60 protein-coding genes, 2 pseudogenes and 1 riboswitch (2 of these 63 only partly in view) are annotated in these 54,430 nt (G+C 74.2%); of the genes and pseudogenes, 41 read left to right on the top strand and 21 right to left on the bottom strand.

The window, feature by feature from the left end:
• On the top strand, window positions 1–32 hold the end of the coding sequence (locus ACGFI9_RS02680) for a thioesterase II family protein (RefSeq protein WP_393174119.1). The gene continues 733 nt to the left of window position 1, outside the view; only the last 32 of its 765 coding nucleotides appear in the window; its start codon lies off the left edge, out of view; the stop codon is at window positions 30–32.
• Between the two features lie 72 nt (window positions 33–104).
• Here ACGFI9_RS02680 and ACGFI9_RS02675 read toward each other — a convergent pair whose 3' ends face one another.
• Window positions 105–1,541: an acyl-CoA carboxylase subunit beta gene (locus tag ACGFI9_RS02675; protein ID WP_393174117.1), complete on the bottom strand. Its 1,437-nt coding sequence runs from the start codon at window positions 1,539–1,541 to the stop codon at window positions 105–107.
• Between the two features lie 311 nt (window positions 1,542–1,852).
• On the opposite strand from ACGFI9_RS02675, the gene ACGFI9_RS02670 reads away from it, so the two are divergent.
• Together ACGFI9_RS02670 and ACGFI9_RS02665 are read left to right on the top strand one after the other, a co-directional pair.
• Window positions 1,853–3,718 (top strand): 2-oxoacid:acceptor oxidoreductase subunit alpha, encoded by a 1,866-nt coding sequence (locus tag ACGFI9_RS02670; protein ID WP_393174115.1) that lies wholly within the window; start codon window positions 1,853–1,855, stop codon window positions 3,716–3,718.
• Window positions 3,711–4,745, top strand: coding sequence for a 2-oxoacid:ferredoxin oxidoreductase subunit beta (locus ACGFI9_RS02665; RefSeq protein ID WP_393174113.1), 1,035 nt, complete (start codon window positions 3,711–3,713; stop codon window positions 4,743–4,745). The genes ACGFI9_RS02670 and ACGFI9_RS02665 overlap by 8 nt, the downstream gene beginning before the upstream one ends.
• Window positions 4,746–4,822: 77 nt before the next feature.
• Here the strand turns inward: ACGFI9_RS02665 and ACGFI9_RS02660 are convergent.
• A pseudogene (locus tag ACGFI9_RS02660) lies at window positions 4,823–5,123 on the bottom strand (AMP-binding protein); the annotation flags it as partial.
• Between the two features lie 201 nt (window positions 5,124–5,324).
• Here ACGFI9_RS02660 and ACGFI9_RS02655 point away from each other — a divergent pair.
• The 5 genes from ACGFI9_RS02655 (at window position 5,325) to ACGFI9_RS02635 (ending at window position 8,361) form a co-directional block, all read left to right on the top strand.
• Window positions 5,325–5,948, top strand: coding sequence for a DUF2238 domain-containing protein (locus tag ACGFI9_RS02655; RefSeq protein WP_393174111.1), 624 nt, complete (start codon window positions 5,325–5,327; stop codon window positions 5,946–5,948).
• A gap of 82 nt (window positions 5,949–6,030) precedes the next feature.
• Window positions 6,031–6,489: a hypothetical protein gene (locus tag ACGFI9_RS02650; RefSeq protein ID WP_393174109.1), complete on the top strand. Its 459-nt coding sequence runs from the start codon at window positions 6,031–6,033 to the stop codon at window positions 6,487–6,489.
• Window positions 6,490–6,492: 3 nt separating this feature from the next.
• Complete coding sequence (locus ACGFI9_RS02645; RefSeq protein WP_393174107.1) at window positions 6,493–7,722, top strand: NRAMP family divalent metal transporter; 1,230 nt, start codon at window positions 6,493–6,495, stop codon at window positions 7,720–7,722.
• Window positions 7,719–8,096 (top strand): hypothetical protein, encoded by a 378-nt coding sequence (locus ACGFI9_RS02640; protein ID WP_393174105.1) that lies wholly within the window; start codon window positions 7,719–7,721, stop codon window positions 8,094–8,096. The genes ACGFI9_RS02645 and ACGFI9_RS02640 overlap by 4 nt, the downstream gene beginning before the upstream one ends.
• Window positions 8,086–8,361, top strand: a complete 276-nt coding sequence (locus ACGFI9_RS02635; RefSeq protein WP_393174103.1) for a PRC-barrel domain-containing protein — start codon at window positions 8,086–8,088, stop codon at window positions 8,359–8,361. The genes ACGFI9_RS02640 and ACGFI9_RS02635 overlap by 11 nt, the downstream gene beginning before the upstream one ends.
• Before the next feature lie 3 nt (window positions 8,362–8,364).
• Here the strand turns inward: ACGFI9_RS02635 and ACGFI9_RS02630 are convergent, their stop codons facing one another.
• Window positions 8,365–8,532, bottom strand: a complete 168-nt coding sequence (locus ACGFI9_RS02630; RefSeq protein ID WP_393174101.1) for a hypothetical protein — start codon at window positions 8,530–8,532, stop codon at window positions 8,365–8,367.
• Window positions 8,533–8,734: 202 nt separating this feature from the next.
• Here ACGFI9_RS02630 and ACGFI9_RS02625 point away from each other — a divergent pair, with 202 nt between their 5' ends.
• Window positions 8,735–9,115: a DUF1622 domain-containing protein gene (locus ACGFI9_RS02625; protein WP_393174099.1), complete on the top strand. Its 381-nt coding sequence runs from the start codon at window positions 8,735–8,737 to the stop codon at window positions 9,113–9,115.
• Window positions 9,116–9,252: 137 nt separating this feature from the next.
• Here the strand turns inward: ACGFI9_RS02625 and ygiD are convergent, their stop codons facing one another.
• Entirely contained in the window at window positions 9,253–10,122 is an 870-nt protein-coding gene (gene ygiD / locus ACGFI9_RS02620) for a 4,5-DOPA dioxygenase extradiol (RefSeq protein ID WP_393174097.1), read from the bottom strand.
• Window positions 10,123–10,311: 189 nt separating this feature from the next.
• Between ygiD and ACGFI9_RS02615 the strand changes: the two genes are divergently transcribed.
• The gene (locus tag ACGFI9_RS02615) at window positions 10,312–12,414 is read left to right on the top strand and encodes a heavy metal translocating P-type ATPase (protein WP_393174095.1); all 2,103 of its coding nucleotides are present in this window, start codon (window positions 10,312–10,314) and stop codon (window positions 12,412–12,414) included.
• 7 nt (window positions 12,415–12,421) lie between these two features.
• On the opposite strand, the gene ACGFI9_RS02610 is transcribed toward ACGFI9_RS02615, so the two are convergent.
• On the bottom strand, window positions 12,422–12,619 hold the full coding sequence (locus ACGFI9_RS02610) for a hypothetical protein (protein WP_393174093.1): 198 nt from the start codon (window positions 12,617–12,619) through the stop codon (window positions 12,422–12,424).
• 4 nt (window positions 12,620–12,623) lie between these two features.
• On the opposite strand from ACGFI9_RS02610, the gene ACGFI9_RS02605 reads away from it, so the two are divergent.
• From ACGFI9_RS02605 to ACGFI9_RS02580, 6 genes are all read left to right on the top strand, one after another.
• Entirely contained in the window at window positions 12,624–13,535 is a 912-nt protein-coding gene (locus tag ACGFI9_RS02605; RefSeq protein ID WP_393174091.1) for an HAD-IC family P-type ATPase, read from the top strand.
• A 220-nt stretch (window positions 13,536–13,755) separates the two neighbouring features.
• Window positions 13,756–14,157, top strand: a complete 402-nt coding sequence (locus tag ACGFI9_RS02600) for a molybdopterin-binding protein (RefSeq protein WP_393174089.1) — start codon at window positions 13,756–13,758, stop codon at window positions 14,155–14,157.
• Window positions 14,154–14,939, top strand: coding sequence for a molybdate ABC transporter substrate-binding protein (gene modA, locus ACGFI9_RS02595; RefSeq protein ID WP_393174087.1), 786 nt, complete (start codon window positions 14,154–14,156; stop codon window positions 14,937–14,939). The genes ACGFI9_RS02600 and modA overlap by 4 nt, the downstream gene beginning before the upstream one ends.
• A complete protein-coding gene (locus ACGFI9_RS02590) occupies window positions 14,936–15,730 on the top strand; it encodes an ABC transporter permease (protein ID WP_393174085.1) in 795 nt (264 codons plus the stop codon). Before modA ends, ACGFI9_RS02590 begins: the two co-directional genes overlap by 4 nt.
• Entirely contained in the window at window positions 15,712–16,788 is a 1,077-nt protein-coding gene (locus ACGFI9_RS02585; RefSeq protein WP_393175209.1) for an ABC transporter ATP-binding protein, read from the top strand. The genes ACGFI9_RS02590 and ACGFI9_RS02585 overlap by 19 nt, the downstream gene beginning before the upstream one ends.
• Before the next feature lie 96 nt (window positions 16,789–16,884).
• A complete protein-coding gene (locus ACGFI9_RS02580) occupies window positions 16,885–17,169 on the top strand; it encodes a hypothetical protein (RefSeq protein WP_393175207.1) in 285 nt (94 codons plus the stop codon).
• Between the two features lie 10 nt (window positions 17,170–17,179).
• Here the strand turns inward: ACGFI9_RS02580 and ACGFI9_RS02575 are convergent.
• Window positions 17,180–19,044: pseudogene (locus ACGFI9_RS02575) on the bottom strand (sulfatase-like hydrolase/transferase); the annotation flags it as partial.
• 41 nt (window positions 19,045–19,085) lie between these two features.
• The gene (locus tag ACGFI9_RS02570) at window positions 19,086–20,024 is read right to left on the bottom strand and encodes a CDP-alcohol phosphatidyltransferase family protein (RefSeq protein WP_393174083.1); all 939 of its coding nucleotides are present in this window, start codon (window positions 20,022–20,024) and stop codon (window positions 19,086–19,088) included.
• A 91-nt stretch (window positions 20,025–20,115) separates the two neighbouring features.
• Between ACGFI9_RS02570 and ACGFI9_RS02565 the strand changes: the two genes are divergently transcribed.
• From ACGFI9_RS02565 to ACGFI9_RS02530, 8 genes are all read left to right on the top strand, one after another.
• Window positions 20,116–21,093 carry a dehydrogenase gene (locus ACGFI9_RS02565; RefSeq protein ID WP_393174081.1) on the top strand — a complete coding sequence of 326 codons (978 nt, stop codon included), beginning with the start codon at window positions 20,116–20,118 and terminating at the stop codon, window positions 21,091–21,093.
• Window positions 21,094–21,096: 3 nt separating this feature from the next.
• On the top strand, window positions 21,097–21,495 hold the full coding sequence (locus tag ACGFI9_RS02560; protein WP_393174079.1) for a 6-pyruvoyl tetrahydropterin synthase family protein: 399 nt from the start codon (window positions 21,097–21,099) through the stop codon (window positions 21,493–21,495).
• A 5-nt stretch (window positions 21,496–21,500) separates the two neighbouring features.
• Window positions 21,501–22,538 carry a glycosyltransferase family 4 protein gene (locus ACGFI9_RS02555; protein ID WP_393174077.1) on the top strand — a complete coding sequence of 346 codons (1,038 nt, stop codon included), beginning with the start codon at window positions 21,501–21,503 and terminating at the stop codon, window positions 22,536–22,538.
• Window positions 22,535–23,344, top strand: a complete 810-nt coding sequence (locus ACGFI9_RS02550) for an SAM-dependent methyltransferase (RefSeq protein ID WP_393174075.1) — start codon at window positions 22,535–22,537, stop codon at window positions 23,342–23,344. The genes ACGFI9_RS02555 and ACGFI9_RS02550 overlap by 4 nt, the downstream gene beginning before the upstream one ends.
• Before the next feature lie 203 nt (window positions 23,345–23,547).
• Entirely contained in the window at window positions 23,548–24,495 is a 948-nt protein-coding gene (locus tag ACGFI9_RS02545) for a lysylphosphatidylglycerol synthase transmembrane domain-containing protein (RefSeq protein ID WP_393175205.1), read from the top strand.
• Window positions 24,496–24,564: 69 nt separating this feature from the next.
• Window positions 24,565–25,215, top strand: a complete 651-nt coding sequence (ribA, locus tag ACGFI9_RS02540; protein WP_393174073.1) for a GTP cyclohydrolase II — start codon at window positions 24,565–24,567, stop codon at window positions 25,213–25,215.
• The gene (locus ACGFI9_RS02535; RefSeq protein ID WP_393174071.1) at window positions 25,212–25,904 is read left to right on the top strand and encodes a RibD family protein; all 693 of its coding nucleotides are present in this window, start codon (window positions 25,212–25,214) and stop codon (window positions 25,902–25,904) included. The genes ribA and ACGFI9_RS02535 overlap by 4 nt, the downstream gene beginning before the upstream one ends.
• 130 nt (window positions 25,905–26,034) lie before the next feature.
• On the top strand, window positions 26,035–26,613 hold the full coding sequence (locus ACGFI9_RS02530; protein ID WP_393174069.1) for a hypothetical protein: 579 nt from the start codon (window positions 26,035–26,037) through the stop codon (window positions 26,611–26,613).
• Here the strand turns inward: ACGFI9_RS02530 and ACGFI9_RS02525 are convergent.
• The 6 genes from ACGFI9_RS02525 to ACGFI9_RS02500 form a co-directional block, all read right to left on the bottom strand.
• On the bottom strand, window positions 26,513–27,265 hold the full coding sequence (locus ACGFI9_RS02525; protein WP_393174067.1) for an amino acid ABC transporter ATP-binding protein: 753 nt from the start codon (window positions 27,263–27,265) through the stop codon (window positions 26,513–26,515). The two genes, ACGFI9_RS02530 and ACGFI9_RS02525, sit on opposite strands and share 101 nt — an antisense overlap.
• Window positions 27,262–28,059, bottom strand: a complete 798-nt coding sequence (locus tag ACGFI9_RS02520) for an amino acid ABC transporter permease (RefSeq protein ID WP_393174065.1) — start codon at window positions 28,057–28,059, stop codon at window positions 27,262–27,264. Before ACGFI9_RS02520 ends, ACGFI9_RS02525 begins: the two co-directional genes overlap by 4 nt.
• Window positions 28,060–28,100: 41 nt before the next feature.
• Window positions 28,101–28,958 (bottom strand): ABC transporter substrate-binding protein, encoded by an 858-nt coding sequence (locus ACGFI9_RS02515; RefSeq protein WP_393174063.1) that lies wholly within the window; start codon window positions 28,956–28,958, stop codon window positions 28,101–28,103.
• 105 nt (window positions 28,959–29,063) lie between these two features.
• A complete protein-coding gene (locus tag ACGFI9_RS02510; protein WP_393174061.1) occupies window positions 29,064–29,195 on the bottom strand; it encodes a hypothetical protein in 132 nt (43 codons plus the stop codon).
• Window positions 29,196–29,227: 32 nt separating this feature from the next.
• A riboswitch (SAM riboswitch) is annotated at window positions 29,228–29,338 on the bottom strand.
• A 55-nt stretch (window positions 29,339–29,393) separates the two neighbouring features.
• Complete coding sequence (locus ACGFI9_RS02505; protein ID WP_393174059.1) at window positions 29,394–30,104, bottom strand: hypothetical protein; 711 nt, start codon at window positions 30,102–30,104, stop codon at window positions 29,394–29,396.
• A gap of 89 nt (window positions 30,105–30,193) precedes the next feature.
• A complete protein-coding gene (locus tag ACGFI9_RS02500; protein WP_393174057.1) occupies window positions 30,194–31,720 on the bottom strand; it encodes an NAD(P)/FAD-dependent oxidoreductase in 1,527 nt (508 codons plus the stop codon).
• A 180-nt stretch (window positions 31,721–31,900) separates the two neighbouring features.
• Between ACGFI9_RS02500 and ACGFI9_RS02495 the strand changes: the two genes are divergently transcribed.
• The 5 genes from ACGFI9_RS02495 to ACGFI9_RS02475 all read left to right on the top strand — a co-directional run bounded on the left by ACGFI9_RS02495 (window position 31,901) and on the right by ACGFI9_RS02475 (window position 36,627).
• Window positions 31,901–33,157, top strand: a complete 1,257-nt coding sequence (locus tag ACGFI9_RS02495) for a hypothetical protein (protein WP_393174055.1) — start codon at window positions 31,901–31,903, stop codon at window positions 33,155–33,157.
• 39 nt (window positions 33,158–33,196) lie between these two features.
• Entirely contained in the window at window positions 33,197–33,766 is a 570-nt protein-coding gene (locus tag ACGFI9_RS02490; RefSeq protein WP_393174053.1) for a PadR family transcriptional regulator, read from the top strand.
• Between the two features lie 3 nt (window positions 33,767–33,769).
• Complete coding sequence (locus ACGFI9_RS02485) at window positions 33,770–35,491, top strand: acyl-CoA dehydrogenase family protein (protein ID WP_393174051.1); 1,722 nt, start codon at window positions 33,770–33,772, stop codon at window positions 35,489–35,491.
• Window positions 35,492–35,588: 97 nt separating this feature from the next.
• Entirely contained in the window at window positions 35,589–36,140 is a 552-nt protein-coding gene (locus ACGFI9_RS02480; protein ID WP_393174049.1) for a GNAT family N-acetyltransferase, read from the top strand.
• Window positions 36,141–36,216: 76 nt separating this feature from the next.
• On the top strand, window positions 36,217–36,627 hold the full coding sequence (locus tag ACGFI9_RS02475) for a type II toxin-antitoxin system Phd/YefM family antitoxin (protein ID WP_393174047.1): 411 nt from the start codon (window positions 36,217–36,219) through the stop codon (window positions 36,625–36,627).
• Window positions 36,628–36,698: 71 nt separating this feature from the next.
• Here the strand turns inward: ACGFI9_RS02475 and pgi are convergent, their stop codons facing one another.
• Window positions 36,699–38,333: a glucose-6-phosphate isomerase gene (gene pgi, locus ACGFI9_RS02470; RefSeq protein ID WP_393175203.1), complete on the bottom strand. Its 1,635-nt coding sequence runs from the start codon at window positions 38,331–38,333 to the stop codon at window positions 36,699–36,701.
• A gap of 273 nt (window positions 38,334–38,606) precedes the next feature.
• On the opposite strand from pgi, the gene ACGFI9_RS02465 reads away from it, so the two are divergent.
• From ACGFI9_RS02465 to ACGFI9_RS02455, 3 genes are all read left to right on the top strand, one after another.
• Window positions 38,607–39,656, top strand: a complete 1,050-nt coding sequence (locus ACGFI9_RS02465; protein ID WP_393174045.1) for an aldo/keto reductase — start codon at window positions 38,607–38,609, stop codon at window positions 39,654–39,656.
• 25 nt (window positions 39,657–39,681) lie between these two features.
• A complete protein-coding gene (locus ACGFI9_RS02460) occupies window positions 39,682–39,981 on the top strand; it encodes a hypothetical protein (RefSeq protein ID WP_393174043.1) in 300 nt (99 codons plus the stop codon).
• A 72-nt stretch (window positions 39,982–40,053) separates the two neighbouring features.
• Window positions 40,054–40,593: an RNA 2'-phosphotransferase gene (locus ACGFI9_RS02455; protein WP_393174041.1), complete on the top strand. Its 540-nt coding sequence runs from the start codon at window positions 40,054–40,056 to the stop codon at window positions 40,591–40,593.
• Between the two features lie 89 nt (window positions 40,594–40,682).
• On the opposite strand, the gene ACGFI9_RS02450 is transcribed toward ACGFI9_RS02455, so the two are convergent.
• The 7 genes from ACGFI9_RS02450 to ACGFI9_RS02420 all read right to left on the bottom strand — a co-directional run bounded on the left by ACGFI9_RS02450 (window position 40,683) and on the right by ACGFI9_RS02420 (window position 46,165).
• The gene (locus ACGFI9_RS02450; RefSeq protein ID WP_393174039.1) at window positions 40,683–41,966 is read right to left on the bottom strand and encodes a sulfite oxidase; all 1,284 of its coding nucleotides are present in this window, start codon (window positions 41,964–41,966) and stop codon (window positions 40,683–40,685) included.
• 106 nt (window positions 41,967–42,072) lie between these two features.
• Entirely contained in the window at window positions 42,073–42,588 is a 516-nt protein-coding gene (locus ACGFI9_RS02445) for an NUDIX domain-containing protein (RefSeq protein WP_393174037.1), read from the bottom strand.
• A gap of 264 nt (window positions 42,589–42,852) precedes the next feature.
• A complete protein-coding gene (locus ACGFI9_RS02440) occupies window positions 42,853–43,407 on the bottom strand; it encodes an NADAR family protein (RefSeq protein ID WP_393174035.1) in 555 nt (184 codons plus the stop codon).
• Window positions 43,408–43,545: 138 nt separating this feature from the next.
• Window positions 43,546–44,187: an SRPBCC family protein gene (locus ACGFI9_RS02435; RefSeq protein ID WP_393174033.1), complete on the bottom strand. Its 642-nt coding sequence runs from the start codon at window positions 44,185–44,187 to the stop codon at window positions 43,546–43,548.
• Window positions 44,184–44,546 (bottom strand): ArsR/SmtB family transcription factor, encoded by a 363-nt coding sequence (locus tag ACGFI9_RS02430; RefSeq protein WP_393174031.1) that lies wholly within the window; start codon window positions 44,544–44,546, stop codon window positions 44,184–44,186. Before ACGFI9_RS02430 ends, ACGFI9_RS02435 begins: the two co-directional genes overlap by 4 nt.
• An 87-nt stretch (window positions 44,547–44,633) precedes the next feature.
• Window positions 44,634–45,308, bottom strand: coding sequence for a peptidoglycan recognition family protein (locus ACGFI9_RS02425; RefSeq protein WP_393174029.1), 675 nt, complete (start codon window positions 45,306–45,308; stop codon window positions 44,634–44,636).
• 110 nt (window positions 45,309–45,418) lie between these two features.
• Window positions 45,419–46,165 carry a lysozyme gene (locus tag ACGFI9_RS02420; protein ID WP_393174027.1) on the bottom strand — a complete coding sequence of 249 codons (747 nt, stop codon included), beginning with the start codon at window positions 46,163–46,165 and terminating at the stop codon, window positions 45,419–45,421.
• Between the two features lie 230 nt (window positions 46,166–46,395).
• Between ACGFI9_RS02420 and ACGFI9_RS02415 the strand changes: the two genes are divergently transcribed.
• From ACGFI9_RS02415 to ACGFI9_RS02375, 9 genes are all read left to right on the top strand, one after another.
• Entirely contained in the window at window positions 46,396–46,746 is a 351-nt protein-coding gene (locus tag ACGFI9_RS02415) for a YciI family protein (protein WP_393174025.1), read from the top strand.
• Window positions 46,743–47,963 (top strand): RNA polymerase sigma factor, encoded by a 1,221-nt coding sequence (locus tag ACGFI9_RS02410; RefSeq protein WP_393174023.1) that lies wholly within the window; start codon window positions 46,743–46,745, stop codon window positions 47,961–47,963. Before ACGFI9_RS02415 ends, ACGFI9_RS02410 begins: the two co-directional genes overlap by 4 nt.
• Window positions 47,960–48,796, top strand: a complete 837-nt coding sequence (locus ACGFI9_RS02405; protein WP_393174021.1) for an SMP-30/gluconolactonase/LRE family protein — start codon at window positions 47,960–47,962, stop codon at window positions 48,794–48,796. The genes ACGFI9_RS02410 and ACGFI9_RS02405 overlap by 4 nt, the downstream gene beginning before the upstream one ends.
• A 235-nt stretch (window positions 48,797–49,031) precedes the next feature.
• Complete coding sequence (locus tag ACGFI9_RS02400; RefSeq protein WP_393174019.1) at window positions 49,032–49,853, top strand: ABC transporter ATP-binding protein; 822 nt, start codon at window positions 49,032–49,034, stop codon at window positions 49,851–49,853.
• Window positions 49,850–50,566, top strand: a complete 717-nt coding sequence (locus ACGFI9_RS02395; protein WP_393174017.1) for an ABC transporter ATP-binding protein — start codon at window positions 49,850–49,852, stop codon at window positions 50,564–50,566. Before ACGFI9_RS02400 ends, ACGFI9_RS02395 begins: the two co-directional genes overlap by 4 nt.
• A 27-nt stretch (window positions 50,567–50,593) precedes the next feature.
• Window positions 50,594–51,472, top strand: a complete 879-nt coding sequence (locus ACGFI9_RS02390; protein WP_393174015.1) for a branched-chain amino acid ABC transporter permease — start codon at window positions 50,594–50,596, stop codon at window positions 51,470–51,472.
• Window positions 51,469–52,608 carry a branched-chain amino acid ABC transporter permease gene (locus ACGFI9_RS02385; protein WP_393174013.1) on the top strand — a complete coding sequence of 380 codons (1,140 nt, stop codon included), beginning with the start codon at window positions 51,469–51,471 and terminating at the stop codon, window positions 52,606–52,608. Before ACGFI9_RS02390 ends, ACGFI9_RS02385 begins: the two co-directional genes overlap by 4 nt.
• A 52-nt stretch (window positions 52,609–52,660) precedes the next feature.
• Window positions 52,661–53,932, top strand: a complete 1,272-nt coding sequence (locus ACGFI9_RS02380; RefSeq protein ID WP_393174011.1) for an ABC transporter substrate-binding protein — start codon at window positions 52,661–52,663, stop codon at window positions 53,930–53,932.
• 155 nt (window positions 53,933–54,087) lie between these two features.
• Window positions 54,088–54,430 carry the 5' portion of a TetR/AcrR family transcriptional regulator gene (locus ACGFI9_RS02375; protein ID WP_393174009.1) on the top strand. It continues 284 nt past the right edge of the window, so the window shows 343 of its 627 coding nt (coding positions 1–343); its start codon is at window positions 54,088–54,090; its stop codon lies off the right edge, out of view.

Here is a 54,430-nt window from a genome sequence, read left to right as displayed (position 1 = left end):
TCACCGAGGTGCTCGCCCCCGTCCGCCGCTGATCGCCGGACCAGCGCGCCCCGCGTCCGAGGCGACGCGGGGCGGCGGCCTGCGTACCCGGGAACCGGGTGCCGTCAGAGCGGGATGTTGCCGTGCCGGCCCCGCCGGTGCCGCGCGGCGGCGAACGCCTCGGCGAGCCGCCGGCGGGTGTCCGCCGGCTCGATGACCTCGTCGATCACCCCGAGCGCGAGGCCCCGGCGCACCCCGCCGGACTCCCTGCGGTGCTCCTCCACCAGGCGGGCGCGCAGCTCGTCGACCTCCTCCGGCGGCGCCGCCGCCAACTCCCGCCGGTGGAGCACCCCCACCGCGGCCTCCGCGCCCATCACCGCCACCTCCGCCTCCGGCCAGGCGAAGACCGCAGTCGCGCCGAGCGAGCGGGAGTTCATCGCGATGTACGCCCCGCCGTAGGACTTGCGGGTGATCAGGGTGATCCGGGCGACCTCGGCCTCGGCGAAGGCGTGCAGCAGCTTGGCGCCCCGCCGGACCACCCCTTCCCACTCCTGCCCGACTCCGGGCAGGTAGCCGGGCACGTCGACCAGGACCAGCAGGGGTACGCCGAGCGCGTCGCACATCCGCACGAACCGGGCCGCCTTCTCGGCGCTCTGTGAGTCGAGGCAGCCGCCCTTGCGCAGCGGGTTGTTGGCCAGCACCCCGACGGTCCGCCCCGCGAGCCGGCCCAGCCCGACCACCATGTTCCGGGCCCAGCCCGGCTGGAGCTCCTCGAACGAGGGCCCGTCGTCGTTCCGGTCGAGCAGGTGCCGCACCAGCGGACGCACGTCGTACGCCCGGCGGCTGGACTCCGGCAGCAGCGCCCGCAGGTCCGGACCGCCCGCGGCGGCACCCGGGTCGATGTGGCCGGGACGGGCGAGCAACTCGGTGATCCGCCGCGCCCGCAGGTACGCCTCCGCCTCCGACGCGGCCGTCACGTGCGCCACCCCCGAGCGGCGGGCGTGCACGGACGGGCCGCCCAGGGACTCCATGTCGACCTGTTCCCCGGTGACGCTCTGCACGACGTTCGGGCCGGTGACGAAGACCCGCGCGGCGTCCGACATGATCACCAGGTCGGTGAGCGCCGGACCGTACGCGGCGGCCCCGGCGGCCGGGCCGAGGACGACGGAGATCTGCGGTATCCGGCCGGACGCCTTGGTCATCATGGCGAACATCCGCCCGACGCCGTCCATCGACTCGACGCCGTCGGCCAGCTTGGCGCCACCCGAGTGCCACAACCCGATCACCGGCCAGTGCTTCCACAGCGCCAGCCGGATCGCCTCGATGATGTGGTCCGCGCCGGCCGCGCCGAGCGCCCCGCCCATCCGGCCGGCGTCGGTGCAGTACGCGACCACCGGGAAGCCGGCGATCCGGCCCCGGACGGCGGTCACGCCGCTGTCGTCGGCGGGATGCATCGGCAGCAGGCTGCCCGGGTCCAGCAACCGTCCCAGGCGGGTGGCCGGGTGCCGGTCGTCGGTGTGGACCGCCTCGTCGGCGCGGGGTGCGGTGAGTGTGACCGTCATGGGTGGACCTCCCGGCGCGGGCTGGAGTGTGCGGGGGTGCCGCTCACGCTAACGACGGTTTCGCACGGCGCTGAACCCCTAGCCCACCCCGGATCCGGTGCCGTCATGAGGGAATTCCACATGCTCAGGTAGGGGTTGCTGAAACGCGCCGTACGCGCTTCGCTGTCCTCGGCGCCCGTTCGCGCGCAGGCGGACCTCCCGCCCGGTACGAACTCACGCGGACCGGGGTGGCCGGCCATGGCCGACCCCTGATCGGGCGCGCCGCGCCGGCCGCGATGCCGGCAGTCCGGCCGTACCCGTGGAGGACCGTCATGACCCTGGCAGCGAGCAGTGGCAAGCGAACCCGTCGACTGGACCGGGTGGTGATCCGGTTTGCTGGTGATTCGGGTGACGGCATGCAGCTCACGGGTGACCGGTTCACGTCGGAGACGGCGCAGTTGGGGAATGACATCTCGACGTTGCCGAATTTCCCGGCGGAGATTCGGGCGCCTGCCGGCACCCTGCCGGGTGTGTCGTCGTTCCAGGTGCATTTCGCCGACTACGACATCCTGACGCCGGGGGATGCGCCGAATGTGTTGGTGGCGATGAATCCGGCGGCGTTGAAGGCGAATCTGGTGGATTTGCCGCGGGGTGCGGACATCATCGTGAACACGGATGAGTTCACGAGGCGGAACCTGGCGAAGGTGGGCTACACCACCAGCCCCCTCGACGATGACACGCTGGCCGGGTATGTGGTGCATCCGGTGGCGCTCACCTCGATGACGGTCGGCGCCCTGGCGGGGCTTGAGGTGTCGAAGAAGGACGCGGAGCGGGCGAAGAACATGTTCGCGCTCGGCCTGCTCAGTTGGATGTATTCGCGGCCGTATGAGTCGACGTTGCGGTTCCTGGAGCGCAAGTTCGCCGCCCGCCCCGAGCTGGTCGCGGCGAACGTGGCCGCTTTCCGGGCCGGCTGGAACTTCGGCGAGACCACCGAGGACTTCTCGGTGCGGTACGAGGTGAAGCCGGCGAAGATGCTGCCGGGCACCTACCGGAACATCACCGGCAACGCCGCCCTCTCGCTGGGCCTGGTCGCCGCGGGTGTGCGGTCGGGGCTGCCGGTGTTTTTGGGCGCGTATCCGATCACCCCGGCGTCGGACATTCTGCACGAGCTGTCCAAGCACAAGCGGTTCGGTGTGGTGACGATGCAGGCGGAGGATGAGATCGCCGCGGTCGGCGCCGCCCTGGGCGCCTCCTACGGCGGCTCCCTCGGCGTCACCACGACGAGTGGTCCGGGTGTGGCGTTGAAGGGTGAGACGATCTCGCTTGCGGTGGCTCTGGAGTTGCCGCTGGTGATCGTGGATGTGCAGCGGGCGGGTCCGTCGACGGGGATGCCGACCAAGACCGAGCAGGCGGATCTGAACATGGCCCTGTTCGGCCGGCACGGGGAAGCGCCGGTCGCGGTGATCGCCCCGAAATCCCCGGCGGACTGCTTCTACGCCGCCCTGGAAGCCGCCCGGATCGCGTTGACCTACCGCACGCCGGTGATCCTGTTGTCGGACAACTACGTGGCCAACGGCTCCGAACCGTGGCTGCTGCCGGATGTCGAGTCGCTGCCCGATTTGCGCGTCGCCTTCGCTACGCGACCCAACGCCGAGGACGGGGTCACGTTCCTGCCGTATCTGCGGGACCCGGAGACCCTCGCCCGCCCGTGGGCGATCCCGGGCACCCCAGGGTTGGAGCACCGGATCGGTGGCCTGGAGAAGGCGGACAAGACCGGCGACATCTCGTACGACCCGGCGAACCACGACTTCATGGTCCGCACCCGCGCGGCCCGCATCGACACCATCCCCGTCCCCGACGTGGAGGTGGAGGACCCCGACGGTGACGCGAAGGTTCTCGTGCTCGGGTGGGGGTCCACCTACGGGCCGATCGGCGCGGCCTGCCGGGGGCTGCGGCAGCGTGGTTTGAAGATCGCCCAGGCGCACCTGCGCCACCTGGCCCCGATGCCGGCCAACCTCGGCGAGGTGCTGCGCGCCTACGACCGGGTGGTGATTCCGGAGATGAACCTCGGTCAGCTCGCCCACGTGATCCGGGCGAAGTACCTGGTCGACGCGATCGGCTACAACCAGGTCCGCGGCCTGCCGTTCACCGCCGCCGAGCTGGAGACCATGCTGGAAGAGGTCGTGAAGAATGTCTGAGCCCGTCGCCCTCAAGCTGACCGCGAAGGACTTCAAGTCCGACCAGGAAGTGCGCTGGTGCCCCGGCTGCGGCGACTACGCCATCCTGGCCGCCGTCCAGGGCTTCATGCCCGAACTCGGCATCCCTCGGGAGAACATCGTCTTCATCTCCGGGATCGGCTGCTCGTCACGGTTCCCGTACTACATGAACACCTACGGGATGCACTCCATCCACGGCCGTGCCCCCGCCATCGCCACCGGCCTGTCCGTCACCCGACCGGACCTGTCCGTGTGGGTCGTCACCGGCGACGGCGATGCTCTGTCCATCGGCGGCAACCACCTCATCCACGCCCTGCGCCGCAACGTCAACCTCAAAATCCTGCTGTTCAACAACCGCATCTACGGCCTCACCAAGGGCCAGTACTCGCCCACGTCGGAGATCGGGAAGATCACCAAGTCGACGCCGGTCGGGTCCGCGGACGCCCCGTTCAACCCGCTGTCCCTCGCCCTCGGCGCGGAAGCCACCTTCGTGGCCCGCACCATCGATTCGGACCGCAAACACCTGCAGTCGGTGCTGCGGGCGGCCGCCGCCCATCAAGGGTCGGCGTTCGTGGAGATCTACCAGAACTGCAACATCTTCAACGACGGCGCCTTCGACCAGTTGAAAGAACCCGCCACCCGGGACGACTACCTGATCCGGCTGGAACACGGGCAGCCGATCACGTTCGGCGCCGACGGCCAGTACTGCGTAGTCCACCCGCCGGGCGGGTTCGGCCTGGAAGTCCGCGACACCGCGGCCACCCCCGCCCAGGACATCGTCGTGCACGACGCCACCGTGACCGACCCCGCCTACGCGTTCGCCCTGTCCCGCCTGCCCGGGCTCGACCTGCGCAACACCCCCATCGGCGTGTTCCGCAACGTCACCCGGCCCTCCTACGACACCGTCGTGCAGGAACAGGTCACCACCGCCAAGGCCAAGGTCGACCAAACCCCGGAACAGCAACTCGCCGGCCTCCTCGCCAGCGGCGACACCTGGACGATCTACTGACCCGCCACGGCTGAGCCGGCGTGGCGCGCCGGCTCAGCCCAACCGGGACTTCTGCACCTTGCCGAGCGCGTTGCGACGCCCGCCGGCGCCAGCACCGCCGCCACCGCGGAGTCCCGCAGGATGTGCGCGCGTTCCATCGGGCCGGCGTCCGGGGGCACCGGCACCACCGTCACGTCCGCCAGCAGCGCCCCGACGATCCCCACCACCGTCTCCAGCGAGGCGGTCGCCTCCACCGCGACCCCGGTCCAGGCCACGGATCCGGTCGGCTACCGCCGCCGTGCTCTCCCGCAGCCGCGTACCGGAGATCGCCCGCCCGGCGACCCGGACCGCGTCCGGACGCTCGTCGGGCGCGTGCGACAGTGCCGTCAGCAGGACCACGTCGAAGCCTCTCGTGCAGCGGACGCGCGCGGCCGGCGGAGCGGCCGGACCGGAGCCCGGCGGGCCCGGCCCGGCCGTAACGGGGACCGGGACACCGGCACCACCCCTGACCGGTACGGCGACCGGGCGGCGGCCCGCTGCTATCGTCGGCGTCCGGCCGGCGGCGGGTCGGTCCGTCCATCCAGGAACAGGCGGTCGCCGGTGGCCCGAGCACGTAACGTCCTCCCGCAGGTGCTGCTGGGTCTCGTCCTCGTCGCGCTGGTCGTCTCCGGCATCCGGCCGTACGACCGGCTCACCTGGCTGCTGGAGACGGTGTGGGTGATCGTCGGCGTGCCGGTGCTGCTGCTCACCTGGCGCCGGTTCCCGCTGACCACGCTGCTGTGCGGCCTACTGGCGCTGCATGCGCTGATCCTCGTCGTCGGCGGGCACTGGACCTACGCGCGGACCCCGCTCGGCAACTGGGTACGGGACCTGTTCGACCTGTCCCGCAACCCCTACGACCGGCTCGGCCACTTCGCCCAGGGCTTCGTGCCGGCCATCCTGGTCCGGGAGATCCTGGTCCGCCGCTCGCCGCTGCGGGGCAGCCGCTGGCTCGCCCCGCTGGTGGTCTGCGCCTGCCTGGCGTTCAGCGCCTTCTTCGAGCTGATCGAGTGGTGGGCCGCCCTGGCCGGCGGCGCCGCCGCCGACGACTTCCTGGCCACCCAGGGCGACGTCTGGGACACCCAGTGGGACATGTTCCTGGCGCTGGTCGGCGCGATCACCTCGCTCGTCCTGCTCGGCCGCTGGCACGACCGCCAGGTGGCCGCCCTCCCGCCGGCCGGGTGAGCCTTGTCCGGATCGCCGGAAAACATCGTGTTCCTCCGATAGCGTCAGCCGGACCGGTAGGTCTGTACCTGTGGAGGAAGCGGTGTCGGCACGCAGCTGGGCCGCCGGCGGCCTGGCCGTCGTGGCGCTGTGCTGGGGCGGGCTCGGCTACACGAAGACCCGCCCGCCGGACTTCCACGCCTACCGGCTGACCGCGGTGGAGTCGGCGCAGTCCGCGTACCACGCGGTGGTGACCGCCCGGGTGATCGGCGGCGCGTGGCGGGACGGGCGGGTGACCGGGCCGTACGCCGAGAGCGTCCTGGACGACGGCCGGTCCGCGCTGGCGGGTGCCGCCGACCGGTTCGCCGGCGCCACCCCGGTCGACGCCGAGACGGTACGGATGCGCGACCGGCTCGGCCCGCTGCTGCTCGCCGCGAACGCCCGCCTCGGCGCGGTCCGCCAGGCCGCGAACGCGAAGGACCTGGCTGCCGTCGGCCGGGCCGTCGACCAGCTCCCACCCGTCGCCGACGGGCTGGACGCCTTCCTCCAGGCGTACGGGTGACCCGTGAAAAGGCTGCTCGCCGTCACCCTCGGGGTGCTCACCGCCATCGGCGGCTTCGTCGACATCGGCGACATCGTCGCCGCCTCCGAGGCGGGCAGCCGGTTCGGCGTTCGGCACGCCTGGGTGCTGCTGGTCGGGGTGATCGGCATCTGCGTGTACGCGGAGATGGCCGGCCGGGTCACCGCGATCAGCAACCGGCCGGTCTTCGACCTGATCCGGGAACGGCTCGGCCCGCGGGTGGCGTTGCTGAACCTGCTTGCGTCGTACGTGGTCACCCTGCTCACCCTGGCGGCGGAGATCGGCGGCGTGGCGCTCGCCCTGCAACTGCTCAGCGGCACCACGTACCTGCTGTGGGTGCCGCTGGTGGCGCTGCTGCTCTGGCTGGCGCTGTGGCGGGTGAAGTTCGAGAGCCTGGAACGCCTCTTCGGGCTGGGCGGCCTCGCCCTGATCGTGCTGCTGGTGGCGGCGTTCCAGCTGGGCCCGCCGGCGTCGGCGCTGGCCGGGCAGGCGCTGCCGACCGCCCTGCCCGAGCAGGAGAACTGGCCCACCTACTGGTACTTCGCGGTGGCGATCTTCGCCTCGGCGATGACCCCGTACGAGGTGTTCTTCTTCTCCTCGGGTGGGGTGGAGGAGCGGTGGACGCCGCAGGATCTGGTCCTGTCCCGGGCGAACGTCCTCCTGGGTTTCCCGCTCGGCGGGCTGCTCGCCTTCGGGTTCATGGCCGCCTCGTCGGCCGTCTTCGCGCCGCTGGACGTCTCGGTCGACACCGTCGGGCAGGCGGTGCTGCCGGCCGGGCTGGCGTTCGGCAAGGTCGGCCTGGCGCTGCTGATCCTCGGGGTGTTCGCCGCGACGTTCGGGGCGGCGATGGAGACCGGCCTCTCCGCCGGCTACACGGTGGCCCAGTACTTCGGCTGGTCCTGGGGCAAACTGCTGCGGCCCTGGCAGGCGGCCCGGTTCCACACCGTGCTCCTGGTGGGCATCCTGGCCGCGGTCGCGGCGCTGCTGACCACGATCGACCCGGTCCAGTTGACCGAGTACATGCTGCTGTTCAGCGCGGTCGTGCTGCCGTTGACGTACCTGCCGATCCTGGTCGTCGCGAACGACCGGGACTACCTCGGCGACCGGGTGAACGGGCGGCTCGCCAACGGCCTCGGCATGGTCTACCTGGTGATCGTGGTGGCGGCCGCCGTCGCGGCCATCCCGCTGATGGTGCTGACCGGAATGGGACGGTGAAACCGGTGCTGCTGCTCAACTTCAACCTGCTCGACCGGCAGATCGTCGACCGGGACGGCATCCCCGTCGGCAAGGTCGACGACATCGAACTGCGGCATGCGGCCGACGGCACGTACGTGGCCGCGCTGCTCACCGGGCAGCAGGCGCTCGGCCGCCGGTTCCCCGGTGCCCTGGGACGGTGGATCACCGCGCTCGCCGCCCGGCTCGACGAACATGACGAGGGGCCACGCCGGATCCCGTACGACCTGGTCGACCACGTGGACGCGGCGGTGCACCTGTCGGTGCGCCGGGACCTGCTGGCCCCGCCGGCGCTGGAGGCGTGGCTCGACCGGCACCTGATCGAGCGGATCCGCGGGGCCGGCCATGCCGGCTGACCGGGTCAGCGCCCTGCTGGGCCGGCCGGTGCGCGACGCCGCCGGCCGTGAGCGGGGCCGGATCGTCGACGTCGAGGCCGAACCCGACGGGGCGGGTGGGCTGCGGCTCACCGCTGTGCTGGTCGCCCGGGGCCCCTGGGGCCGACTGCTCGGCTACGAACGCGACGAGGTGCGGGGACCGTGGCTGCTGGAGGTCGCGGCGCGGTGGATCCTGCGCCGCCGGCTCACCCGGGTCCCCTGGACGGACCTGCCGCCCGAGCCGTGAGGCTCACTCGTCGCCGACGGTCTCCGTCTCGCCGTCGTGCTGGAACTGCGCGGGCAGGTGCTCGTCGGGCTGGGGCGCCTGCGCCAGCCTGTGGTGCGGGTCCCCGTCCCGGGAGAACAGGACGTCGTCGGTCTTCTTGGTCTTCTCCTGGTCCTCTTCCGGCTCGGTCACGTGCACTCCTCAGCAGGTGCCGTCGATGACCGCCCCGGCCGGGTCGGTCCTGGTATGTCCCGATACCCACCCTAGGCGGCGCGAACCGCTTGTGCAGACGGATGCCGGCCGCCGCCGGCGGGTGGCCCGGCCGGAAACACCTCCGGCGCGCACCGCCGATACGCCATGGTGGGGGCGACGGCCGGCGGTACGGGGGTGACGAGTGCCGACCAAGGAGATCATCCAGCGGGTCGGGGCCCTGCTGGACCTGGCCGGGGTGCTGGTCATCGCGCTGGGCGTCGCGGTCGCCACGGCCGTCTTCGTGCTGCGCTGGTGGCGTACCCGGCAGCTGGTCGAGCACTACCGGGCGTACCGGCAGGGCGTGGGCCGGGCCATCCTGCTGGGGCTGGAGTTCCTGGTCGGCGGGGACATCATCCGTACCGTGGCGGTCTCGCCCACCTTCACCAGCGTCGGGGTGCTGGCCCTGATCGTGCTGGTCCGGACGTTCCTCAGCTTCTCGCTGGAGGTGGAGCTCGACGGTCGCTGGCCCTGGCAGGCCCGAAACCCGCTGGGCGGGCCGAGCGTCGGTGCCGGCCCGCGATGAAGCGCCGCCCGCCGGGCCGCGATGAGCGCGGCGCGTGCCTGATCGGTGCGGCGGTGAAACCCGGTGGCCCGCTCCTGCGGGGCCATGATCGTGCCACAGCCGGACGGCGGTCCGCCGGCCGCCGCCATCGTGGTCGGTCAGATGTTGGCCGAGTCGGCCGGCACGTCGGGCGGCAGCGAGGGGGCCCCGGCCGGCGCCGCCTCCCGCCGGCAGCGCAGCCCGAGGGTGTACGCGGTCATCGACAGCGACCCGTACGCGTATCCGTCGACCAGCACCTCCGGCCGGCCGTCGGCGGTGCCGGCGAGGCCGGCCAGGTAGAGCAGCGGGATGAAGTGGTCCGGGGTCGGTACGGCCAGGTCATAGTCGCGGTGCCCGTCCAGCCGGGCCGCCTCGGTCGGGGCGTCCAGCACGATCTGCCGGGCCGCGTCGTCGAAGCGTCGCGCCCAGTCGAAGCCCTCGTCGGCCAGGCGCGGGTCCACGCCGCCCAGGTTGTGCACCACGTTGCCGCTGGCCACGACGAGGACGCCGCGCTCGCGCAGCGGGGCGAGCCGGGCGCCGAGGTCGAGGTGGTAGTCCAGCGGCTTGAACGCGTTGATGCTCAGCTGCACCACCGGGATGTCGGCGTCGGGGAAGGCGTGGGTGAGCACCGACCAGGTGCCGTGGTCGATGCCCCAGGAGTCCAGGTCGGCGCCGACCCAGGTGGGGTGCACCACGTCGCTGATCTCCTCGGCCAGCTCCGGCAGCCCGGGCGCGGGGTAGCGGACGTCGAACAACTGCTGCGGGAAGCCGTAGAAGTCGTGGATGGTGCGGGGCCGGGGCATGGCGGTTACCGCGGTGGCGCCGATGTACCAGTGCGCGGAGACCACCAGGATCGCCCGGGGGCGGGGCACCGCGCGGCCGAACTCCCGCCAGGCCGAGGTGTAGCGGTTGACCTCCAGGGCGTTCATCGGGTTGCCGTGCCCGAAGAACGCCGCCGGCATCACCGTCCGCGCCGTCTGCTCGCTCATCCCGCTCCCCGTCGCCGGCCGTGTCCCCGAGGCTAACTCCGGTGTGGCGGCGGTGTCCGGCGACCGCGACGGCGACGATGCGCCGGTTCGTGCCGATGGGACACGGAAGGATGGGCTTTGGGCAGAGGCGAAGGTCATTTTGCGCCATACCCCCTAGGGGTATATGGTGGGCGGCGGGGGTGGAGTTCGATGGAACACGAACACCGGCATCACGGCGCGACCACCGAACCGGGTGGCCACGGAGCGCACGGCGACCACGGCGGGCCGACCGGCCACGGTGGCGGGCACGACAAGCACGCCGGGCACGACCCGGAGCAGTTCCGGCGGAAGTTCTGGCTGAGCCTGGCGCTGACCGTGCCGATCGTGGTGACCAGCCACATGGTCATGGACTGGTTCGGCTACCGGCTCGACTTCCCGGGCATGGCGTGGGTCGGGCCGGTGCTCGGCTCGGTCGTCTTCTGGTACGGCGGTTGGCCCTTCCTGGTCGGCGGCGTCCGCGAGCTTCGCGACCGGGCGCCCGGCATGATGCTGCTGATCTCGATGGCGATCATCGTCGCGTACGCCGCCTCCGTAGCGACCAGCCTCAACCTGTTCGACCTGGACTTCTGGTGGGAGCTGGCGGCGCTGGTGACCATCATGCTGCTCGGCCACTGGCAGGAGATGAAGGCGATCGGGCAGGCCCAGGGCGCCCTGGCGGCCCTCGCGGCGCTGCTGCCCGACGACGCCGAACGTCTCGACCAGGCGGGGCAGCCGCACCCGGTGCCGGTCAGCGAGCTGCGGGTCGGCGACCTGGTGCTGGTCCGCTCCGGCGGCCGGGTTCCCGCCGACGGGCGGATCGAGGACGGGGCCGCGGAGCTGGACGAGTCGATGATCACGGGGGAGTCCCGGCCGGTGCCGCGCGCCGTCGGGGACCGGGTCGTCGCCGGCACCGTCGCCACCGACTCCGCCCTGCGGGTACGCGTCGAGGCCGTCGGCGAGGACACCGCGCTGGCCGGCATCGGCCGGCTCGTCGCCCAGGCGCAGTCCTCCGGCGGGCGCGCCCAGGTGCTCGCCGACCGGTTCGCCGCCCTGCTGTTCTACGTCGCCGGCGTCGCCGGGCTGGCCACCTTCGTCGCGTGGCTCGTGCTCGGCAACACCGACCAGGCCGTGATCCGTACCGTCACGGTCCTGGTCATCGCCTGCCCGCACGCCCTCGGGCTGGCCATCCCGCTGGTCGTGGCCCTCTCCACCGCCCTCTCGGCGCGCGCCGGCATCCTGGTGAAGGACCGGCTCGCCCTGGAACGGATGCGGACCATCGACGCGGTCCTGCTCGACAAGACCGGCACGCTGACCAAGGGGAAGCACACCCTCACCGGGGTGGCCGCGGCGAGCGGGCTGGCCGAGGACGAGGCGCTGCGCCTGGCCGGCGCGGTCGAGGCCGACAGCGAGCACCCGCTCGCCCGGGCCCTGGTCGCTGCCGCCAAGCAGCGCGGCCTGCGGGCCGAGGCGCGGGACTTCCGGTCGCTGCCCGGCCGGGGCGTCCGCGCGGTTGTCGACGGTACGGAGTGGGCCGTCGGCGGGCCGGCCCTGCTGCGCGAACTCGGCGCCGACGTCCCGGCCGAGCTGACCCGGGCGGCGGAGGGCTGGGCCCGACGGGGTGCGGCGGTGCTGCACCTGGTCCGACCGGCCGGACCCGGCGGTTCGCAGGCGGTCGGCGCGTTCGCCCTCGAGGACGAGGTCCGCCCGGAGGCCCGCGCGGCCATCGCCGAACTGCGCGAGCAGGGCATCAAGAAGATCGTGATGATCACCGGGGACGCCCGGCCGGTCGCCGAGGCGGTCGCCGCCGACCTGGGCTTCCGCCCCGGGGTGGACGAGGTCTTCGCCGAGGTGCTCCCCGCCGACAAGGACAAGGCGGTCACCGAACTCCAGTCCCGGGGGCTGACCGTGGCGATGGTCGGCGACGGGGTGAACGACGCCCCGGCCCTGGCCCGCGCCGACGTGGGCATCGCGATCGGAGCCGGCACGGACGTCGCCATCGAGTCCGCCGGCGTGGTGCTGGCCAGCTCCGACCCGCGCGGGGTCACCGGCGTCATCCGGCTGTCCCGGGCGTCGTACCGGAAGATGCGGCAGAACCTGGCCTGGGCGGCCGGCTACAACGTGGTGGCGATCCCGCTCGCCGCCGGGGTGCTGGCCTGGGCGGGCATCGCGCTCAGCCCGGCGGTGGCCGCGGTGCTGATGTCCGCCTCCACCATCGTGGTGGCGCTCAACGCGCAACTGCTTCGCCGGGTACGCCTCACCCCGGCGGGCGACTGACGGCCGGTCAGCGGGTCGGGGCGTGCGCGGCCAGGTCGCCGCTGGCGTGGTCGGGCAGGTCGCGATCGGTGTGGTCGGCGTGGAAGAGCGCCTCGTCGAGCAGCGCCCGGACGTGCACGTCGGCCGCCGAGTAGTAGACGAAGGTGCCCTCCCGGCGGCCGCGTACCAGCCCGGCCAGGCGCAGCTTGGCCAGGTGCTGGCTCACCGCCGTGGGGGCCGCCCCGACGCTGCTGCGGCTGGCCGCCGCCGCCGAGCACCCACTCGCCGGGGCGCTGCTGGCCGCCGCCCGGGAGCGCGGGCTCACCCTGCCGCCCGTCGCCGACTTCACCGCCACCCCCGGCCGGGGTGTCGCCGCCACCGTGGCCGGCCGCCGGGTCCTGGTCGGCAGCCCGGCGCTGCTCGACGGGCTCCCCTCGGCACCCGCGTCACGGCTGGTCGCCGCCGAGCAGGCGGCGGGGCGTACCGCCGTCGTGGTCGTGGTGGACGGCGCGGCGGCCGGGGTCCTGGGGCTGGCCGACCGGGCCCGGCCCGGGGCGGCGGAGGCGGTCGCCGCGCTCACCGCCCTGACCGGGGCACGGCCCGTGCTGCTCACCGGCGACAACGCCGGCGCGGCCGCCCGGCTCGCCGCCGACACCGGCATCGCCGAGGTGCACGCCGGCCTGCTCCCCGAGGACAAGGTGGACCGGGTCCGGGCGCACCAGCGCGACGGCCGGCGGGTGCTGCTGGTCGGAGACGGGATCAACGACGCCCCGGCGCTCGCCGCGGCCGATACCGGGGTGGCCATGGGCCGCCAGGGCTCCGACCTGGCCCTGCGCACCGCGGACGCGGTGCTGGTCCGGGACGACCTCGGCGCGCTCCCCGCGCTGGTCGGGCTGGCCCGCCGGGCCCGCCGCCTGGTCGTCGCCAACCTGGCCGTCGCGGCGACCTTCATCGTGGTTCTGGTGGCCTGGGACCTGGTCGGGCACCTGCCCCTGCCGCTCGGCGTCGCTGGCCACGAGGGCTCCACCGTCCTCGTCGGGCTCAACGGGCTGCGGCTGCTGAGCTCCCGGGCCTGGCGGCGGGCGGCGCAGCCGCGGAGCCGGCAGCGTCGCCCGGCCCGCTCACCGTCCGCCGCGGGCTGACGCTGCGGCCGCGGTGAGCCGGCAGCGTCGCCCGGCCGCTCACCGTCCGCCGGGGGCTGACGCTGCGGCCGCACCCCGGCTCGCGACCACGCCGGCCGGTTCGCCGCGCCGGCCCTGCGACGACCGACCGCACCTGCGGCGTGCCTCCCGCCGCCCCGCTTGCTGATGCGAGGCCGTATGGCTCCTTCCCCTCGCAGGTGCGGGCCGCTAGGGTGGCCGGGTGACGGTGTTCCGGATCGGTGAGGCCGCCGAACTGCTCGGGGTCAGCGCGGACACGGTCCGCCGCTGGATCGACGCCGGGCGGCTGCCCGCGACCCGCGACGAGCACGGCCACCGGGTCGTCGACGGGGTCGACCTGGCCGCGTTCGTCCGCGCCCCGGGGCATCCGGAGCTGTCGTCCGCCCGGAACCGGCTGCGCGGCATCGTCACCGCCGTCGTCAAGGACACCGTGATGGCCCAGGTCGACATCCAGGCCGGACCGTTCCGGATCGTCTCGCTGATGAGCCGGGAGGCGGTCGACGAGCTCGACCTCCAGGTCGGCGCGGTGGCCGTCGCCGTGATCAAGTCGACCACCGTCGTGGTGGAACGCGCCCCCGCCGTGAAGGGAAGGACCGGCTCGTGACCGTACGGTGGATCCGCGCCGCGATCGCCGCGACGGCCGCGCTGACCCTGAGCCTGACCGGCTGCGGCGGCACCGACGACGACCCAGCCGTCCGGGACGGCGGCGGCCGGGTGACCGTGTTCGCCGCCGCCTCGCTCACCGAGTCCTTCACCGCACTCGGCAAGGACTTCGAGGCCGCGCACCCCGGCACCACCGTCACCTTCAACTTCGCCGGCAGCTCGGCGCTCGCCACCCAGATCACCCAGGGCGCCCCGGCCGACGTCTTCGCCGCCGCCTCACCGGCCACCATGAAGACCGTCACCGACGCGGGCGACGCCGCCGGCACTCCGGTCACCCTGGTCCGCAACCAGCTCGTCATCGCCGTGCCCAAGGGCAATCCGGGGAAGGTGGCCGGCCTCGCCGATCTGGCCGAGCCGGGCGTCAAGGTGGCGCTCTGCGCCGAACAGGTCCCCTGCGGGGCGGCGGCGAAGACGGCGCTCGGCGCGGCCGGCGTCCGGCTCACCCCGGCCACCCTGGAACAGGACGTCAAGGGCGCGCTGGCCAAGGTGAAGCTGGGCGAGGTCGACGCCGCCCTGGTCTACCGCACCGACGTCCGGGCCGCCGCTGACCTGGCGGCCGTCGAGTTCCCCGAGTCCGCGCGGGCGGTCAACGACTACCCGATCGTCGTGCTGAAGCACGCCGGCAACCCGGACGCCGCCCGGGCCTTCGTCGACTACGTCCGCTCCGCCGCCGGCCGGGCCGTGTTGACCGCCGCCGGGTTCCAGGCCCCGCAGAGCCAGTGATCCCGCGCCCTCGGCAGCGGGTACCGCTCGCCCTGCTGCTCCCCGCCGGCCTCGGGCTGCTCTTCCTCGTGCTGCCGCTGCTCGGGCTGCTGGCCCGGGCGCCGTGGACCACCCTGCCCGGGCGGCTGGCCGAGCCGGGCGTACGCACCGCGCTGCGGCTGTCCCTGGAGACCGCCACCCTCGCCACGCTGCTCTGCGTCGCCCTCGGCGTACCCCTGGCGTGGCTGCTCGCCCGGGTCGAGTTCCCCGGCCGGCGGCTGCTACGCGCCCTGGTCACCGTGCCGCTGGTGCTGCCCCCGGTGGTCGGCGGGGTGGCGCTGCTGCTGGTCTTCGGCCGGCGCGGGCTGCTCGGGTCGTGGCTGGACACCACCTTCGGGGTGAGCCTGCCGTTCACCACCGCCGGGGTGGTGCTCGCCGAGGCGTTCGTGGCCATGCCGTTCCTGGTCATCGCCGTCGAAGGGGCGCTGCGCGGGGCCGACCGGCGGTACGAGGAGGCGGCGGCCACCCTCGGCGCCGGGCGCTGGACGACCTTCACCCACGTCACCCTCCCGCTGGTCGCCCCGGGCGTGGCGGCGGGCGCGGTGCTCTGCTGGGCCCGCGCGCTCGGCGAGTTCGGCGCGACCATCACCTTCGCGGGCAACTATCCCGGCCGGACCCAGACCATGCCGCTCGCCGTCTACCTGGCCCTGGAGACCGACCTCCAGGCGGCGATCGTGCTCAGCCTCATCCTGCTCACCGTCTCGGTCGCCATCCTCGCCGGGCTCCGCGACCGCTGGGTCGGGACGCCGTGACCGGACCGCCGCTGCTCGACGCCCACCTGGTCGCCGACCGGGGCGCCTTCCACCTTGACGTCCGGCTGCGGATCGCCCCCGGGGAGGTGGTCGCGCTGCTCGGCCCGAACGGGGCCGGCAAGACCACCGCCCTGCGTACCCTGGCCGGGCTGCACCCGCTCACCGCCGGCCACCTCACCGTCGGCGGGATCGACCTGGACCGTCCCGACCGGCGGGTCTGGATCCCGCCCGAGCGGCGACCGGTGGGCGTGGTCTTCCAGGACTACCTGCTCTTTCCGCACCTCAGCGCGCTGGACAACGTCGCCTTCGGGCCGCGCCGGCGGGGCGCCGACCGGCGGACCGCGCGGACCCGCGCGCAGGACTGGCTGGACCGGGTGGGCCTGGGCGGGCGGGCCCGGGACAAGCCCCGGCAGCTCTCCGGCGGGCAGGCCCAGCGGGTCGCCCTGGCCCGGGCCCTCGCCGTCGAACCCACCCTGCTGCTGCTCGACGAGCCCCTCGCCGCGCTCGACGCCGGCACCCGGCTGGACACCCGCGCCGAACTCCAGCGGCATCTGGGCGAGCACACTGGCGCCACCCTGCTGGTCACCCACGACCCCCTCGACGCCCTGGTGCTCGCCGACCGGCTGGTCATCGTCGAGCACGGGCGGGTGGTCCAGGAGGGGGACGCGGCCACGGTCACCGCCCGGCCCCGCACGGACTACGTGGCCCGGCTGGTCGGCCTCAACCTGCACCGGGGACGGGCCGACGGGCACAGCGTCACGGTCGGCGGGCTGACCCTCACCGCGGCGGACACCGTGCACGGGGACGCCTTCGTCGCCTTCCCGCCGGCCGCCGTCGCGCTGCACCCGACCCGGCCCGACGGCAGCCCGCGCAACGTGTGGGCGGCCACCGTGGCCGGGGTGCAGCGGCACGGCGACAACCTGCGGGTCCAGCTCGACGGTCCGGTCGCCGTCGCCGCCGACGTCACCCCCGCCGCGGCGGCCCACCTCGGGTTGCGTCCGGGCCAGTCGGTCTGGGCGGCGGTGAAGGCGGCGGAGACCCGCGCGTACCCGGCGTGACGGACGCCTCATGGACGGTGGCCGGTCGCCGGAGGGAGGTTTGACGGGGGTCTGCCCGGTCAGTGACCAGGGGAGCGACGAGGAGAGGGGAACGGGGTGCCCGACACGAACCAGGTCCGGTCCAGCCACGAGGTGGTCCTGCCGGACGACGTGACCGACCCGCTGCTGTGGCGGACGGCGTACGACGTGGCCAGCGCGCACCAGCCGGACGAGACGGGCCGCTGCCCCAGCCTGCTCTGCGGCGGGCAGGCCGCGCCCTGCGACACGCTGGTCGACGCCCGCCGCGCCATGCGCCTCGCCCGGGCCGGCGCCGCCGACGCTCCGCGCACCTCGTCCCACGACGCGGCGATCCCGCCCACCCGGCGCCGCGAGGCCGCCTGACCCACCCGCCGCGTCCCGGCCCGACTCCGGCCGCTGCCGGGGTCAGTGGCCCGGGCCGAAGGCGGTGAGGAAGCGGTCCCGGAAGGTGTCCATCCGCCACACCGGGGCCTGCGGGCCGGGCCGGAGCCCGTCCTGCCAGCCCCAGCCGGCGACCCGGTCCAGCACCTTCGGGTCCTTCGCCACGATGGTGACCGGCACGTCCCGGCTGGCGCCCTCGCCGGTGACCGTGGCGGCCGCCTGGTGGTCGCCGAGGAAGACCAGCACCAGGTCGTCCCCGCCGTACGTCAGCACGTACGACACCAGGGTGCCCAGCGTGTACCGGATGGAGTGCGCGTAGTCGGCGCGGATCTGGTGGCTGTCCCGCTGCACCACGTCCCGGCCGCCCCCGGTCCGGGTGGACGCCTCGTCGAAGATCGACCCGTCGCCGACCGCGTCCCACGGCACCGGCTTCGGGATCGCCGACCAGGGGGAGTGGCTGGACACCAGCGGGATCTCCGCCATCAGCGGGGCGTGCGGCCGGGTCCGTTCCAGCCGCTGGAAGGTGGCCAGGGTGTACTGGTCGGGCATCGGCGCGTAGCTGAACTTCGGCCCGCGGTAGGCAAGCTTCGCGGCGTCGTAGTAGCGGTCGTAGCTGAAGAACTTCCCCTCCGGCCACGGCTGGGTGGCGGCGGGCAGCACCCCGACGGTCTGCCAGCCGGCCCGGTGGAACGCCCCGTTGAGGGTGAGTCGGTCCCCGGCCAGCAGGTCCCGGTGGCGCTGGTCGTTGTCGATCCACAGCCCGGAGAGCAGGGTGGCGTGCGCCAGCCAGCTGCCACCGCCGAACGTGGGGGAGGTGAGGAAGCCGCTGCGGGCGTCGTACCCGGCCGCGCGCAGCTGGCGGTAGCCTTCGTCGAGCACCGCGGTCACGCCCGGCGACAGCTCGGGATCCTCCACCGCGTCCCGGCCGTAGCTCTCCACGAACGCGACCAGCACGTCCTTGCCGCGCAGCCCGGTCAGCAGCCGGTCGCCCGGCACGTCCCGGTACGCGTCGCTGGCCGCCTCCCCGGCGAACACCGCGCGGTCCCGCAGGCCGGCCCGGATCTGCCCGGCGTGCGCGGCCACCAGGGTGGTCGCCTCCCGGTCGGCCACCGGCACGCCGGTGGCGAGCCGTACGCCGAAGAGGGCGCAGCCCAGCCAGAGCACGGCGAGGGCCGCGACCACCCGTGCCGACGCGGCCCGGTGCCGGGCGAGCACCCGGGCCAGCCGCAGCACCGCCACGGTCACCAGGACCAGCAGGCCGACGGCGAGCAGCAGCGCCGCGACCGCCGCCGTGACCGCGCCGGCCCGGCCGACCGAGTCGCTGAGGTAGCCGTACCCGTCGTCGAAGAGCGCCCAGTCGAGCAGCACGTCGAACGGCCGGTCCCGGGCCACGAAGAAGCCCATGTCCAGCAGTTTCAGCACGGTGAGCAGGCCGAGCAGCGCGCCGGCCAGCGCGGCGACGGGCCGGCGTGCCCGGGGCGGGAGGACGAGCAGCAGCGCCACGGCGACCAGCGCCTCCAGCGGGATCCGCAGCACGGCGGCGGGCGTGATCCGGGTCAGCTCGTCGGGCAGCACCAGCGCGGCCACCACCAGCAGCGCGGCGAGGCCGGTGCGGCCGGCGGCGGCGATCCGGCGAGCCCGTGACGGCACGCCCGGCGGGGACACCCCGTCCCGCGGGTCGCCGGCGGCGGCGGCGTTCCCGCTGAGCTCACCGGGGTCGCGCTCGCCGCCGTGCTCCGCGCCCTCGGCCGGCGGCCCCGCCGAGGCCGGCGTCGGCGGCGCGGTCGGGCCGGGGGTGGCGGACTCGCCGGCCGGGGCGTTCCCGGCCGGTCGGCGGAGGCGGGCGAGGAGTGGCACGGGGGCATCCTTCGGCGGTGAGGGGGTGGGGCCGGGCGGCGTCAGACGGGTTGGTGGGCGGCGAGCCGGGCGGCCGGCGGCGCCGGCCGGGCCGTCGGACCGGCCGGCCGGTCCGCCCGGGCGGTGCGTTCCAGGACGAGACGGGCCGGCGCGGTCCCGACGGGCACGGCGGCGGCCCGGGCGGTGCGTTCCCGGACGGGCCGGGTCCGTTCTGCCCGGACAACCGGCACGGCGGCGGCCCGGGCGGTCCGTTCCGCCCCGACGGGCACGACGACGACTGGCGCGATCGCGGTGGGCCGGTGCCGCCACAGCCAGGCCACGTCGTGGCCGAACGACTCGACCAGCAGGGCCAGCGCGCCCGCCACCAGCGCGGTGGTGGCCACCGGGGCCAGCAGCCCGCTCGCCGCGATCAGCAGCAGCACGCCCTGCGCCGCCGCCACCACCTTGCGCCACTGGCGGGGCGGCAGCGGGCGCCGCAGCCACGGCAGCACCCAACCGGCCGCGACGAAGGCGTACCGCATCCCGCCGATGGCGAGGACCCAGCCGCCGACGGGCGGCGCCAGGTGGACGCTGAGCACCAGAATCAGGAACGCGTCGACCTCCATGTCGAAGCGCGCGCCCAGCGGGCTGGCGGTCCCGGTCCGCCGGGCCACCCGGCCGTCGACCGCGTCCAGGGCGAGCGCCACGGCGGTGAGCGGGACCAGCACCGCCACCGGCGCCGGCCCGGCGCCGGCGTCCACGACCAGGGCCAGCACCCCGCCCACGAGCAGCGCCCGGGCCAGGGTCACCCGGTCGGCGGGGCCCAGCCGGTCCGCGCCAACGGCCCGCAGGCCGCGCCGCAGCAGGCCGCAGAGCACCAGCCCGTACGCCAGGCCGGCGAGCCAGCCCGCCGCGGTGAGCCCCACCGTGCCGGCGAGCCCGGCGAGCAGGACGATCTGGACGGCCAGCCCGACCAATGGGCCATTTCGAACCGTGGACACCCTGCCTCCGTGTCTATGATCGACAACCCTGTCCCCCACTACGCGGAAAGTGCCCCTCCGGTTCGGCCCGATGCGGAAAAGAGGAGAATTCGTGACCCGCGCCGCCCGTGCGTTCTGGCTCCGCGCCCCCGGCGAGGGGGAACTGCGCCCGGTCGAGCTGCCGCCGCCCGGCCCCGACGAGGTGCTGGTGCGGACCCGGTTCTCCGGGGTCAGCCGGGGCACCGAGACGCTGGTCTTCACCGGCCGGGTCCCCGCCGACCAGTACGCCACCATGCGCGCCCCGTTCCAGGAGGGCGACTTTCCCGCCCCGGTGAAGTACGGCTACCTCAGCGTCGGCACGGTCGAGAAGGGCCCCGGGGCGCTGCGCGGCCGTACCGTCTTCTGCCTGCACCCGCACCAGACCGCGTACGTGGTCCCGGCCGACGCCGTGGTGGTCGTACCCGAGCGGGTGCCGGCGGCCCGGGCGGTGCTCGCCGGCACGGTGGAGACCGCGGTGAACGCGCTCTGGGACGCCGCGCCGTTGGTCGGCGACCGGGTCAGCGTGATCGGCGGCGGCATGGTCGGCTGCTGCGTCGCGGCGCTGCTGGCCCGCTTCCCCGGCGTCCGGGTCGAACTGGTCGACGCGGACCCGGCGCGGGCCGAGGTGGCCGCCGCGCTCGGCGTCGACTTCGCCCTCCCGGCCGACGCGGCCGGCGAGCGGGACCTGGTGGTGCACGCCAGCGCCACCGCCGCCGGCCTGCAACGCGCCCTCGACCTGCTCCGCCCCGAGGGCACCGTGCTGGAGCTGAGCTGGTACGGCGACCGCCCGGTCACCCTCGCCCTGGGCGGGGCGTTCCACTCCCGGCGGCTGGGCATCCGCAGCAGCCAGGTCGGCACCGTCTCGCCCCGGCGGGCCGACCGCAGCTACGCCGACCGGCTGGCGCTGGCCCTGGACCTGCTCGCCGACCCGGCGTTCGACGCGCTGCTCACCGGTCCGTCCCGCTTCGCCGACCTGCCCGACGTGCTCGACCGGCTCGCCTCGGGCCGGCTCCCCGCGCTCTGCCACCTCATCACCTACGACGAGGAGTGATCCGTGTTCACCGTGACCGTCCGGGACCACATGATGGTCGCCCACAGCTTCCGCGGCGAGGTGTTCGGCCCCGCCCAACGGCTGCACGGCGCCACCTTCGTCGTGGACGCCACCTTCCGCCGGCCGGACCTCGACGCCGACGGGATCGTGGTCGACATCGGCCTGGCCACCGAGCAGCTCAAGGCCGTCCTCGGCGAGCTGACCTACCGCAACCTCGACGACGAGCCCGCCTTCGCCGGGATGAACACCACCACCGAGGTGCTGGCCCGGACGGTCGCCGACCGGCTCGCCGAGGCGGTGCACGCCGGACGCCTCGGGGAGGGCGCGCGGGGCCTCGCCGGGATCACCGTCACGCTGCACGAGTCGCACGTCGCCTGGGCCAGCTACGAGCGGCCGCTGTAGACCGGATGAACGTCGTCCACGTGGTGCTGCCGGGCGACATCGACGACCCGGCCACCCCCAGCGGCGGCAACGCGTACGACCGGCGGGTCTGCCGGGGACTCGCCGCGCTCGGCTGGACCGTCCGCGAGCACCCGGTGCCCGGCGGCTGGCCGCACCCGGGGGCGGCGGAGCGGGCCGCCCTCGCCGGCGTGCTCGCCGCGTTGCCCGACGACGCGCTCGTCCTGCTCGACGGCCTGGTCGCGTGCTGCGTGCCGGAGGTGCTGACCGCGTACGCCCGGCGGCGGCGCCTGGTGGTGCTGGTGCACCTGCCGCTGGACGGCGAGGCCGAGGCCGGGGCCCTGGCGGCGGCGACCCGCGTGGTCGCCACCAGCGGGTGGACCCGGCGCTGGCTGCTCGACCGGTATCCGCTGCCCCCCGACCGGGTGTCGGTCGCCGCGCCCGGGGTGGCGGCGGCCCCGCTCGCCGCCGGGACGCCGGCCGGCACCCGGCTGCTCTGCGTCGCGGCGGTCACCCCACTCAAGGGGCAGGACGTGCTCGCCGCCGCCCTGGCCCGGGTCGCCGACCTCGACTGGACCTGCGACTGTGTCGGCGCGCTCAGCCGGGACCCGGCCTTCGTCGACCGGCTGCGCCGGCAGCTCGCCGACGCCAGCCTGGCCGAGCGGGTACGCCTGTCCGGCCCCCGCGTCGGGGCCGCGCTGGACGCCGCGTACGGCGGCGCCGACCTGCTCGTGCTGCCGTCCCGTCGGGAGACGTACGGGATGGTGGTGACCGAGGCCCTGGCGCGGGGCCTGCCGGTTCTGGGCAGCGACACCTGCGGGCTGCCCGAGACGCTCGGGTACGCCCCGGACGGCAGCCGCCCCGGGCTGCTGGTGCCACCCGGGGACCCGGAGGCGCTGGCCGACGCGCTGCGCCGCTGGCTGACCCGGCCGCGGCTGCGGGCCCGGCTGCGCCACGCCGCCCGGCGGCGGCGGGACACCCTCACCGACTGGACGGTCACCGCCGACCGGGTGGCGGCGACCCTGGAGGAGGCAACGGCGGCATGACCACGCAGCTACCCCCTGACTTCGCCGACTGGCTGCGACTGCGGGAACCGGTCGACGGGGCGGCCCGCTCGGCCGAACTGGTCGACGCGGTCCGCCGGCGGCTCCCCGCCGGCCGGCCCCTGGTGGTGCACGACCTGGGCAGCGGGACCGGGTCGATGGCCCGCTGGCTCGCCCCGCGACTGCCCGGGCCGCAGCGCTGGGTGCTGCACGAGCGGGACGCCGACCTGCGGCGGCTCGCCGAGGCCGAGCCGATGTACGCCGCCGACGGCAGCCCCGTCCTCGTCGAGACCTGCGGCTCCGACATCACCCGGTTGACCGCCGCCGACCTCGCCGACGCCCACCTGGTCACCGCGTCCGCGCTGCTGGACATGCTCACCGCCGAGGAGGTCGAGCGGATGGTCGCGGCCTGCGCCGGCCACCTGACCCTCTTCGCGATCTCCGTGCTCGGCCGGGCCGACCTCACCCCGGCCGACCCGCTCGACGCCGAGTTCGAGGCCGCGTTCAACGCGCACCAGCGCCGGACCGCCGACGGCCGGGCCCTGCTCGGCCCCGACGCCGTGGCCGCCACCGTGGCCGCCTTCCGCCGCCGGGGGGTGCCCGTCCGGGCCCGGTCCAGCCCCTGGCGGCTCGGCCCGGAGCAGGCCGCGCTGACCGCCGAGTGGCTGATGGGCTGGGTCGACGCCGCCGTGGCGGAGCGGCCGGAGCTGCTCGGGGTGGCCGGGGCGTACCGCCGGCGGCGGCTGGCCGAGGCGGCCGCCGGTCGGCTCGGGGTGGTGCTGCACCACGCCGATCTGCTGGCCGGGTGAACCGCCCGGCGTCGTGGCACGTGACATCCAGTGGATCGAGGGAGGTCCCGTTGTCACACGCCACCGTCGCCGCGCCCGCCGCCACCGCGCCTGCCGCGCCGGCCGGGGCCGCCGTGCTCGTCGCCCCGGCCGGACCCGCCGCCCTCGCCGACCCGGCCACGTCCGTCGCGTCCGTCGTCCCGGCCACGTCCGTCGCGCCGGAGGTGCCGTCGGTCGGCCGCCCGGCCCGGTCGTCCTGGGTGTGGGCACGCCCGCTCGGCGGGCTGGGCGTCCTCGCCGTCCTGCTCTGGTGGGTGGGCACCGGCCCGTTCCTCGCCGGGCTGCGGCTGATCGACGCGCCGGCCCTCGCCGCCGCGCTCGCCCTCGGCGCGCTCACCACCGTCTGCTGCGCCTGGCGCTGGTCGCTGGTCGCCGGCGGGCTCGGCGTACGGCTGCCGCTGGGCACCGCCGTCGCGCACTGCTACCGGGCGGTCTTCCTCAACTCGACCCTCCCCGGCGGAGTGCTCGGCGACGTCCACCGGGCGGTGCGCCACGGCCGGGATGCCGGGGACGTCGCCCGGGGGGTCCGGGCCGTGGTCTGGGAGCGGACCGCCGGCCAGGTGGTCCAGCTGGTCATCGCGGTGGTGCTGCTGGCGGCGCTGCCCTCGCCGGTCCGCCCGTACCTGCCGGCGCTGGTCACCGCGCTGGCCGTCGGCGCGGCCGGGCTGGTGCTGGCCGCCCGGGCGGTGCCCCGCTCCGGAGCCTCCCGCTGGGCCCGGGCGGCCCGGACCGCGGTGGCGGACGTCCGGGCCGGGCTGCTCGCCCGCCGCACCTGGCTGGGCGTGGTGACCGCCTCCGTCGTGGTGGTCGCCGGTCACCTGGCCACCTTCGTGGTGGCCGCGCGCACCGCGGGCGCCGACGCGCCGCTGTCCCGGCTGCTGCCGCTGACCCTGCTGGCCCTGCTCGCCATGGGGCTGCCCGCGAACGTGGGCGGCTTCGGTCCGCGCGAGGGGGTGGCGGCCTGGGCGTTCGCCGCCGCCGGCCTCACCGCCGCCCAGGGGGTCGCCGCCGCCACCGTGTACGGGGCGTTGGTGCTGGTCGCCAGCCTGCCCGGCGCGGCCGTCCTGCTGGGGCGCCGGCCGGCTTCCCCGCTGCCCGGCGACTGTCGGTGATCCGGCCTACGGTGAGGGTGCGAGGAGCGCGTTGCCGGCCCGTCCGGCAGCCCCGGACGGAGGAGAAGAATGGACGAAACCCTGCCCGCCGCGACGGTCCGGACCCAGGTCATGGTGCCGCTGCGCTTCCCCGACGGCTACGTCACCACCGCCCGGGTCTACTCCTTCCACGGCCTGGCGGACGGCCGGGAGCACCTCGCGTTCGGGCTCGGTGACCGCGCGACCGGGGACCTGCCGGACGACGACCTGCCCCCGCCGCTGGTCCGCCCGCACAGCGAGTGCCTCACCGGGGACGTCTTCGGCAGCCAGCGCTGCGACTGCGGGCCGCAGCTGCGGGAGGCCGTCGAGCGGATCGCCGAGGCCGGGGGATACCTGCTCTACCTGCGCCAGGAGGGTCGGGGCATCGGCCTGTACGCCAAGCTCGACGCGTACGCGCTGCAGGACGGCGGGCTGGACACCTACGAGGCGAACGTGGCGCTGGGCCGGGGCGCCGACGAGCGGGACTACACGGTGGCCGCGCAGATGCTCGCTGCGCTGGGGGTGACCCGGGTGGCCCTGCTCAGCAACAACCCGGACAAGGCCGGCCAGCTCGTCCGGCTGGGCGTGACGGTGCTCGACCGGGTGCCCACCGGGGTGCACCTGTCACCGACGAACGCCGGCTACCTCGCGGCCAAGGTGGCCCGCGCCGATCACGCCCTCGACCTGCCGTTCGTGCCGTGACCGCCCGGCCGTACGTGCTGCTGAGCTGCGCGATGTCGATCGACGGCTACATCGACGACGCGTCGACGCAGCGGCTGCTGCTCTCCAACGACTCCGACCTCGACCGGGTCGACGAGGTCCGGGCGGCCTGCGACGCGATCCTGGTCGGCGCCGCCACGGTGCGGCGGGACGACCCGCGGCTGCTGGTCCGCTCCGAGGGGCGGCGGGCGGACCGGGTCGCGCGCGGCCTGCCCCCGTCGCCGGTCAAGGTCACCGTCACCGCCAGTGGCGATCTCGACCCGGGTGCCCGGTTCTTCACCTTCGGCGACGGGCTGAAGCTGGTCTACTGCCCGAGCGGCGTGGTGGAGAAGACCCGGGAGCAGGTGGGCGAGGTGGCGACCGTGGTGGACGGCGGTGAGCCGGTCACCCCGGCTGCGGTGGTCGACGACCTGGCCGCCCGGGGCGTACGCCGGTTGATGGTGGAGGGCGGGGGCAGCCTGCACTGCCAGTTCCTCACCGCCGGTCTCGCCGACGAGCTGCACCTGGTGGTCGCGCCGTTCTTCGTCGGGGACTGCCGGGCGCCACGCTTCGTCGGGGACGGCCGCTTCCCCTGGCACCCGGGCCGCCGCGCCCGGGTCGTCGAGGTCCGCCAGATCGGCGACGTGGTGCTGACCCGCTACGCCCTCTCCGACCGCTGCGACGGCGCGTAGCGCTGAGCTCGCGGCCGATCGGCGGCGTGGCGGCGCCCGGCAGGTCGGACAGCGTCACCCCGGGCCGTCACCCTGACGATGCCGGTGCGGGTCCTCGTCCCGTCTTGATCACCGCCGCTACGGTCGGCGCATGTCGCTCCACCGGGCCGGGGTCCCGCGGACCTACCCCACGGTGCCGCTCGCCTTCCTCCTGCCGTGCGCGGTGATGGCGGTCGCCGGATTCTTTCCCGACCGGAAGCCGCCGCCGGCACCGGCCGGCGTGCTCGTCGCGGCCGACGTGATCGACGTGCGGCGGGACGAGGCCGGACGGGCGGTGGCCGTGCTGCTGCGGGTGGACTCGCCCGACGGCCCGGTGATCTGCGGCATCGAGCGCGCGGCCTTCCCCGACGGGCAGCTCCCGAGGCTGCGCGAGCGGACCACGGTCGACTACACGCCCGCCGGGTGCGCGCCGCCGCCGTCCCCACCCGAGCAGGTGCCGCCGTGGGCGCTGGCCACCGGCGGCGTCGCCGGGCTGGCCCTGATGATCTTCTGGCTCTGGGCGGGATCGGACCGGGCCACCCGGCCCCGCTACCGGAGGACGGGGCGGCGGGACCGGGCGGTCACCGGGGTCAGAGCACCTGGGACAGGAAACGACGCAGCCGGGGATGCTCCGGCGCCTCGAAGACGGCGGCCGGCGCGCCGGCCTCGAGGACCACGCCGGCGTCCATGAAGGCCACCGTGTCGGCGACCTCGCGGGCGAAGCCCATCTCGTGGGTCACCACCACCATGGTCATGCCGGCGGCGGAGAGGTCGGCCATCACCCCGAGCACACCCTTGACCAGCTCGGGGTCGAGCGCCGAGGTGGCCTCGTCGAAGAGCATCACCTGCGGCCGCAGGGCCAGCGCCCGGGCGATCGCCACCCGCTGCTGCTGCCCGCCGGAGAGGTGCGCCGGCCGGGCGTCGGCCTTGGCGGCCAGCCCGACCAGCTCCAACTGGGCGCGGGCCACCTGCACCGCCTCGTCCTCGGGGAGCTTCTTCAGCTTGCGCAGCGCGAGGGTGATGTTGCGCAGCACGGTCATGTGCGGGAAGAGGTTGAACTGCTGGAACACCATGCCGATCCGCTGACGCAGCGCGTCCGGGTCGTCGCGCAGCACGCTGCGCCCGTCCAGCAGCACGTCGCCCCGGTCCGGCTCGATGAGCCGGTTGATGGTGCGCAGCAGGGTCGACTTGCCCGAGCCCGAGGGGCCGATCACGCAGGCGGTGGCGCCCCGGGCCACCTCCAGGTCGGCACCGCGCAGCACCTGGTGCGCGCCGAAGGCCAGGTGCACGTCGCGAACGGCGAGGCTGACCGAGGTGGCGGTGGCGGCGGTGGCGGTGGTCATCGCGGGTCCTTCCGGGCGCTGCTGGGCAGGGTGGTCTCGCCGGCCAGGGCCAGGCTCGCGTCGGCGTCGTCGTCCGGCGCCACGGCGACCGCCCGGCCCTGGCGCAGCCGGCGGTCGATCCAGTTGACCGCGTGGGTCAGCGGCACCGTCAGCGCCAGGTAGAACAGGCCCGCCAGCAGCAGCGCGGACTCGTTGCCGGTGGTGGCCGCGTAGTCCTGGCCGATCCGGAACAGCTCCCGCTGGCTGGCCACCAGGCCGAGGAAGTAGACCAGGCTGGAGTCCTTGATCAGCGCGATGAGCTGGTTCACCCAGGCGGGCAGCACCCGCCGTACGCCCTGCGGGATGATGACCAGCCGCATCGCCTCACCCCAGGAGAAGCCGAGCGCCCGGGCCCCCTCCAGCTGGGCGGCCTCCACGCTCTGGATGCCGGAGCGGAAGATCTCCCCGATGTACGCGGCGGCGATCAGCGACAGCGCCAGCACGCCGAGCGGGTAGGGGTTGGGACCCCACACCTGCATGCCGAGCGGCGCCAGGCCGACGCCGATGAGCAGGATGGTCGCCGCCGCCGGCAGGCCGCGGAACACGTCGGTGTAGACCCGGGCCGGCCACCGCAGCCAGCGGGTACGGGAGATGCCCGCGACGGCCAGCAGCATGCCCAGCACCGAGCCGAGCAGGGCGGCGGAGATCGCCAGGATCAGCGTGTTGGGCAGCCCGACGGTGAGCATCTCGGGCAGCGCCTCGCGCATGGCGTCCCAGTCGAAGAAGGTCTCCCACAGGGTGCGCAACGGATCCATCAGATGTTCCTCCTACCGCCCCGCTCGCTCGTCCGCGTACCTCAGGAAGCGGCCGACGGCGACGGCACCGCCACCGTGCCGCTGCCCGGCTTGAAGTCGGCCGGGATCGGCCGGCCCGGGTAGTACTGCGCCTGGAGCTTGCTCCAGGTGCCGTCGGCGATCACCTCGTCGAGGCCCTTGTTCAGCGCCTCGCGCAGCTTGTCGTTGCCCTTGGCGACCGCGTACGCCGTCGGGGCCGGGCTGAGCTGCTTCGCGGCCACCTTGATCTTGCCGCTGCTGTCCGCGGCGGACTTGTCGCCGATCTCCGCGGGCGCGATCCAGGCGTCGGCGGTGCCGGCCTTGAGCTGGTTGATTGCGCCGTTGTAGTCGGGCACCCGCACCGGGTTCAGGTTCTGCTTGGTGGCGTAGTCGTCCTGCACGGTGCCCTGCACGACCACCACCCGCTTGCCGGCGAGCTGGTCGAAACCGGTGATCGACGAGCCGGCCGGCACGTCGAGCCCGAAGTAGCCGAAGTCGTAGCCGTTGCCGAAGTCGACGGTCTTCTTCCGCGCCTCGGTGATGGTGATGGACGAGCTGCCCACGTCGAACTTGTGGTTGTTGACCTGCGACAGCAGGGCCGAGAAGTCGGTGCCGACGAACTCCACCTTCAGGCCCACCTTGGCCGCGACGGCGGTGAGCAGGTCGTTGTCGAAGCCGGTGAACTTGCCGTCCTTCAGGTACACGTTCGGCGGGGCGTCGGTGAGCGTGCCGGCCCGGATCACGCCGGGCTGGAGCAGCCCGTACGGGTTGTCGGCCTCGCTGGTGGAGCCGTTGTCGCCGCAGGCGGTGAGAGCGGTGGCGGCGAGCACGGCGGCGGCGCCGAGCGTGGCGACGCGGGTCAGGGCGGAACGGATGCGCACTTTTTTCTCCAGAGTGGACGGCGGCGCGGGACGCGCGCCGACGACGGCGCCGCCGCTGGGCAGGGCGGAGCCGGTGAGGTGGATCGAGGGAAGGGGAGTGGCGGCTCAGCGCGCGCCGGCGCGGCGACAGGCGTCGCTGCACACCCGCATCAGGTCGACGTGCCGGCGTTTGACCAGCGCGAAGCGCGCCGGGTAGGCGAGGCCGTCGACGGGCGGGGTGCGAAAGTGAGCAGACATGGTTCTCCCTGGTCGTTGCTGACCTGGGTGCCAGGCCACGCTTGCACCGGCGGCTGCCGGTGCCTGGTCCTCACCCGGGGCACCCCACCGCGGAGGAGGGTTGCCGGCCAGCGAGCCGGGGCTTGGCGCTGGCGCTCATGACCTGCCGAGAAGGCTAGCAGCAGCCCCACCCGGAGCGTCCAGCCGTTATGACCACCCTCACGTCACGTGCCTTACGTCGGGCCGGCCGGTGGCGTCCGCGCCTGGCAGGTCGGCGGGGTTCGGCACAGCCGCGACGGCCGGCTGGGCGGCGACCGGTCCGCGCAGCCGGTCCTCCAGGTCGGGGACGAAGAAGCAGATTTCCAGCATCCTGCGCTCGGCCCAGAACCGCAGGACCACGCTGCGCCAGGCGGCGCCGGCCGCGGTGGCCGCCAGGGCGAGCCCGGCAGCCATCATGGCAGCGCCCCCGCGGCCGCGGGCCGCTTCGACGCCGGCCAGCACCGCGCCGAGCAGCAGCGGCACGGTGACGTTGCGCAGCATCAGGCCGATCGCGCGCATCCGGGTCACCTCGGCGGTCACCTCGCGGTTGTGCAACTCGGCCGCGGCCAGCAGCAGCCCGTTCGGCGCGGCGAGCATCGGGCTGCCGGCGGCTGCCGGCAGGCGCCCCTCGAAGACGCGGCGGGCGTCGAACCGCGCCCACCGCCAGAACGGCAGGGCCAGGTCCACGATCCGGCCGAGGCCGTACGTGGCGCCGCCGAGCACGTAGCTGAACAGCACGGAGCCGGCCAGCAGCAGGACCGCCGGCTGCCGCTGCACCTGCTCGAGCTGCACCCAGTCGAGGCGTACGGCGAGACAGCCGGCCAGGGTCAGGTACAGCGCGCCGGGAGTCAGATACGTGAACAGGTCGAAGATGCCGACGCTGAACGTCATCGAACCTCGCAGGGGACACCTGGCACGGTCCGGTGCCGTACCGGCACTCACCGTAGGTGGCGCCGGCAACCCGGCGCGCGTCGTCGCGGTCAGGGCCGGCGTGCCGGAGCGGGCGTGCCGGCGCGGGACGGGGCGGGTCGGTCCGTCCGGGCCGGCATGATCGGCGCGTCCCGCCCGGTGTCGTGCCGGGACGGGGTCCGGCTCTCGTGGTAGTCCTGCTCGACGTTCACCGTCCAGACGTCGTGGTCGGCGCCGTGCGCGATGTTCTCGGCGGTCAGCATGGCGGTGAGCATGGAGTGGTCCTGGTTGTTGTAGCGGTGCATGCCGTTGCGGCCCACCGGGTGCACGTTGGGCACCTCGCGGGCCAGCCAGTCCCGGATCACGTCGATGTTGTGCTGGTACCGCTCGTCGTACACCGGGTAGGCCTTGGGCATGCGGACCACGTAGCCGGTCTCCACGCAGCCGGGGTGGACCAGCCCGAGCCGCTCCAGCTCCGCGGTGGCGAAGGCGACCAGTTCCGCGTCCGGGGTACGCCACATCTCGTCGTCCTCGAAGACGAAGTACTCCAGCCCGAGGCAGGTCCGACCGTCCTTCACCAGGTACGGCGACCAGGAGCCGAAGTTCTGGATCCGCCCCACCTTCGCGGCCGGGTCGTGCACGTAGATCCAGTTGTCGGGGAAGGAGAACTTCTCCGGCACCACCAGCGCCACGGTCAGGAAGTCCCGGTACCGCAGGTCGTCGGCGGCGGCCCGGACCTCCGCCGGCGCCTCCGGCCGCATCGCGCGCACCAACGCCGAGATCGGCATCGAGGAGATCACGTGGCCGGCCGGCTCGGTCCGTTCCCCGTCCGCGTCGACCACGGTCACGCCGGTGGCCCGGCGGGCCGCGGGGTCGCGGTGCACCGCGGTCACCCAGGTGTTCGTCCGGACCGTGCCGCCCCGCTTCTCCACCTCCTCGGTGCAGCGCTCCCACATCATCCCGGGACCGTGCTTCGGGTACTGGAACTCCTCGATCAGGCTGGTCACGTCCTTGCGGTTGCGCCGTGGCAGCAGCGCGTTGAGCACCGCGGTCGACAGCGAGAGGTTCTTGATCCGCTGGGCCGCCCAGTCCGCCTGCAACTGGTCGGCCGGCATCCCCCAGACCTTCTCGGTGTACGTCTTGAAGAAGATCGAGTAGAGCCGCCAGCCGAACCGGGCGGAGACCCAGCCCTCGAAGTGGGACTGGTCCCGCGGCGGGCGCAGCCGGGCCCGCCCGTACGAGCCGACGCAGCGCAGCGCCTCCAGCAGGCCGAGGTTGCGCAGGGCGTTGCCGGCGCTGAGCGGGTAGTCGTAGAGGGCGCCCCGGTAGTAGATCCGGCTCATCCGTGGCCGGAGCAGGAAGTCCTCGTCCGGCAGGATCTCGTGCCAGAAGTCCTCGACCCGGGAGACCTTGGTGAAGAACCGGTGCCCGCCGATGTCGAACCGCCAGCCGTCCCGCTCCACGGTCCGGCTGATCCCGCCGACCACGTCGTCGGCCTCGTAGACCCGGACCGGTTCGCCGTGCCGCAGCAGCTCGTACGCGGCCGTCAGGCCCGCCGGGCCCGCCCCGATCACCACCGTGCCGTTGCCGTCATCCATGCCGTCCGCGCCCCCCGCCAGCGTGCCGATTGCGGCAGCGCCCTTACCCGTCCCGCGCGCCGACTCACCTGCCCGGCCCGACCCGTAGGGATGAATCGGCGGCTGCCCGAGCGGGAGGTGTCAACCGGGACGAACCGGGAATACGGCTCGACGGTTCGCGGGGCGATCGGTGGGGGCGGCATGGCGGACGAGCGGGGGGCCGGCCCGGCGGGCGGCGCCGCCGGGACGCGGTGGACGGGTCGGCTGGGCTCGGCCGGTCGGGACCTGGCCCGGCGGATCCCGACCCCGTGGGGTTACGTGCTCGCCGTCTTCCTCGGCAGCAAGCTCGTGCTCAGCCTGGTCGGCGTGCTGGTCCTGGCCGCCTGGGACCTGGCCTCCGTGGGGCCGCCGGCCGACGAGACCATGATGCGGACCCAGCAGGACCAGATCTCGCCGCACCGCTGGATCTCGCTCTGGTTCGCCTGGGACTCGTTCCTCTACGACCACCTGGCCCGGCTGCCGCTGGACCAGCCGTGGAAGGACTTCGGCTTCCCGCTGCTCTACCCGTTCCTGGCTCGGCCGCTGGCGCCGCTGCTCGGCGGGCACACCGCCTGGGCGCTGCTGCTGATCAGCAACGTGGCCCTGGTGCTCCAGCTCTACTACGCGTACCGGCTCGGCGGCCGGCTGCTCGGCGCGGACGGCGCCGATCCGGCGGGCGGCCGCCGGTTCGCCCGCTACCTGCTGCTCCTGCCGACCGCCTTCCTGTTCCAGGCGGCGCTGACCGAGTCGCTCTTCGTCTGCCTCGCCCTGGCCGCCTTCTGGTACGCCGAGCAGCGCCGCTGGCTGGTGGTCGGGATCGTCGGGTACTTCCTGGCGCTGAGCCGCTCGGTCGGCTTCCTGGTCGTCATCCCGCTCGCCCTGGTGCTGCTGTGCCAGCACGGCTGGCGCCTGAACGGCCGCAGCCTGCTGCGCTACCTGCGGCTGGGCTGGCCGCTGCTGCTCGTCCCGGCCGGCTGGCTGACGTTCATGGCGTTCTGTCGCTGGCAGAGCGGCGACTGGTTCGCCTACCAGCACGCCCAGGAGAAGGGCTGGGGGATCAAGGTGCAGAACCCCCTGTGGGTGGCCTGGCACGCGCTGACCGGCGGCAACTCCGCCGACGCGCTGCGGGTCTGGATCGCGGTGGCGATGCTGGTCGTGGCGGCCGTCGGGCTGCGCCGGCGGGCCGAGTGGCCGTACCTGGTCTACACGGTGATCGTGGTGCTGGTGCCGCTGTCGATGGGGCCGCCGGTGTACCGGAGCCTGCTGCGCTACCTGCTGGCCGCCTTCCCCGTCGCCCTGGTGCTGGCCCGCTGGGCCCGTCGCGGCCGCGTCGACGGCTGGCTGACGGCCGGGCTGGCGGTGCTGCAGGGCGCGGTGTTCGCGGTCTGGCTGACCTACTGGACGCACTTCGTGATCTGACGCTTGCTATGCAACTCGTTGCATAGCAAGATGGCCGGCATGTCGCTGGAGCACGCCATCCTCGTCTCGCTGCTGGAGCAGCCCGCCTCCGGCTACGACCTGGCCCGGCGCTTCGACCGCTCGATCGGCCGCTTCTGGACCGCCACCCACCAGCAGATCTACCGGGTGCTCAAGCGGATGGCGAGCGACGACTGGATCACCGCCGAGGAGATCGGCCAGGAGGGACTGCCCGACAAGAAGGTCTGGTCGGTCAGCCCCGCCGGGCGGTCCGCCCTGGTCACCTGGCTGCGCGCCCCGGTGCAACCGGAGGCGGTCCGGCACGAGCTGGCCGTGAAGATCCGCGGCGCCGCGTTCGACGACGCGGCGGGCCGCGCCGCGCTGGTCGCCGAGGTCGAGCGCTACCGCGCCGACCACGAGGCCACCCTCGCCGGCTACCTGGCCGGCGAGCGCCGCGACTTCCCCGACCCCGCCGCCCTGGACGCCCGGGGGTCGCTCCAGCACGTCGTGCTGCGCGGCGGCATCGCGTACGAGCGGATGGTGCTGGCCTGGCTCGACGATGTCCTCGCCACCCTCCGCGACCTCGACCCCGCCACCCCGCAGGAAGGCTGACCCGTGACCGATCCGCTGCTGTTCCACCCGCACACCTACCACCCCGCCCACCTCGACGAGACCTCCCGGCGGCTGCTGCGCGCCACCGTCGACTGGTTCGAGCAGCGCGGCAAGCGGGCGCTGGTGGACAGCTACAACCGCCACGAGTGGTACGCCGACTTCCTCGACTTCGCCGCCAAGGAGGGCCTGTTCGCCACCTTCCTCACCCCGGCGGCCGACGGCGGTGGCGACCCGGACAAGCGCTGGGACACCGCGCGCAACGCCGCGCTCAGCGAGATCCTCGGCTTCTACGGCCTCGGCTACTGGTACACCTGGCAGGTCACCGTGCTCGGCCTCGGGCCGGTCTGGCAGAGCGGCAACGCCGCCGCCCGGGCCCGCGCCGCCGCGCTGCTCGACGAGGGGCACGTGATGGCCTTCGGCCTCTCCGAGCGGCCGCACGGCGCCGACATCTACTCCACCGACATGCTGCTCACCCCCGACGGCGCGGGCGGCTTCCGGGCCACCGGCGGCAAGTACTACATCGGCAACGGCAACGTCGCCGGGCTGGTCTCCGTCTTCGGCCGCCACGCCGACGTCAAGGGCCCCGAGGGGTACGTCTTCTTCGCCGCCGACAGCCGGCACCCCGCGTACCGGCTGGTGCGCAACGTGGTCAACGCGCAGATGTACGTCAGCGAGTTCCGGCTGGAGGACTACCCGGTGCGCGCCGAGGACGTGCTGCACACCGGGCAGGCCGCCTTCGACGCCGCGCTGAACACCGTCAACGTCGGCAAGTTCAACCTGTGCACCGCCTCCATCGGCATCTGCGAACACGCCATGTACGAGGCGGTCACCCACGCCCACCAGCGCGTCCTCTACGGTCGCCGGGTCACCGACTTCCCGCACGTCCGCCGCGAGCTCACCGACGCGTACGCCCGGCTGGTGGCGATGAAGGCGTTCAGCGACCGGGCCGTCGACTACTTCCGCTCGGCCGGCCCGGACGACCGGCGCTACCTGCTGTTCAACCCGATGACCAAGATGAAGGTCACCACCGAGGGCGAGAAGGTCATCGACCTGCTGTGGGACGTCATCGCGGCCAAGGGCTTCGAGGCCGACACCTACTTCGACAAGGCCGCCAAGGACATCCGGGGCCTGCCGAAGCTGGAGGGGACGGTGCACGTCAACCTGGCGCTGATCCTCAAGTTCCTGCCCAACTACCTGTTCCGGCCGGCCGCGCACCCGCCGGTGCCGACCCGGCACGACCCGGCCGACGACGAGTTCCTGTTCCGGCAGGGCCCGGCGCGCGGCCTCGGCGCGATCCGCTTCCACGACTGGCGCACCCCGTACGACGCGCACGCCCACGTGCCCAACGTCGCCCGGTTCCGGGAGCAGGCCGACGGCCTCTGCGCGCTGCTCGCCACGCACGCCCCGGACGAGACCCAGCAGCGGGACCTGGACTTCCTGCTCACCCTCGGCCAGCTCTTCGCGCTGGTCGTCTACGGCCAGCTGATCCTGGAACAGGCCGAGCTGACCGGCCTCGACGCCGACCTGCTCGACGAGATCTTCGACCTGCTGGTCCGGGACTTCTCCGGGTACGCCACCGAGCTGCACGGCAAGGCCGCCACCAGCGAGGAGCAGGCCGCCTGGGCGCTCGCCCACGTCCGCCGCCCGGTCCGGGACGCCGACCGTACCGCCCGCGTCTGGGCACGGGTCGCCGCCCTCGCCGGCGCGTACGAGATGCACCCCTGACCGATCTCGACGAGTGCCTGTCCCCGCCGCTGCGACGGCGGGCCGGGCAGACACGGAGGGCGACCGGCGTCCCGTGCCCGGCTGCTAGGTTCCTTGCGTGTTCGCCCTTCCGCTGACCGACGACGCCGAGCTGCGCCCGCTGGAGCCGTGGCACGCCGACGAGTTCCTCGCCAACCTCGACCGGTGCCGGGAGCACATCGCCCCGTGGGTGGGCGCGTCCTTCGTGGCCACCGACGCCGCCTCCGCCCGGAGGGTGCTGCAGAACTACGCCGACCGGTGGGCCCGCGACGACGGTGGCATCTGGGGCATCTGGCAGCGCGGCACCCTGGTCGGCGGGGTGCTCTTCGTCTCCCTGAACACCACCAGCGGGGTCTGCGAGGCCGGCTGCTGGCTGGAGCCGGCGGCCGAGGGGCAGGGCCTGGTCACCCGCGCCGCGCGGGTGATCATCGACTGGGCGATCCGGGACCGGGGCATCCACCGGGTGGAGTGGGTGACCAAGGCCGGCAACGAGCGCAGCATCGCCGTCGCCCGGCGGTTGGGCATGAGCCGCGACGGCGTCCTGCGCGAGGCCGCCCCGACGCCGGACGGCGGCCGCGCCGACATGGAGGTCTGGTCGGTGCTCGCCCCGGAGTGGAAGCCGGCGGGGTAGCGGCGCCGGACGGCGGGACGGGCGCCGGGTGGACACGCGGCGGAGTTTTGTCGTACCCGGACGTCAACATCTGTCCATGGCTGCCCCCGCACTGGCCGACCGGTCCCCCCAGCCGCGCGCCCTGCCGCTGCGCGAGGTCCGCACCCGGCTCACCCAGCTCGTCGCCCTCGCCGAGCTGACCGACACCATCACCGTCGTCACCCGCGACGGCGACCCCCGCCCGATCGCCGCGATCGTGCCCGCGCCCGCCGCGCGGACGGCCGCGCAGGCGCGGGCCGACGCCGACCGGATCGCCGCGATCACCGCCGGCTGGTCCCGGCGGCTCGAGGAGCTGCACCGGCAGAGCAGCCGGCGGCACGCGGCCGAGCGGCGCGCCCTCACCGACGCCCTCGCCGAGGTCTGGGCCGAGCTCGACCGCCGCGCCCCGGCCGGTGACCCCGGGCTGGCCCGGCTCCGGGCCGCCCACGCCGACCTGCTGCGCGGCTGACACCGGTCGGCCGGCCACCGGCCCACCCCTGCGGCGGTGTCCATCCGCCGCAAGGGCCGCCGGCGACGGGGTCAGTCCCGGCCGCGCTGGGCGCGGTAGCGGCGGATCAGCGCGGCGGTGGACGAGTCCACGTCGCCGAGGTCCGGCGCGCCCCCGGTCAGCTTCGGCGCGAGCTGATTGGCCATCACCTTGCCCAGCTCCACGCCCCATTGGTCGAACGCGTTGATGTCCCAGACCGCGGCCTCGGTGAAGACGATGTGCTCGTAGAGGGCGATCAGCTGGCCGAGCGTCGCCGGGGTGAGCTTCGGGGCGATGATCGAGGTGCTCGGGTGGTTGCCCGGCATCACCCGGTGCGGGACCACCTGCGCCGCCGTGCCCTCCGCCTCGACCTGCTCCTTCGTCCGCCCGAACGCCAGCGCGGCGGTCTGCGCGAAAAAGTTCGACATGAACAGGTCGTGCATGTCACCGAGATCGTGGTTGGGCTGGCTGAACGCGATGAAGTCGGTCGGGATCAGCCGCGTCCCCTGGTGGATCAGCTGGTAGAAGGCGTGCTGGCCGTTGGTGCCCGGCTCACCCCAGAAGATCTCCCCGGTCGGACACGTCACCGGGCGGCCGTCGACCCGTACCGACTTGCCGTTGCTCTCCATCGTCAGCTGCTGCAGGTACGCCGGGAACCGGTGCAGGTACTGCGAGTACGGCAGCACCGCGTGCGTCTCCGCGTCGAGGAAGTCCGTGTACCAGACGTTGAGCAGGCCCAGCAGCGCCGGCACGTTCCGCTCGACCGGCGTGGTGCCGAAGTGCTCGTCCACCGCGTGGTAGCCGGCGAGCATCTCCCGGAACCGGTCCGGACCGATCGCCAGCATCACCGACAGCCCGACCGCCGAGGGCAGCGAGTACCGGCCACCCACCCAGTCCCAGAAGCCGAACATGTTCTCCGGGTCGATGCCGAAGTCGCGGACCCGCTGCTCGTTGGTGCTGACCGCGACGAAGTGCCGGGCCACGGCCGACTCGTCGGCGTCCAGGCCGGCGAGCAGCCAGCGCCGCGCCTGGTTGGCGTTGGCCAGGGTCTCCTGCGTGGAGAACGTCTTGGAGACCACGATGAACAGGGTGCTGGCCGGGTCCAGGTCGGTGGTCTTGTCGTGGATGTCGGTCGGGTCGATGTTGGACACGAACCGGCAGCTGATCCCCGCGTCCCGGTACGCCTTGAGCGCCTCGTACGCCATCACCGGCCCCAGGTCCGAGCCGCCGATGCCGATGTTGACCACGGTGGTGATCCGCTCGCCGGTGTGGCCCCGCCAGGTGCCCGAGCGCACCCGCTCGGCGAAGGCCGCCATCCGGTCGAGCACCCGGTGCACGTCGGCGACCACGTCCTGCCCGTCGACCACCAGCGAGGCGTCGCGCGGTAGGCGCAGCGCGGTGTGCAGGACCGCCCGGTCCTCGGTGGAGTTGATGTGCTCCCCGGCGAACATGGCGGCGATCCGGTCGCTCAGCCGGACCCGCTCGGCGAGCACGGTGAGCAGGGCGAGCGTCTCGTCGGTGACCAGGTTCTTGCTGTAGTCCACGTGCAGGTCGGCGACCTCGCCGGTGAGCCGCTCACCCCGCTGCCCGTCGGCGGCGAACAGCTCCCGCAGGTGTGTGCCGCGCATCGCCTCGGCGTGCTTGCGCAGCGCCTGCCATTCGTCGGTGCTGGTGACGTCCACAGCCATCGGGTCGATCTTCTCCTTCACGACGGGTCTGCCAGCGGGCCGTCGTCGCCCCGCTGCCGGCGACCCCACCAGCCTGCCACCCGGGACGGGTGCGCGCGACGCGACCCGACATCGCCCACTCCTTGGGCGCGGCCGCCGCGCCACGACACGCCGTCGGGCGCCTGGCCGACACGCCGGTCGGTGCCGGCTTGACTTCGAGTCCACTCGAATTCCTAGCGTGACGGGACCGGCCGCCGCCCGGTCAGCGCGGCATCAACCCCAGGGAGCATCCGTATGCGTTACCGCGTCCTCGGCCGCACCGGCATCGAGGTGAGCGTCCACTGTCTCGGCACGATGATGTTCGGCGCGGTCGGCAACCCCGACCACGACGACTGCGTCCGCATCGTGCACGCCGCCCTCGACCGCGGCGTGAACTTCGTGGACACCGCCGACATGTACTCCGCCGGCGAGTCCGAGGTCATCGTCGGCAAGGCGCTGAAGGGCCGGCGCGACGACGTGGTCCTCGCCACGAAGGTGCACTTCCCGATGGGGGAGGGGCCCAACCGGGGTGGCAACTCGCGGCGCTGGATCGTCCGAGAGGTCGAGGAGAGCCTGCGCCGGCTCGGCACCGACTGGATCGACCTCTACCAGGTGCACCGCCCCGACCACACCACCGACGTCGAGGAGACCCTGGGCGCGCTGACCGACCTCGTCCGGGCCGGGAAGATCCGCGCGTTCGGCTGCTCCACCTTCCCCGCCGAGGAGATCGTCGAGTCGCACCACGTCGCCGAGCGGCGGGCGCTCGGCCGGTTCCGTACCGAACAGCCGCCGTACTCGATCCTGGCCCGGGGCGTCGAGACCTCGGTGCTCCCGGTCTGCCAGCGGTACGGCATGGGCGTCCTGGTGTGGAGCCCGCTGGCCTCCGGGTTCCTCTCCGGCCGCTACCGGCAGGGTCGGGCGGTCGACCTCACCGCCGGGCGGCCGGCGCTCACCCCGGCCCGGTTCGACCCGGCGCTGCCCGGCAACGCCGCCAAGTACGCCGCCGTCGAGGAACTGGTCGCGCTCGCCGAGGAGGTGGGTTGCACCCTGTCCGAGCTGGCCGTGGCGTTCACCGTGGCGCACCCGGCGGTCACCTCGGCGATCATCGGCCCGCGCACCATGGCGCAGCTGGACGGCCTGCTCGGCGGCGCGTCGCTCACCCTGGACGACGCGGTGCTCGACCGGATCGACGAGATCGTCCCGCCGGGCGTCAACCTCTACCAGCCCGACGGCGCCTGGGCCCCACCGGTGCTCACCGACCCGGCCCGCCGACGGCGGCCGCTCGCCGACCGGGCCGCCGCCTGAGTCCGGCGGCTGGCATCATCACCGGATGCCCGCGATGCTGCCTCCCGAGTTCGTCCGGTTCGAGCTGCACGGTGCCGACCCCGTGCTCCGTCTGGCCGTCGACCCGCCGGCGGACCTCCGCCCGGAGCAGTGGTCCCTGATCAGCCGGCTGACGCTCTGCGTGGTCGACGGCCCGGGCGAGGCCGGCTACCTCACCCCGCGCCTCGGCCCGCAGGGCGACGTCGCGCCCGCCGGGTGGGACGAGGCGGTCGACCGGGCCGGCGGAAGCCAGGTCGTCTTCGGCGCCGGCGCGGACGCCCCGGCCGTCTTCGTCCGCTCCCTCTGACCGGTCGCGCTGCTCCGCCGCCGCCCGCTGATATGGGTCGCCGACGACCCGGCGGTGCCGCACACTGGCGGTGTGGATCATCGTGACCTGGTCCGGGTGAGCAAGCGGATGTCGTTGGCGCTGCGGCACCGGCCGGACCGGTTCGGCCTGACGCTCGACCGCGCCGGCTGGGTGCCGGTCGCCGACCTGCTCGCCGCGCTGCGGATCGGCCGGGCCGATCTCGACGCCGTGGTCGCCGGGAACGACAAGCAGCGCTTCGCCGTGGCGCGTGGGGCCGACGGTGTGGACCGGATCCGGGCCAGCCAGGGGCACTCCGTGCCGGTCGACCTCGGCCTGGCCCCGGCCAGCCCGCCCCAGCTGCTCTTCCACGGCACCAGCGACAGCGTGCTGCCCGCCATCCGGGTCGAGGGCCTGCGCCGGGGCCGGCGGCACCACGTACACCTGTCGCCGGACGTGGCGACCGCCCGGCGGGTCGCGGCCCGCCGGGCCGGCACGGTGGTGGTGCTGACCGTCGAGGCCGGGGCGATGGCCGAGAACGGCTATGTCTTCTACCGCAGCGACAACGGCGTCTGGCTCACCGACACCGTCCCACCGGGTTACCTCCACCCCTGACGCCGCCTGCCCCGGTCGATCATGACGTTGTTGCCACGACCCGCCGGGGTCGGCGGTCACCACTTCATGATCGACGAGGTGAAGCGGGGTCAGGCGGCGGTGACCGGGTGGTGGACGACGCCGTCGAAGAGGTAGCCGAGGTCGTTGGGGGCGGCCCGGTCGGGCTGGCTGGCGCCGGTGACGTCGGTGGCGCGGGCGCGGAGGGTGAAGCGGCCCGGCGCCGGGGGCCGCCAGGTGGCGGTCCAGCGCTGCCAGGCGCCGCCCCGGTCGGCGGCGACCAGCTCGGCCGCGCGCCAACCGTCGCCGGTGTCCACCTCGACCCGCTCGATCGGGCCGGCACCGGACCAGGACCTGCCGCGCAGCAGCACCTCCGCGCCGGCCGGTAGGCGGGCGTCCCAGGCGAGCTCGAACGCGCTCTTCACCGACTGGACACCGAGCGTGCCGCCCTCGCCCGGGTGGCCGGGGCCGAACATCCGGTAGAAGTGGGTGTTCCACGGGGAGAACAGGGGAGTGGCGGAGACCTCGACCGGACCGACCCACTTGATCGAGGAGATGCCGATCCAGCCGGGCACCACGACGCGTACCGGGAAACCGTGGTCGGCGGGGAGCGACTCGCCGTTCATCTCGTACGCCAGCAGCACGTCGTCCAGGGCCTTGGCGATCGGCAGGGGACGGCGGACCCGGCCGAGGTTGACCCCACCGGTCACGTAGTCCGGGTCCAGCCCCTCCGGCATCACGTCGACGGCGTCGTCGGTGAGCCCGGCGAGCCGGAGCACCGTCCCCAGCCGTACGCCGCGCCAACGGGCCACGCCGACGCCGCCGAGCCCCCAGGCCACCCCGGGCGTCGGGTGGCCCTGCTGGCTGGCGAAGAAGTACCGGCCGTTGCCGGCGCACTCGACCAGCGCGGTGCGCTCCGCGGCTGGCAGCCGGCGCAGGTCGTCGAGGGTGAACTCGACCGGGGCGTCGCGGGTGGGGGCGTCGCGCAGCCCGGTCCCGAACAGGCGCAGCCGCCAGGCGCGGGCGTCCAGCCGGGGCGTCACGCTGTGGTTGCGGACGAAGAACCGGTCGTTCGGGACCACGTACCCCTGCCCGGCCATCGCCTCCCAGTGCATCTCGGCGTTGGTCTCCAGCGGCCGCAGCAGCTCCGGCCGCAGCGGCTTCGCGATCGGCGAGCCCGGGTCGACGCCGACCGGTGCGGGGGCGACCGCGACCGGCTCCCGTTCCGCCGCGGCGGCGGTCAGCGCGGCCATGGCGGACCCCAGCTCCAGCAGGTCGCCCCGGTCGACGCCGACGCAGCGGGCCTGCCCGGCCAGCCACTGCCGACTCCGGCGGGCGTCGTGGTCGGCCTCTTCGGGCGACAGGGGGCGGGGCATGGCTGACCTCCGGCTCGGCGACGTTGCCGATCCCATCTAACCAGTGGGAGTTTTCGCCGAGTCGGCCCAGGTCACGGCAGGGTCCGGCGGCAGTACCGGCGGCGGCTCAGACCGGGCGCTGGCCGGCGAGGAAGTCGGCCAGCACCCGGGTGTGCGTGGAGAAGGCCAGCTCGACCGGCTCGGTGAGGACGAGCCACTCGGTGGCCTCCTCGGTCGGCGCGGACGGGGGCAGGTCACCCAGCGGCCGTTCGGGCAGGACCCCGAAGATCATCATGGTGCCGCCGGCCGGCGCGCCGTGCACCGCGAACAGCCGCGCCTCGTCGGCCTCCGCCAGCAGGCCGGTCTCCTCGCGCAGCTCCCGGACCAGCGCCTCGGACCACTCCTCGCCGTACTCGACGAAGCCGCCGGGGAGGGCGAGCTCGCCCCGGGCCGGCTCGATGTCCCGGCGGACCGCCACCACGCCGAGGCCGGTCGGCGTCCGGACCGGCAGCACCGCCACCGCGACCGGCAGGGGGTTGCGCCACACGGTCTCGCCGCAGGCCGCGCAGACCCGCGGCCAGCCGGCGGTCGCCGGGTAGGCCACGCCGCAGTACGAGCAGTGCGAGTACGGTGCGCTGGTCACGCCGCTGCACGTTACCCGCCCGGCGGGCGGCGCGTCCCGGTCACCCGGCCGAAGCGTCACCTGTCCGGCGGGCGGCGCGTCGCGGTCACCCCGCCGGAGCGTCACCTGTCCGGCGGGCGGCGCGTCGCGGTCACCCGGCCGGAGCGTCACCCGCCCGGCCTGCGCCGCGTGCGGTGACCCGGCCGAAGCGGCGTGCCGCTCCGGATGCGGCAGTCACGGCGCGATCGGCCGGACCTCGGCCAGAGTCAGGCCGATGCCGGCGGATCAGGCCGCGCGCAGGGTGGCGCGGGCGTCCATGAGGGCGAAGCCGAGCAGGTTGTCCCCCCGCCACCGGGCCGGATCGGCGGCGCGCGGGTCGTCGGCGGCCAGGCCGATGCCCCAGACCCGGTCCACCGGGCTCGCCTCCACGAGCACCCGGTCGCCGGTGCCCAGCAGGAACCGCGACAGCTCCTCGTGCTGGCCGAACTTGGCCACGCTGCCGGCGACCACGATCTCGTAGCGGCGGGCCACCCAGGTCGCCTCGTCGAAGCCGCGTACCCGTCGGCCGAGGGACTTGGCCCGGTGCGGGTGCGCGGCGGTGAGGACCCGCCCGGCGATCTCGGTGTCGCCGAAGAGGATGGCCTTGTGCCACATCATCCAGTGCTCGGCGGTGGGGTACGTCCGGCCGTCCACGGTGAACGGCGCCGGCCACCACTGGCTCAGGCAGCCCGCGCCGACGCTGCCGTCACGCTGCGGGCGGTGCCCCCAGAAGTGCAGGTACCGCACGCGCTGTCCGGAGTGGACGGCGGCGACGAGGTCGGCGACGGATCGGATCGGCATGATCGTCAGTCTGCCGGACGTGACCGACACTCCGCCGCCGGGTTTCCCGCCCGCCGTACCGGCGGGCTCGGAGGGCACGGCGGCGGCCTGACCCACCGGCGCGCCGCCGGCCCGGCGAGGCCGGCGGCGCGGCCGGGCTCAGGGGGTCGGGGTGCCGGTGTAGAAGGCGGTGACCCGGTCACCGGCGGCACGGGCCTCGTCGGCGGGGGTGCCGGCGGCCACGCTCGCCTCGGCCCAGCCTTCGCTGCTCAGCGCGACGAACCGGCGGCCCTCCTCCGATCCCATCCAGGCGGCGGCCTGGTCGGGGCTGACCCCGCTGCCGTCGGCCGCCAGGTGCGAGGCCAGGCCGAGCAGGCCCAGCTCCCAGCCCACGCCGGTGGCGCCCGGGCCGAACTCGGCCCAGCGCTGGTCGTCGACGTGCGCGACGTGCTCCAGTTCGAACCGGGTACGCCCGGCGCCGGCCTCGGTGAGCCGCACCTCGATCCAGCTCACCTCGCCGCCGTACTCCCAGGTGGCGGCGAAGCTGTGCGGCGGGTCGCAGCGTTCGATCGTGCCGCCGGCGTTGCCCTCCAGCTGGTAGCGCCCGCCGAGCTTCAACTCACCGGAGACGGGCATGAACCAGCGGGGGATCCGCTCGGCGTTGGTGCAGGCGTCCCAGACGTCCTCCACCGGCGCGTCGTACGTCCGGCTGATGGTCTGCACGCGTGCCTCGCCGGCGGGCAGCGTACGGTTGCCGATCCGGCGCTCGACGGCGCTGATCTGCCCGGTCACGTCGATCATGGTGTGGTCCTCTCGTCGGGTTTGCCCTCGCGCAGCCGCCGCTCCCGCCGGCCGCGGGCCAGTTCCGTGGCGAGCGCCTCCAGCGGCGGCGTCCAGAACCGGCGGAAGCCGGCCAGCCACTCGTCGACCTGCCGCAGCGGGCCCGGGTCCACCGCGTAGAGGCGGCGGGTGCCCTCGGGTCGCACGGTGGTGAAGCCGTTGTCGCGCAGCACCTTGAGGTGCTGCGAGACGGCCGGCTGGCTGATCCCGAACTCCCGCTGGACGGTTGCGCCGAGCGCGCCGGCGGTCTGCTCGCCCTCCGCCAGCAGCTCCAGGATCCGGCGGCGGACCGGGTCCCCGAGGACGTCGAAGGCGTGCACCAACCCTTTGTATCAGACCAAGCTTATATAAGCGAGAGCTGTCGGTGGCGGCGGGGCGCCCGGAAGGGTGGGCGCCCCGCCGGCCGGTCAGCCGCCGAGCCGGGCGGCGACGGCGCTGCGCAATTCCGGCAGCCGGTCGTGGAGGAGGCCGGGGCACTGGGTGTTGTTGAAATCCTTGTGCCCGTAGATCTCGCTGGACGGGATGCCGTACTGCTGGCAGGTGAACGCGCAGAACCAGATCAGGCTGTCCCATTGCGCCTGGGGCGGCTGCACGGAGAGGTAGGTGCCATCGTTCTCGATGCCGATGGCCTGGCTGTTCTGCCCGACGCAGTGCGCGCCCTGCACCATGGTCTGTCCGTGCAGCAGGGCGTACAGGCTGCCGTGCCGGCCCTCCGTCAGGTAGCCGCCGCGGCTGTTGGTGAAGTGCTGCCCGGAGTCGATCCAGCCGTTGGTGTCCATGTGCAGGTTCTGGATGTCCCGGGAGTTCTGGTAGGCGTAGGCGAGGCTGTAGTCGGTGGTGTTCGGGAACGCCGTGTGATGAATGATGATCTTGTTGGGCCGGCTCTGCACGATGCTCACCGCGGACGAGGGCGGGCGGGCGCCCCAGGTCGCGCAGTTGGCGATCGTCGGCTGGTCGACCGCGCCGGCGACGGCCCGGGCGTCCCGGTCGCCGCCGAACTGGGTCAACGCCGTGACGCCGGCGGCGGCGCCGAGCAGGACCGCGCCGCGCAGCACGGCCCGCCGGGGGAGGGGAACGGACATCGGGGCCTCCTTCTCAGGACGGACGCCGCCGGTGGCGGGCGGCTGCTCCGGTCGGGGCATGGCGTCGGGCACGCCGAGCCGGAGTGGCCGGCCCGCCACCGGGAAGCGGGTCAGCAGGGTCCGTTGCAGGCCAGCACCTTGAGCCGGTCCCAGGTGCCGTTCCAGACGTCCTGGTCGCCGGGGAAGGTGCCGGAGGAGGCCCACTGCCAGAACGAGTACACCGACCAGCCGGCCGGCAGGGTGCCGACGGTGCTGGAGTAGCGCGCGATCCAGAGCGGGTTGGTGGAGGCGAACTGCGAGGTGTTGCCGGTGCAGGTGGTCCACCAGTCGGTGGTGGTGTAGATGGTGGCCCACCGGCCGGTCCGCGCGTAGTACTGGTTGACGAACGAGGCGATCCAGCTGCGCATCGCGCTCTGGCTCAGGCCGTAGCAGGTCGAGCCGTACGGGTTGTACTCGATGTCGAGCGCGCCCGGCAGGGTCTTGCCGTCCTTGGACCAGCCGCCGCCGTGGTCCACGAAGTAGTTGGCCTGGGTGGCGCCGCTGGTGGTGTCCGGCCGGGCGAAGTGGTACGACCCGCGGATCATGCCGACGTTGTAGGAGCCGTTGTACTGCTGGGCGAAGTACGGGTTGGTGTAGTAGGTGCCCTCGGTGGCCTTGACGTACGCGAACCGGGCGCCGTTGTTCCAGGCGGCGGACCAGTTCACGTTGCCCTGGTAGCTGGAGACGTCCATGCCGGGGAGGCCGGCCGGGGCGGCGCTGGCGGGGGTCGCGCCGACGAGGGCCGAGGCGGCCAGGGTGACGGTGGCGAGCGCGGCCGTGGCGGCCGTACGCAGTGCCGATCGCAGGGGACGGGGCATGTTTCCTCCCTGGGGGTTGCCGCCTTCCGGCGGCGGGAGTCTGACGAAAGGAACTGCCAGTATTACGTCACACGACGGAGAAATCTTGCAATAGATGCATGGAAGTTTTTCGCTGCATGCGAGTGGTCGGCGGAATCTTCTCCGGCCGGCGTGTCGATTCCGCGCCCATCCGTTCGTGTGGAGGGTGGAGGGGACGGCGACGGGCCGGACCGCCGGACGAGGAGGACCGCGTGAAGCAGTACCTGATCAGCATGTACCAGCCGGCCGGCGCGGAGCTGCCGGACCCGGAGTTCCTGGCCGGGGTGATGCGCGAGGTCGACGCCATCGGCCGGGAGTTGAAGGAGTCCGGCAACTGGGTCTTCGGCAACGGCCTGCACGCGCCGGAGACCGCGACCGTGCTGCGCCCCAAGGGCGACGAGGTCCTGGTCACCGACGGACCGTACGTGGAGGGGAAGGAGTACCTGGGCGGCTTCACGATCATCACCGCGCCCGACCTCGACGCCGCCCTGGAGTGGGGCCGCCGGTACGCCCTGGCCACCACCCTGCCCATCGAGGTGCGCCCGTTCCAGGGCGAGGTATGACGGACCCGACCGACGTCGAGCGGGCCTTCCGGGCGGAGTACGGCCGGGCGGTCGCCGTCCTGGTCCGCGTCCTCGGCGACATCGACCTCGCCGAGGACGCGGTCCAGGAGGCCTTCGCCACGGCGGTCGACCGGTGGGCCGCCGACGGCCCGCCGCCCAGCCCCGCCGGCTGGATCATCACCACCGCGCGGAACCGGGCCGTCGACCGGCTGCGCCGCGAGGCGTCCCGGGCCGACCGGCACGCCCAGGCCGCCCTGCTGTACGCCCCCGACCCGCCGGCCGAGGAGGGCCCCGTGCGCGACGACCGGCTCCGGCTGATCTTCACCTGCTGCCACCCGGCGCTGGGCAGCGCGGCCCGGGTCGCGCTGACCCTGCGGCTGCTCGGCGGCCTGAGCACCGCCGAGATCGCCCGGGCCTTCCTGGTGCCGGAGCCGACCATGGCACAGCGCCTGGTCCGGGCCAAGGCCAAGATCCGTGACGCGCGGATCCCGTACCGGGTGCCGCGGGACGCCGACCTGCCCGACCGGCTCCGGGCCGTGCTGGCCGTGGTCTACCTGATCTTCACCGAGGGGCACACCGCGAGCTCGGGGGAGCGGCTGGCCCGTGACGAGCTGTGCGCCGAGGCGATCCGGTTGGGCCAGCTGCTCGCCCAGCTGATGCCGGACGAGCCGGAGGTGCTCGGCCTGCTCGCGCTCATGCTGCTCACCGAGGCGCGGCGGCCGGCGCGCACCGGGCCCGACGGCACGCTGGTGCCGCTGGCGGAGCAGGACCGCGATCGCTGGGACCGCGCGCTGATCGGCGAGGGGCAGGCGCTGGTCCGCCGCTGCCTGCGGCGCGACCGGCCCGGCCCGTACCAGATCCAGGCCGCGATCAACGCGGTGCACAGCGACGCGGCCACCGCCGCCGACACCGACTGGGGCCAGGTCCTCGCCCTGTACGACCAACTCGCCGCGTGCGCCCCCGGGCCGGTGGTGGTGCTGAACCGCGCGGTCGCGCTGGCCGAGGTGCACGGGCCGGGCCCCGCGCTGGCCGAGGTCGACCGGCTCGACCTCGCCGGCTACCACGTCTTCCACGCGGTCCGCGCCGACCTGCTGCGCCGGCTCGGCCGACCCGCCGAGGCCGTCCGGGCGTACCAGGCGGCGATCGACCACACCGACAACGCGGCCGAGCGGGCGTACCTGCGCCACGCGCGGGACCGGCTGGGGAGCGGCACATGAACGGTCCACGGATCCTGCTGGACGGGCTGGCCTTCGGCGAGTCGCCCCGGTGGCACGACGGGCGGCTCTGGCTCGCCGACTGGGGCGCCGGCGAGGTGCTGACCGTCGACGACGCCGGCCGGACCGAGGTGGCGGCGCGGGTGGACGGGCTGCCGATCTGCTTCGACTGGTTGCCCGACGGGCGGCTGCTGGTGGTCGCCGGGCGCGCCGGACGGTTGCTGCGCCGGGAGCCCGACGGCAGCCTGCGCCCGTACGCCGACCTGGCGGCGCTCGTCCCGCACCCGTGGAACGAGGTGGTCACCGACGCCCGGGGCAACGCGTACGTCAACACCATCGGCTTCGACTTCCCCGCCGGCGCGTACGCCCCCGGCGGCATCGCCCTGGTCGCGCCGGACGGGACCGCCCGGATCGTCGCCGACGACCTCGCCTTTCCCAACGGGATGGTGCTCACCCCCGACGGGCGCACGCTGATCGTCGCCGAGTCCTACGCCGCCCGGCTCACCGCGTACGACGTCACCGCCGACGGCTCGCTCACCGGCCGGCGGGTCTGGGCGGCGGTGCCGGACTCCGCGCCCGACGGCATCTGCCTCGACGCCGAAGGCGCCGTCTGGTACGGCGACGTGCCGAACCGGTGCGCCGTCCGGGTCGCCGAGGGCGGCCGGGTACGCGACCGGATCGCCCTGGACCGGGGCTGCTTCGCCTGCGCCCTCGGCGGCCGGGACGGCCACACCCTGTTCCTCGTCGCCATGGAATGGAGCCCGACCGCGCTGGCGGGCGGCCCGCGTACCGGTCAGGTGCTGACGGTGCCCGCGCCCGCCCCGGCCGCCGCCTGACCCGGGCGGCAGGGCCCCTCATCCCTGCACAGCGAGTGCAATAGTCGCCGCCGGTGAGCCGCCGGGACGTCGGCGCGGGCGCAACCGTTCTCGCCGGACCTGCGGTGTTGCGGTGCCGCAACGAAGGCATTGACGAACTCTTCTTGAAAAGTACACTCCCGGTGTAATAACCGTCCCATGCTTCGCCCGAGTCGCACCGCGCACCCCCGACGCCGCGTCCTTCCGCGAGGTGAAGATGAGCCCACCACCCGTCCCCGAGGACGGCATCGACCTGGCGCTGCACCACGTCGGGGTGCGGTTCGGCGGGCTGGTCGCCCTCGACGACGTCTCGCTGCGTGTGCCGCCCGGCCGGATCGTCGGGGTGATCGGTCCCAACGGCTCCGGGAAGACCACCCTGTTCAACGTGGTCTGCGGCTTCGTCGCCCCGGCCGGGGGTGCGCTCACGCTGGACGGCCGGCCGTTCCGGCCGCGCCCGCACCGGCTGACCCACCTCGGCATCGCCCGTACGCTCCAGGGCGTCGGCCTGTTCCCCGGCCTCACCGTGCTGGAGAACGTGCTGGCCGGCGCGAGCCACGCCGCCCGGGCCGGCTTCGCGTCCGCCCTGTTCGGCCTGCCCCGCAGCGACCGCGACGAGCGGCGGCTCCGCGGGCAGGCCCTCGACCTCCTCGCCGAGCTGGGCGTCGGACAGCACGCCGCCGCGGCCCCGCTCACCCTGCCGTACGCCGTGCGCAAGCGGGTCGCCCTGGCCCGGGCCCTGATCGCCCGGCCCCGCCTGCTCCTGCTCGACGAGCCGGCCGGCGGGTTGGGCGCGGACGACGTCGCCGAGCTGGGCGAGCTGGTCAGGACGCTGCCCGGGCGGGCCGGCGATCCCTGCTCGGTCATGCTCGTCGAGCACCACATGGATCTGGTCATGTCCGTCTGCCACGAGATCGTGGTGCTCGACTTCGGCCGGGTCATCGCCGCCGGCACCCCCGACCAGGTGCGCGACGACCCCCGGGTGACCGAGGCGTACCTGGGCGCCGACGTGCCGGCCCAGCCGACGGGGGCCGGGTCGTGACCGCCATCCTGGAGGTGGACGCGGTCAGCGCCGGCTACGGCCCGGTGCCGGTGCTGCGGGACGTGACGTTCCAGGTGCCGGCCGGGACCATCGCCGCCGTGCTGGGCGCCAACGGCGCCGGGAAGACCACCCTGCTGCGTACCCTGTCCGGGCTGCTCCGGCCCACCGGCGGCCGCATCCGCTTCGACGGCGCCGACCTGCGCGGCGTCCGGGTGGAACGCCTGGTCCGGCGGGGCCTCGCCCACGTGCCCGAGGGGCGCGGCGTGGTGGCCGAGCTGACCGTGGAGGAGAACCTGCGCCTCGGCGGGCTCTGGCGGCGCGACCGGGCCGACGCCCGGCGGGCCCAGGACGAGGTCTACCAGCTCTTCCCGGCCCTGGCCCGGCGCCGTCGGCACGCCGGGCACCAGCTCTCCGGCGGGGAGCGGCAGATGCTCGCCCTCGGCCGGGCGCTGATCGCCCGCCCCCGGCTGCTGCTGCTCGACGAGCCGTCGCTCGGCCTCGCCCCCCGGGTGACCGCGCAGATCATGGCCCTGCTGCGGCAGCTCTGCGACGGCCGCGGGCTGACCGTGCTGCTGGTCGAGCAGAACGTCCGCAGCGCCCTCTCGGTCGCCGACCAGGGGGTGGTGATGTCGCTCGGCCGGGTGGTCGCCGACACTCCGGCGGCCCAGCTGCGCGACGACGACCAGCTCCGGCACGCGTACCTCGGGTTCTGACAGCCCCCACGCAGGAAGGATCCGCGGTTGGACCGGTTCTTGTTCCTCACCTTCGACGGGCTGTCCACCGGCGCCGTCTACGCCGCGTTCGCCCTCGCCCTGGTGCTCATCTGGCGGGCGGCCCGGCTGGTCAACTTCGCCCAGGGGGCGATGGCCGTGGCCACCGCGTACGTCGGTTACGCGGTCGTCTCCGCCACCGGGTCGTACTGGCTGGGCCTGGGCGCCGCCGTCCTGGCCGGCCTGGCCCTGGGCGCGCTGGTGGAACGGGTGCTGATGCGGTTCGTCGGGCACGCCAACCCGCTCAACGACGTGATCGTCGCGCTCGGCCTGGTGCTGCTGATCCAGGCGGTGCTCGGCATGGTCTTCGGCAACGGCTACCGGCCGGCGGCCGCGCCCTTCGACACCGACGCGCTCACCGTCGGCGGGATCGCCGCGCTGTCCCCGTACGACCTCTGGGTGCTCGGCGCGGTGCTGGCGGTGGTGGTGCTGCTGGCGCTGCTGTTCACCCGGACGCCGGTCGGGCTGCGGATGCGGGCGTCCGCGTTCGCGCCCGAGGTGTCCCGGCTGCTCGGCGTCGAGGTCGGCCGGATGCTCACGCTGGGCTGGGCGCTGGCCGCCGCGGTCGGCGCCCTCGCCGGCATGCTGGTGATCCCCACCGGGCTCGGACTGCACCCGCACGCGATGGACCTGGTCTTCGTCGTCGCGTTCACCGCCGCCGTGGTCGGCGGCCTGGACAGTCCCGCCGGGGCGGTGGTCGGCGGCCTGCTGGTCGGCCTGATCCTGTCGTACGTCACCGGCTACCTCGGCCCGGACACCACGCCGCTGGCCATCCTCGCCCTGCTGCTGGCGGTCCTCCTGGTCCGCCCCGGCGGGCTCTTCTCCAGCGCGAGAGCGAGGCACGTATGACCGCCACCCGGTCCGAGACGTCCGCCGTGGACGGGCGGCCCGCCGGTGCCGCGGCGCTGCGCCGGTTGCTGCCCGGACCGCCCGGCGCCACCGGGGCGGCCGGCTCCACCCTGCTGCGCCACCTGGCCGTCGCGGTGCTCGCCGGCACCCTGGTCGTGCTGGTCACCAACCAGCTCGCGCCGTACCAGAACCTCCAGGTGGCCCGGGCCTGTGCGTTCCTCTGCGTCACCGCCGGCTACACGGTCCTGGTCGGGCTCAACGGCCAGCTCTCCCTCGGGCACGGGGCGCTGATGGCGACCGGCGCCTACACCGTGGCCCTGGTGCAGCAGGGCTTCGACGAGCGGGGGGTGCAGGGCCGCTGGATCCTGCCGCTGGCGCTGCTGGCCGCCGTCGCGGTGACCGCACTGGCCGGGCTGGTGATCGGGCTGGCCGCGGCCCGGCTGCGCGGCCCGTACCTGGCCGGCGTGACCCTGACCGTGGCGACGCTGGTGCCGGCGATCACCACGATCTTCACCGGGGTGTTCAACGGCGAGCAGGGGTTGCGTTTCCCCGCCGAGACGCCGCCGGCGTTCCTCGGGGCGTACTTCCAGCCGGAACGGTGGCTGGCCTGGATCGCGCTGCTCGCCGCGCTGGTGACCGTGCTGCTGATGGCCAACCTGGTGCGCAGCCGGTTCGGCCGGTCGCTGCGCGCGGTCCGGGACGACGAGGTGGCCGCCCGGCTCGCCGGCATCCACGTCGCCGGCATCCGGGTGCTCGCCTTCGTGGTCAGCGCCGGCTGCGCCGGCCTGGGCGGCGGCGTGTACGCGGTGCTCACCGCCACCGTCGCCCCGGGCAAGTTCGCCCTCGACCTGTCGCTGTTCCTGCTGATGGCGATCGTCATCGGCGGCCTGGGCAGCCTCGCCGGCGCGGTCTGGGGAGCGGTCCTGCTGGTGGCGCTCCAGGACCTGCCCAGCCTGCTCACCGAGACCTTCAGCCTGCCGCCGGGCCTGGCCCAGCGGCTGGAGGGCAACCTCGCCCTGGCCGTGTTCGGCCTGATCCTCATCGTCGTCATGCTCGTCGCCCCGGGCGGCCTCCAGGGCGCCGTCCGCACCCTCGCCGGCCGGCTGCGGCCCCGCCGCCGGGCGTCGAGCCCCTGACCCACCCCGGTTCCACCCACCCGATCGCCCCGCCGTACCGGATTGGAGAACCATGCATCCCACCGCCCGTCGCGTCCTCGCGGCCGCCGCCGGCCTCACCCTGCTGATCGGCGCCTCGGCCTGCGCCGACGACGAACAGCAGGCGGCCGAGAACGTCCCCGGCGTCACCGACACCGAGATCGTCATCGGCACCCACCAACCGCTCACCGGCCCCGCCGCGCCCGGCTACTCGAAGATCTCCGCCGCCGCCAAGGCGTACTTCGAGCACGTCAACAGCAAGGGCGGGGTGAACGGCCGGAAGATCGTCTACAAGGTCATGGACGACGGCTACAACCCCGCCAACACCGAGAACGTGGTCCGCAAGCTGGTGCTCGACGACAAGGTCTTCGCGCTCCTCGGCGGGCTGGGCACCCCGACCCACACCAACGTGCTGGAGTTCGTGAAGGCCCAGAAGGTGCCCGACCTGTTCGTCTCCTCCGGCAGCCGGAACTGGAACCAGCCGGACAAGTACCCGACCACGTTCGGCTGGCAGCCCGACTACACGGTCGAGGGAAAGATCCTGGCCAGCTTCGTGAAGCAGCAGTTCCCCGGCAGCAAGGTGTGCCACTTCGGGCAGAACGACGACTTCGGCCGGGACTCGCTGGCCGGGGTCGAGAAGATCCTCGGACCGGTGGCCGCGAAGCAGACGTACACCACCACCAACCCGCAGGTCGGGCCGGCGATCGGGGCGCTGAAGGCGGCCGGGTGCCAGGTGGTGATCTCCGCGAGCATTCCCGGCTTCACCGCGCTGGCCATGGGCCAGGCGGCCGGGCAGGGGTTCCGGGCGCAGTGGGTGGTGTCCAACGTGGGCGCCGACTACACCACCCTCGCCAACCAGCTCGGGGACAAGAAGGTGATCCTCGAAGGCATGATCGCCGACAACTACCTGCCGATGGCGGGCGACACGGCCAACCCCTGGATCCAGGAGTTCACCAAGATCCACCAGAAGTGGAACGCGGCCAACCCGCTCGACGGCAACGCCATCTACGCCTACTCCATGGCGTACACGTTCGTGCAGGCGCTGCTCGCCGCCGGCAAGGACCTGACCCGGGAGAAGCTGGTCGACGCGGTGGAGAAGGGCGGCTTCCGGGGGCCGGGCCTCACCCCGTTCCGGTACCGCGCCGACGTGCACGCCGGATACAGCGGGGTGCGGCTGAACAAGGTCCAGAACGGCGCGCAGACGTACTTCGGGCCGACGTGGACCACCGACGACGGTGACGGCGCGGTCACCGAGTTCACCGAGCCGCCGGCCGCCCCGCCGGCGGACGCGATCCCGACGACCTGACCCGCCGCGGGTCCGCCGGGCGGCCGTCACGACGGTGACGGCCGCCCGGGCGCGTGGACGCCGGTGCCGCGTACGTAGAGTTCATGTCTCCGGCGCGACCTGCCTTCGCCGAGCGGGGCCGGCGCCGGCCGGACCGACGCACAGGGGGCCGTTCGATGATCGAAGTGGACACCGACACGCCGGCCCGGGTGGACGGTCGGGCGGCGCGGGCCGAGCGCACCCGGGGCGCGATCGTCGAGGCGCACCTGGCGCTGATCGACGAGGGTGACCTCCGGCCCACCGGCGAGCGCATCGCCGAACGGGCCGGGGTGTCCCTGCGCACCCTGTGGACCAACTTCAAGGACATGGAGACCCTGTTCGCCGCGACCGGCCAGCTGGTCGGCGAGCGACTTGACGCGCTCTGGCGGCCGATCCCGCCGGAGCTGCCGCTCACCCGGCGGATCAGCGAGTTCTGCGACCAGCGGGCCCGGATGCTCGAGGTGCTGGCGCCCTCGGCGC

Origin of the sequence: Micromonospora sp. NPDC048930 (assembly GCF_043197935.1) — a bacterium.
Classification (GTDB): Bacteria; Actinomycetota; Actinomycetes; order Mycobacteriales; family Micromonosporaceae; genus Micromonospora.
The sequence above is the reverse complement of the archived record's forward strand: the minus strand, read 5'-3'. Positions and strand labels throughout refer to the sequence as shown.

What these genes read in the sequence shown, in the direction of transcription:
- ACGFI9_RS02675 (WP_393174117.1), bottom strand. Translation starts at nt 1,541, where the DNA reads ATGACGGTCACACTCACCGCACCCCGCGCCGACGAGGCGGTCCACACC.
- ACGFI9_RS02670 (WP_393174115.1), top strand. Translation starts at nt 1,853, where the DNA reads ATGACCCTGGCAGCGAGCAGTGGCAAGCGAACCCGTCGACTGGACCGG.
- ACGFI9_RS02665 (WP_393174113.1), top strand. Translation starts at nt 3,711, where the DNA reads ATGTCTGAGCCCGTCGCCCTCAAGCTGACCGCGAAGGACTTCAAGTCC.
- ACGFI9_RS02635 (WP_393174103.1), top strand. Translation starts at nt 8,086, where the DNA reads ATGCCGGCTGACCGGGTCAGCGCCCTGCTGGGCCGGCCGGTGCGCGAC.
- ygiD (WP_393174097.1), bottom strand. Translation starts at nt 10,122, where the DNA reads ATGAGCGAGCAGACGGCGCGGACGGTGATGCCGGCGGCGTTCTTCGGG.
- ACGFI9_RS02615 (WP_393174095.1), top strand. Translation starts at nt 10,312, where the DNA reads ATGGAACACGAACACCGGCATCACGGCGCGACCACCGAACCGGGTGGC.
- ACGFI9_RS02555 (WP_393174077.1), top strand. Translation starts at nt 21,501, where the DNA reads ATGAACGTCGTCCACGTGGTGCTGCCGGGCGACATCGACGACCCGGCC.
- ACGFI9_RS02550 (WP_393174075.1), top strand. Translation starts at nt 22,535, where the DNA reads ATGACCACGCAGCTACCCCCTGACTTCGCCGACTGGCTGCGACTGCGG.
- ribA (WP_393174073.1), top strand. Translation starts at nt 24,565, where the DNA reads ATGGACGAAACCCTGCCCGCCGCGACGGTCCGGACCCAGGTCATGGTG.
- ACGFI9_RS02530 (WP_393174069.1), top strand. Translation starts at nt 26,035, where the DNA reads ATGTCGCTCCACCGGGCCGGGGTCCCGCGGACCTACCCCACGGTGCCG.
- ACGFI9_RS02525 (WP_393174067.1), bottom strand. Translation starts at nt 27,265, where the DNA reads ATGACCACCGCCACCGCCGCCACCGCCACCTCGGTCAGCCTCGCCGTT.
- ACGFI9_RS02520 (WP_393174065.1), bottom strand. Translation starts at nt 28,059, where the DNA reads ATGGATCCGTTGCGCACCCTGTGGGAGACCTTCTTCGACTGGGACGCC.
- ACGFI9_RS02510 (WP_393174061.1), bottom strand. Translation starts at nt 29,195, where the DNA reads ATGTCTGCTCACTTTCGCACCCCGCCCGTCGACGGCCTCGCCTACCCG.
- ACGFI9_RS02505 (WP_393174059.1), bottom strand. Translation starts at nt 30,104, where the DNA reads ATGACGTTCAGCGTCGGCATCTTCGACCTGTTCACGTATCTGACTCCC.
- ACGFI9_RS02500 (WP_393174057.1), bottom strand. Translation starts at nt 31,720, where the DNA reads ATGGATGACGGCAACGGCACGGTGGTGATCGGGGCGGGCCCGGCGGGC.
- ACGFI9_RS02495 (WP_393174055.1), top strand. Translation starts at nt 31,901, where the DNA reads ATGGCGGACGAGCGGGGGGCCGGCCCGGCGGGCGGCGCCGCCGGGACG.
- ACGFI9_RS02490 (WP_393174053.1), top strand. Translation starts at nt 33,197, where the DNA reads ATGTCGCTGGAGCACGCCATCCTCGTCTCGCTGCTGGAGCAGCCCGCC.
- ACGFI9_RS02475 (WP_393174047.1), top strand. Translation starts at nt 36,217, where the DNA reads ATGGCTGCCCCCGCACTGGCCGACCGGTCCCCCCAGCCGCGCGCCCTG.
- pgi (WP_393175203.1), bottom strand. Translation starts at nt 38,333, where the DNA reads ATGGCTGTGGACGTCACCAGCACCGACGAATGGCAGGCGCTGCGCAAG.
- ACGFI9_RS02465 (WP_393174045.1), top strand. Translation starts at nt 38,607, where the DNA reads ATGCGTTACCGCGTCCTCGGCCGCACCGGCATCGAGGTGAGCGTCCAC.
- ACGFI9_RS02460 (WP_393174043.1), top strand. Translation starts at nt 39,682, where the DNA reads ATGCCCGCGATGCTGCCTCCCGAGTTCGTCCGGTTCGAGCTGCACGGT.
- ACGFI9_RS02450 (WP_393174039.1), bottom strand. Translation starts at nt 41,966, where the DNA reads ATGCCCCGCCCCCTGTCGCCCGAAGAGGCCGACCACGACGCCCGCCGG.
- ACGFI9_RS02440 (WP_393174035.1), bottom strand. Translation starts at nt 43,407, where the DNA reads ATGCCGATCCGATCCGTCGCCGACCTCGTCGCCGCCGTCCACTCCGGA.
- ACGFI9_RS02435 (WP_393174033.1), bottom strand. Translation starts at nt 44,187, where the DNA reads ATGATCGACGTGACCGGGCAGATCAGCGCCGTCGAGCGCCGGATCGGC.
- ACGFI9_RS02425 (WP_393174029.1), bottom strand. Translation starts at nt 45,308, where the DNA reads ATGTCCGTTCCCCTCCCCCGGCGGGCCGTGCTGCGCGGCGCGGTCCTG.
- ACGFI9_RS02420 (WP_393174027.1), bottom strand. Translation starts at nt 46,165, where the DNA reads ATGCCCCGTCCCCTGCGATCGGCACTGCGTACGGCCGCCACGGCCGCG.
- ACGFI9_RS02410 (WP_393174023.1), top strand. Translation starts at nt 46,743, where the DNA reads ATGACGGACCCGACCGACGTCGAGCGGGCCTTCCGGGCGGAGTACGGC.
- ACGFI9_RS02405 (WP_393174021.1), top strand. Translation starts at nt 47,960, where the DNA reads ATGAACGGTCCACGGATCCTGCTGGACGGGCTGGCCTTCGGCGAGTCG.
- ACGFI9_RS02400 (WP_393174019.1), top strand. Translation starts at nt 49,032, where the DNA reads ATGAGCCCACCACCCGTCCCCGAGGACGGCATCGACCTGGCGCTGCAC.
- ACGFI9_RS02385 (WP_393174013.1), top strand. Translation starts at nt 51,469, where the DNA reads ATGACCGCCACCCGGTCCGAGACGTCCGCCGTGGACGGGCGGCCCGCC.
- ACGFI9_RS02380 (WP_393174011.1), top strand. Translation starts at nt 52,661, where the DNA reads ATGCATCCCACCGCCCGTCGCGTCCTCGCGGCCGCCGCCGGCCTCACC.